49 protein-coding genes, 1 tRNA gene and 1 other RNA gene (2 of these 51 cut by a window edge) are annotated in these 57,034 nt (G+C 65.0%); 24 read left to right on the top strand and 27 right to left on the bottom strand.

Going from position 1 to position 57,034, the window contains the following annotated elements; genetic code table 11:
- From EN786_RS20350 to EN786_RS20315, 8 genes are all read right to left on the bottom strand, one after another.
- Positions 1–282, bottom strand: the beginning of a protein-coding gene (locus tag EN786_RS20350; RefSeq protein WP_127309009.1) for a bifunctional salicylyl-CoA 5-hydroxylase/oxidoreductase. 2,013 nt of this gene lie to the left of the window's left edge; only the first 282 of its 2,295 coding nucleotides appear in the window; it begins with the start codon at positions 280–282; the stop codon falls past the left edge of the window.
- Positions 283–409: 127 nt separating this feature from the next.
- Entirely contained in the window at positions 410–1,009 is a 600-nt protein-coding gene (locus tag EN786_RS20345; RefSeq protein ID WP_127285421.1) for a VOC family protein, read from the bottom strand.
- 69 nt (positions 1,010–1,078) lie between these two features.
- Positions 1,079–1,909 carry an ATP-binding cassette domain-containing protein gene (locus tag EN786_RS20340; RefSeq protein WP_127285422.1) on the bottom strand — a complete coding sequence of 277 codons (831 nt, stop codon included), beginning with the start codon at positions 1,907–1,909 and terminating at the stop codon, positions 1,079–1,081.
- Positions 1,902–2,783, bottom strand: a complete 882-nt coding sequence (locus EN786_RS20335) for an ABC transporter ATP-binding protein (protein ID WP_135908765.1) — start codon at positions 2,781–2,783, stop codon at positions 1,902–1,904. Before EN786_RS20335 ends, EN786_RS20340 begins: the two co-directional genes overlap by 8 nt.
- Positions 2,780–3,628 (bottom strand): ABC transporter permease, encoded by an 849-nt coding sequence (locus tag EN786_RS20330; RefSeq protein ID WP_127285424.1) that lies wholly within the window; start codon positions 3,626–3,628, stop codon positions 2,780–2,782. The genes EN786_RS20335 and EN786_RS20330 overlap by 4 nt, the downstream gene beginning before the upstream one ends.
- Positions 3,621–4,628: an ABC transporter permease gene (locus EN786_RS20325; RefSeq protein WP_127309010.1), complete on the bottom strand. Its 1,008-nt coding sequence runs from the start codon at positions 4,626–4,628 to the stop codon at positions 3,621–3,623. Before EN786_RS20325 ends, EN786_RS20330 begins: the two co-directional genes overlap by 8 nt.
- A 70-nt stretch (positions 4,629–4,698) precedes the next feature.
- Positions 4,699–6,225, bottom strand: coding sequence for an ABC transporter substrate-binding protein (locus EN786_RS20320; RefSeq protein ID WP_127284498.1), 1,527 nt, complete (start codon positions 6,223–6,225; stop codon positions 4,699–4,701).
- 112 nt (positions 6,226–6,337) lie between these two features.
- On the bottom strand, positions 6,338–7,912 hold the full coding sequence (locus EN786_RS20315; protein ID WP_127284497.1) for an NAD(P)/FAD-dependent oxidoreductase: 1,575 nt from the start codon (positions 7,910–7,912) through the stop codon (positions 6,338–6,340).
- Positions 7,913–8,030: 118 nt separating this feature from the next.
- On the opposite strand from EN786_RS20315, the gene EN786_RS20310 reads away from it, so the two are divergent.
- From EN786_RS20310 to EN786_RS20285, 5 genes are all read left to right on the top strand, one after another.
- Entirely contained in the window at positions 8,031–8,822 is a 792-nt protein-coding gene (locus EN786_RS20310; protein WP_127310356.1) for a cyclase family protein, read from the top strand.
- Between the two features lie 310 nt (positions 8,823–9,132).
- Positions 9,133–10,704: an NAD(P)/FAD-dependent oxidoreductase gene (locus EN786_RS20300; protein WP_127310355.1), complete on the top strand. Its 1,572-nt coding sequence runs from the start codon at positions 9,133–9,135 to the stop codon at positions 10,702–10,704.
- Positions 10,704–11,186, top strand: a complete 483-nt coding sequence (locus tag EN786_RS20295; protein WP_127310354.1) for a MarR family transcriptional regulator — start codon at positions 10,704–10,706, stop codon at positions 11,184–11,186. Before EN786_RS20300 ends, EN786_RS20295 begins: the two co-directional genes overlap by 1 nt.
- Positions 11,187–11,230: 44 nt before the next feature.
- Positions 11,231–13,384, top strand: coding sequence for an indolepyruvate ferredoxin oxidoreductase subunit alpha (locus EN786_RS20290; RefSeq protein WP_127310353.1), 2,154 nt, complete (start codon positions 11,231–11,233; stop codon positions 13,382–13,384).
- A complete protein-coding gene (locus tag EN786_RS20285) occupies positions 13,377–14,945 on the top strand; it encodes an indolepyruvate oxidoreductase subunit beta family protein (RefSeq protein WP_127310352.1) in 1,569 nt (522 codons plus the stop codon). Before EN786_RS20290 ends, EN786_RS20285 begins: the two co-directional genes overlap by 8 nt.
- Before the next feature lie 116 nt (positions 14,946–15,061).
- Here EN786_RS20285 and EN786_RS20280 read toward each other — a convergent pair whose 3' ends face one another.
- The gene (locus tag EN786_RS20280; RefSeq protein WP_189340510.1) at positions 15,062–16,021 is read right to left on the bottom strand and encodes a phosphatase PAP2 family protein; all 960 of its coding nucleotides are present in this window, start codon (positions 16,019–16,021) and stop codon (positions 15,062–15,064) included.
- A gap of 302 nt (positions 16,022–16,323) precedes the next feature.
- Here EN786_RS20280 and EN786_RS37760 point away from each other — a divergent pair, with 302 nt between their 5' ends.
- Positions 16,324–16,485, top strand: a complete 162-nt coding sequence (locus EN786_RS37760; RefSeq protein ID WP_187331360.1) for a hypothetical protein — start codon at positions 16,324–16,326, stop codon at positions 16,483–16,485.
- A 37-nt stretch (positions 16,486–16,522) separates the two neighbouring features.
- Here the strand turns inward: EN786_RS37760 and EN786_RS20275 are convergent, their stop codons facing one another.
- The 3 genes from EN786_RS20275 to EN786_RS20265 form a co-directional block, all read right to left on the bottom strand.
- On the bottom strand, positions 16,523–16,969 hold the full coding sequence (locus tag EN786_RS20275) for a pyridoxamine 5'-phosphate oxidase family protein (RefSeq protein WP_127310357.1): 447 nt from the start codon (positions 16,967–16,969) through the stop codon (positions 16,523–16,525).
- A gap of 367 nt (positions 16,970–17,336) precedes the next feature.
- A complete protein-coding gene (locus tag EN786_RS20270; RefSeq protein ID WP_127310351.1) occupies positions 17,337–19,160 on the bottom strand; it encodes an adenylate/guanylate cyclase domain-containing protein in 1,824 nt (607 codons plus the stop codon).
- 357 nt (positions 19,161–19,517) lie between these two features.
- Positions 19,518–19,593 (bottom strand) — tRNA-Thr (locus EN786_RS20265).
- Positions 19,594–19,947: 354 nt separating this feature from the next.
- On the opposite strand from EN786_RS20265, the gene EN786_RS20260 reads away from it, so the two are divergent.
- The gene (locus tag EN786_RS20260) at positions 19,948–21,135 is read left to right on the top strand and encodes a hypothetical protein (RefSeq protein WP_135908763.1); all 1,188 of its coding nucleotides are present in this window, start codon (positions 19,948–19,950) and stop codon (positions 21,133–21,135) included.
- 158 nt (positions 21,136–21,293) lie between these two features.
- Here the strand turns inward: EN786_RS20260 and EN786_RS20255 are convergent, their stop codons facing one another.
- Together EN786_RS20255 and EN786_RS20245 are read right to left on the bottom strand one after the other, a co-directional pair.
- Positions 21,294–22,895: a cisplatin damage response ATP-dependent DNA ligase gene (locus EN786_RS20255; protein WP_127311912.1), complete on the bottom strand. Its 1,602-nt coding sequence runs from the start codon at positions 22,893–22,895 to the stop codon at positions 21,294–21,296.
- A gap of 238 nt (positions 22,896–23,133) precedes the next feature.
- Positions 23,134–24,144 carry a ligase-associated DNA damage response exonuclease gene (locus tag EN786_RS20245; protein WP_127311930.1) on the bottom strand — a complete coding sequence of 337 codons (1,011 nt, stop codon included), beginning with the start codon at positions 24,142–24,144 and terminating at the stop codon, positions 23,134–23,136.
- 106 nt (positions 24,145–24,250) lie between these two features.
- Between EN786_RS20245 and EN786_RS20240 the strand changes: the two genes are divergently transcribed.
- Together EN786_RS20240 and EN786_RS20235 are read left to right on the top strand one after the other, a co-directional pair.
- Positions 24,251–25,183 (top strand): methyltransferase domain-containing protein, encoded by a 933-nt coding sequence (locus EN786_RS20240; protein WP_127311929.1) that lies wholly within the window; start codon positions 24,251–24,253, stop codon positions 25,181–25,183.
- Between the two features lie 83 nt (positions 25,184–25,266).
- Positions 25,267–25,641 (top strand): hypothetical protein, encoded by a 375-nt coding sequence (locus EN786_RS20235; protein ID WP_127311928.1) that lies wholly within the window; start codon positions 25,267–25,269, stop codon positions 25,639–25,641.
- 4 nt (positions 25,642–25,645) lie between these two features.
- On the opposite strand, the gene EN786_RS20230 is transcribed toward EN786_RS20235, so the two are convergent.
- The 7 genes from EN786_RS20230 to EN786_RS20195 form a co-directional block, all read right to left on the bottom strand.
- A complete protein-coding gene (locus EN786_RS20230; RefSeq protein WP_135908761.1) occupies positions 25,646–26,587 on the bottom strand; it encodes a glyoxylate/hydroxypyruvate reductase A in 942 nt (313 codons plus the stop codon).
- 41 nt (positions 26,588–26,628) lie between these two features.
- Positions 26,629–28,257, bottom strand: coding sequence for an ABC transporter ATP-binding protein (locus EN786_RS20225; protein ID WP_127312062.1), 1,629 nt, complete (start codon positions 28,255–28,257; stop codon positions 26,629–26,631).
- Positions 28,254–29,393: an ABC transporter permease gene (locus EN786_RS20220; protein WP_135908759.1), complete on the bottom strand. Its 1,140-nt coding sequence runs from the start codon at positions 29,391–29,393 to the stop codon at positions 28,254–28,256. The genes EN786_RS20225 and EN786_RS20220 overlap by 4 nt, the downstream gene beginning before the upstream one ends.
- Positions 29,393–30,493 (bottom strand): microcin C ABC transporter permease YejB, encoded by a 1,101-nt coding sequence (locus EN786_RS20215; protein WP_135908757.1) that lies wholly within the window; start codon positions 30,491–30,493, stop codon positions 29,393–29,395. Before EN786_RS20215 ends, EN786_RS20220 begins: the two co-directional genes overlap by 1 nt.
- A 279-nt stretch (positions 30,494–30,772) precedes the next feature.
- The gene (locus EN786_RS20205; protein WP_245478451.1) at positions 30,773–32,656 is read right to left on the bottom strand and encodes an extracellular solute-binding protein; all 1,884 of its coding nucleotides are present in this window, start codon (positions 32,654–32,656) and stop codon (positions 30,773–30,775) included.
- Entirely contained in the window at positions 32,656–34,533 is a 1,878-nt protein-coding gene (locus tag EN786_RS20200; protein WP_135908755.1) for an extracellular solute-binding protein, read from the bottom strand. The genes EN786_RS20205 and EN786_RS20200 overlap by 1 nt, the downstream gene beginning before the upstream one ends.
- A gap of 157 nt (positions 34,534–34,690) precedes the next feature.
- Entirely contained in the window at positions 34,691–35,335 is a 645-nt protein-coding gene (locus EN786_RS20195) for a cytochrome c family protein (protein ID WP_127310765.1), read from the bottom strand.
- A gap of 194 nt (positions 35,336–35,529) precedes the next feature.
- Here EN786_RS20195 and EN786_RS20190 point away from each other — a divergent pair, with 194 nt between their 5' ends.
- Together EN786_RS20190 and EN786_RS20185 are read left to right on the top strand one after the other, a co-directional pair.
- Positions 35,530–36,258, top strand: coding sequence for a 3-deoxy-manno-octulosonate cytidylyltransferase (locus tag EN786_RS20190; RefSeq protein ID WP_135908753.1), 729 nt, complete (start codon positions 35,530–35,532; stop codon positions 36,256–36,258).
- A 10-nt stretch (positions 36,259–36,268) separates the two neighbouring features.
- Entirely contained in the window at positions 36,269–37,132 is an 864-nt protein-coding gene (locus EN786_RS20185; protein ID WP_127310766.1) for a prephenate dehydratase, read from the top strand.
- Between the two features lie 224 nt (positions 37,133–37,356).
- Here EN786_RS20185 and EN786_RS20180 read toward each other — a convergent pair whose 3' ends face one another.
- Genes EN786_RS20180 through EN786_RS20170 form a run of 3 tightly spaced genes read right to left on the bottom strand, consistent with a single transcriptional unit; the run spans position 37,357 to position 39,068 of the window.
- Positions 37,357–37,659 carry a Dabb family protein gene (locus EN786_RS20180; protein WP_127285625.1) on the bottom strand — a complete coding sequence of 101 codons (303 nt, stop codon included), beginning with the start codon at positions 37,657–37,659 and terminating at the stop codon, positions 37,357–37,359.
- A gap of 10 nt (positions 37,660–37,669) precedes the next feature.
- Complete coding sequence (gene nudC, locus EN786_RS20175; RefSeq protein WP_127310767.1) at positions 37,670–38,611, bottom strand: NAD(+) diphosphatase; 942 nt, start codon at positions 38,609–38,611, stop codon at positions 37,670–37,672.
- 37 nt (positions 38,612–38,648) lie between these two features.
- The gene (locus EN786_RS20170; protein ID WP_127285627.1) at positions 38,649–39,068 is read right to left on the bottom strand and encodes an HIT family protein; all 420 of its coding nucleotides are present in this window, start codon (positions 39,066–39,068) and stop codon (positions 38,649–38,651) included.
- 198 nt (positions 39,069–39,266) lie between these two features.
- Here EN786_RS20170 and ffs point away from each other — a divergent pair.
- From ffs to EN786_RS20110, 11 genes are all read left to right on the top strand, one after another.
- Positions 39,267–39,363: signal recognition particle sRNA small type (gene ffs, locus EN786_RS20165), an RNA gene on the top strand.
- Positions 39,364–39,469: 106 nt separating this feature from the next.
- Positions 39,470–41,269: a DNA polymerase III subunit gamma/tau gene (locus EN786_RS20160; RefSeq protein WP_127285628.1), complete on the top strand. Its 1,800-nt coding sequence runs from the start codon at positions 39,470–39,472 to the stop codon at positions 41,267–41,269.
- 75 nt (positions 41,270–41,344) lie between these two features.
- A complete protein-coding gene (locus tag EN786_RS20155) occupies positions 41,345–41,668 on the top strand; it encodes a YbaB/EbfC family nucleoid-associated protein (protein ID WP_127310768.1) in 324 nt (107 codons plus the stop codon).
- A 217-nt stretch (positions 41,669–41,885) separates the two neighbouring features.
- Entirely contained in the window at positions 41,886–42,887 is a 1,002-nt protein-coding gene (locus tag EN786_RS20150; protein ID WP_127310769.1) for a cell wall hydrolase, read from the top strand.
- 94 nt (positions 42,888–42,981) lie between these two features.
- Positions 42,982–43,587 (top strand): recombination mediator RecR, encoded by a 606-nt coding sequence (gene recR, locus EN786_RS20145; RefSeq protein WP_040985994.1) that lies wholly within the window; start codon positions 42,982–42,984, stop codon positions 43,585–43,587.
- A 177-nt stretch (positions 43,588–43,764) separates the two neighbouring features.
- Entirely contained in the window at positions 43,765–45,042 is a 1,278-nt protein-coding gene (locus EN786_RS20135) for a lytic murein transglycosylase (RefSeq protein ID WP_135908751.1), read from the top strand.
- Between the two features lie 259 nt (positions 45,043–45,301).
- Positions 45,302–46,939 carry an ABC transporter substrate-binding protein gene (locus tag EN786_RS20130; protein WP_127286594.1) on the top strand — a complete coding sequence of 546 codons (1,638 nt, stop codon included), beginning with the start codon at positions 45,302–45,304 and terminating at the stop codon, positions 46,937–46,939.
- An 18-nt stretch (positions 46,940–46,957) separates the two neighbouring features.
- Positions 46,958–48,025 (top strand): ABC transporter permease, encoded by a 1,068-nt coding sequence (locus EN786_RS20125; protein ID WP_127286595.1) that lies wholly within the window; start codon positions 46,958–46,960, stop codon positions 48,023–48,025.
- On the top strand, positions 48,022–48,942 hold the full coding sequence (gene nikC / locus EN786_RS20120) for a nickel transporter permease (RefSeq protein WP_127286596.1): 921 nt from the start codon (positions 48,022–48,024) through the stop codon (positions 48,940–48,942). Before EN786_RS20125 ends, nikC begins: the two co-directional genes overlap by 4 nt.
- Positions 48,939–49,787, top strand: a complete 849-nt coding sequence (locus EN786_RS20115) for an ABC transporter ATP-binding protein (protein ID WP_127311798.1) — start codon at positions 48,939–48,941, stop codon at positions 49,785–49,787. The genes nikC and EN786_RS20115 overlap by 4 nt, the downstream gene beginning before the upstream one ends.
- The gene (locus EN786_RS20110) at positions 49,784–50,530 is read left to right on the top strand and encodes an ABC transporter ATP-binding protein (RefSeq protein WP_127287122.1); all 747 of its coding nucleotides are present in this window, start codon (positions 49,784–49,786) and stop codon (positions 50,528–50,530) included. Before EN786_RS20115 ends, EN786_RS20110 begins: the two co-directional genes overlap by 4 nt.
- A gap of 23 nt (positions 50,531–50,553) precedes the next feature.
- On the opposite strand, the gene EN786_RS20105 is transcribed toward EN786_RS20110, so the two are convergent.
- The 3 genes from EN786_RS20105 to EN786_RS20095 are packed head-to-tail and all read right to left on the bottom strand — an operon-like array spanning position 50,554 to position 55,717.
- Positions 50,554–53,658, bottom strand: a complete 3,105-nt coding sequence (locus EN786_RS20105; RefSeq protein ID WP_135857652.1) for an efflux RND transporter permease subunit — start codon at positions 53,656–53,658, stop codon at positions 50,554–50,556.
- Positions 53,655–54,737, bottom strand: coding sequence for an efflux RND transporter periplasmic adaptor subunit (locus tag EN786_RS20100; protein WP_127311855.1), 1,083 nt, complete (start codon positions 54,735–54,737; stop codon positions 53,655–53,657). The genes EN786_RS20105 and EN786_RS20100 overlap by 4 nt, the downstream gene beginning before the upstream one ends.
- Positions 54,734–55,717 carry an efflux RND transporter periplasmic adaptor subunit gene (locus EN786_RS20095; RefSeq protein WP_245478459.1) on the bottom strand — a complete coding sequence of 328 codons (984 nt, stop codon included), beginning with the start codon at positions 55,715–55,717 and terminating at the stop codon, positions 54,734–54,736. The genes EN786_RS20100 and EN786_RS20095 overlap by 4 nt, the downstream gene beginning before the upstream one ends.
- On the opposite strand from EN786_RS20095, the gene EN786_RS38695 reads away from it, so the two are divergent.
- Together EN786_RS38695 and EN786_RS20090 are read left to right on the top strand one after the other, a co-directional pair.
- Positions 55,716–56,042, top strand: coding sequence for a hypothetical protein (locus tag EN786_RS38695; RefSeq protein WP_245478460.1), 327 nt, complete (start codon positions 55,716–55,718; stop codon positions 56,040–56,042). The genes EN786_RS20095 and EN786_RS38695 overlap by 2 nt on opposite strands.
- Positions 56,043–56,133: 91 nt before the next feature.
- On the top strand, positions 56,134–57,034 hold the 5' portion of the coding sequence (locus tag EN786_RS20090; protein ID WP_127286946.1) for a 4-aminobutyrate--2-oxoglutarate transaminase. The gene runs 377 nt beyond the window's last position; only the first 901 of its 1,278 coding nucleotides appear in the window; it begins with the start codon at positions 56,134–56,136; the stop codon falls past the right edge of the window.

Raw genomic sequence — 57,034 nt, 5'->3', positions numbered from 1 at the left:
GATGCCGCAGAAGCCGTGTCCGGAGGAGACGGTGCGCACGCCGTCATGGATGACGGCGATATCGTCCCAATAGGCGAAATGCTTCTTGATCCAGACCGCGCTGACCGGATCGTTGCGGCTGAGGTTATCGAGCGTCTCGGCCGACAGCACCACGCCCCAGCCGAAGGTGTCGTCGGCGCGGTTGCGCTCGAACACCGTCACCTCATGGCCGGCGTCGCGCAGCTTCATCGAGATGGCAAAGTAGAGCCCGGCCGGTCCGCCGCCGAGAACCGCAACCTTCATGCCTGCGATCTCCTCTTCGCTTCCGGGGCCGCCACGCGGTCCCGGTTCCCAGTATCGCGCCGAAGCGAAATTATTTCAAGCTTGAAGTTTCATGATTGAATAATTGCCTGCGCGCCCTGCGGATCGGTCACTTGGCCGGATCCTTCGGGCTCCACAGCACCGTCTCGGCGCCTTTCTCGTAGGCCATGCCGTCGGGATAGCTGATCGCTTCGAGCTGCAGCCCCCAGGGCGCCTGGAAATAGAGGATGGTCTGGCCGGCGGCCGGCCCTTCCTTGACCGGCAGCGGCCCCATGCGCGTCTTGACGCCCTTGCCGTCGAGGTAGGCCTTCGCGGCGGCGACGTCGTCGACATAGAGGGCGATGTGGAAGCCGCCGATGTCGCTGTTCTTCGGCGTCAGGTCCTTCTGGTCGGGCGCGGTGTATTTGAACAGCTCGATGTTCGATCCGTAGCCGCAGCGGATCTGCGTGATCTCCTCGATCACCGCCTTCGGGTCGACACCGAGCAGATCCTGCATGAACGTGCCCTTGTCGTCGGCGAACGGGCCGAACGCCATCGCCTTCTTGCAGCCGACGACATTGGTGAAGAAATCGACGGCCTGCTTCATGTCGGGCACGGTGATGCCTGTGTGGTCGTGGCCGCGCATGCCGGGGATCGAATCTGCCGCGGCCGCTCCCATTGAGCCGAGCAGGATTGCGGCAAGCAGCGCGCCGCGCTTTGCGAAGTTCATGTCACCCTCCATTCGCGGGCTGACCTGAAGACGCACATCCGAGGCCCGCTGTTCGGCGTGCGGAGAGGTCTATGCCGAAGCCTTTTCGGGTGGTCGCAGCCAGTCCGGATCGATCTCGGGCAGCGGGATGGCGGCGAGCAGATCGCGGGTGTAGGCCTGCTTCGGATTTTCGAACAGCGCATCGGTGGCGCTGGCCTCGACGATCCTGCCCTCGCGCATGACGATGACCTGCTGGCAGAGCCGCCTTATCACTGACAGATCGTGGCTGATGAAGGCTACCGTCAGCCCCATTTCGGCCGCCAGTTTTTCCAGCAGGGTCAGGATCTGCGCCTGCGTCGACACGTCGAGGCCGGAGACGATCTCGTCGGCCAGCACGAATTTCGGCGACAGCGCCAGCGCTCGCGCGATGCCGACGCGCTGGCGCTGGCCGCCCGAGAGCTGGTGGCGGTAACGGCTGGCGAAATTCTGCGGCAGGCCGACCCGCTGCAGCGCTTCCGCCACGCGTTCCTTCAGCCTGTCGCCGAGGCCGTTCTGCCTCAGCGGCGCGGCAATGATGTTGAAGATCGTATGGCGCGGGTTGAGCGACGACATCGGGTCCTGGAAGATCATCTGCAAGTCGCGACGCAGCGGCCTCAGTTCGGCTTCCGACAGATTGCTGATGTCGCGGCCTTCGAAGCTGATCGAGCCGGCGCTCGGCTCCAGCAGCCGCACCAGGGTACGGCCGAGCGTCGACTTGCCCGACCCGGACTCGCCGACAATGCCAGTCACCGATCCCTTCGGCAGGTCGAAATCCAGCCCTTTCAGGATCTCGGCCAGCGGCGCCCTTCCGATCAGCGGCTTGCGCGTCATGTCGGGCAGCGCCACCTTCAGCCCGCGTACGCAGAACACCGGCTCAGCCATGGCCTGGCCTCCAGGACTGGTCGGCGGCAGCGATCTCCGCTGCCAGCCCGGCGAGCACGGTTTCGTCCACCGGCTTCAGCGATGCGTAGGGGTCGGTGTAGCGCGGCGTCGCCGCGATCAGCGCCCGCGTGTACGGATGCCGGGGTGCTGCGAAGAGCTCGGCGGTGTCGGCTTCCTCGACCACCTTGCCGGCATAGAGCACCGACACTTTCTGGCTGATCTTGGCGACGACGCCGAGGTCGTGGGTGACGAACAGGATCGCCGTGCCGTGGTCGCGCTGCAGTTGCGCGATCAGCCGCAGGATTTGCTTCTGCACCGTCACGTCGAGCGCCGTCGTCGGCTCGTCGGCGACAATCAGCCTCGGCTCGGCGGCGAAGGCTGCCGCGATAAGCACGCGCTGGCGCATGCCGCCGGACAGTTCGTGCGGATAGCTTTTCAGCACGCGCTCGGGGTCGCGTATCTGCACCTCGTCGAGCAACTGGCGGATGCGGCTGTCGGCTCGCTCGCCGCTCCAGCCGAGGATGCGGACCAGCCTGTCGGTCATCTGCGGGCCGATGCGGCGCGACGGGTTGAGCGCGGTCAGCGGATCCTGCGGGATCAGCGCCGTGCGGGCGCCGATCAAATTGCGCCGCACCTTGGGCTGCAGGGCGCCGAGATCCTCGCCTTCCAGCAGCATGTCGCCTTCGACGACGCGCACGCTGGTCGGCAGCACGCCGAGCACCGCCTTGCCGATCATCGTCTTGCCGGCGCCGCTTTCGCCGACCAGCGCGCGCACCTCGCCCGGCTGGACGGACAGCGACATCGAGCGCAGCACGCGCTGGCCGTTGGGCAGCACGGCGCTCAGCGAGCGGATGTCGAGACAGGCCGCGCTCATCGCAGCACCGGATCGAAGCGCGCCTTCAGCGCTTCGCCGAACTGGCTGAAGGACAGCACGGTGAGGATCAGCGTGATCAGCGGAAACACCAGCACCCACCAGGCCTGGTGGATCGACAGCCGGCCTTCGGCGATGATGCCGCCCCAGGTCGGATCGTCGGTCGAGATCGACAGGTTGACGAAGGACAAGATCGCCTCGACGATGACGGCGATGCCCATCTCCAGCGACAGCAGCGCGACAATCGAGGGCAGCACGTTGGGCAACACCTCGCGCAGCATGATGCCGATACGGCCATAGCCGGCGATGCGCGCGCTTTCGACATAGTCCATGCGCGCCTGGCCCATCGCCTCGGCGCGGATGACCCGGCAGAAGCGCGTCCAGTCGATGACGGCGATGGCGATGATGACGGAGCTGAGGCCGGTGCCCAGCACCGCCACCAGAAGGATGGCGAACAGCACCGGCGGGAAGGCCATCCAGATGTCGACGATGCGCGAGATGATGCGATCGGCCCAGCCGCCGAAATAGCCGGCGATCAGCCCCAGTGCCGAGCCGACCAGGCAAGCGGCCGAAGCGGCGGCGAAGGCGACGATGAAGGCGATGCGGCCGCCGAAGATCAATCGTGAGAGGAGATCGCGGCCGAGGCTGTCGGTGCCCAGCCAATAGCCGGGCTCGGCTCCATCAAGCCAGAAGGGCGGCAGGCGCTCCAGCATCAGGTCCTGCGCGAGCGGGTCCTGCGGCGCGATCAGCGGCGCAAGGACTGCCGCCAGCAGCGCGAGCAGCAGCCAGCCGCCGGCCAGCCAGAGCCTCGGGCTCGATCCGCTTCGGGAGATGCGGGCGTCATCCATGGCGCAGCCTCGGATTAAGCAGCGCGTACATCATGTCGACCGCGAGGTTGATCAGCACGAAGAGCAGCGCAAAGACCAGCACGATGCCCTGGATCAGCGGCAGGTCGCGGTTGATGACGGCGTCGATCGCCATGTTGCCGAGGCCCTCGTAGGAGAACAGCCGCTCGACGATGACGGTGCCGCCGATGAGGAAGGTGAACTGCACGCCGACCAGCGTCAGCGTCGGCAGCGCAGCGTTTTTCAGCGCTTCGCGCAGGATGACCTGCGTCTCCGAAAAGCCCTTCACGCGCGCCAGCACGACATAGTCGAGGTCGAGTACTTCCTTCAGCGACTGTTTCAGCAATTGCGCGATGATCGCGGCCAGCGGCAGCGCCAGCGCCACGGCCGGCATCAGCATGTGCTTGAGCAGGTCCCAGGTGAGATCGAAGCGGAGCCGAAGCAGGCTCTCGACGAGATAGAACTGGGTGACGAAGGGCAGGTCGAGCTGCGGCGACACCCGCCCGGAAATGTCGAAGACCGGGACAAGGACGCCGAACAGCAGGATCAGCACCAGTCCCCACAGGAAATCGGGGATGGAGAGCGCCGTGCCGCTGGCGATGTCGATGCCGGCCTCGACCGCCGTGCCGCGCTCGCGCGCCCCGAGGATCGCCGCCGTGCCGCCGATCGCCACCGCCATCAGAAGCGCCACGGTCGCAAGCTCCAGCGTCGCCGGCAGCCTGTCGAAGACCAGCCCCAGCACATCCTGCCGCAGCGATATCGAGGTGCCGAAATCGCCGCGCAGGACGCCGCCGAGCCAGATGAAGAACTGCTGCACGATGGTCTTGTCGAGCCCGTAGAGCGCCCGCAGCCGCGCGATGTCCTCATCGCTGGCGCCGGGCGGCAACATCATCGCGATCGGGTCACCGGGCGCCACCCGGATGACGACGAAGACGACCACAGCCACGCCGAACAGCGTGACCAGCATGGTCAGCAGACGAACGAGGAATCTTTGCAGCAGCATCAGCCTGTATGCCCGGATGAAAAAATGCGCGCCGTCTTCGCGACGGCGCGCGGCAATCCAAGGCCGATGATCAGGCCGGGGTCATCAGCGCCGGCAGCAAGGCACCCGACACATGCTGCACCACATTGACACCCTTGGCGTGCACGATCGGCTGCGCATACTGGATCAGCGGCAGCACATAGGCCTGCTCGGCGATGTATTTGTCGACCGCCTTCCAGCCGGCGATACGCTTGGCCTCGTCCTTCTCGCCCCAGAGCGGGTTGATCATGTCGATCAGGTCCTTGCTGTCCCAGACCGAATGCGGGCTCGGGCCGTACATGGCAAAGCCGGTCGACGTCGTCGGATCGCCGATCGCGTTGCCCCAGTTGTAGAAGGCCGCCGGCGCCAGCTTGTCGGCGGCGCGCAGCTCATAGTGCTTGGCGATCTCGTAGACCTCGATCGTCGCCTCGATGCCGACCTTGCGCCACATGCCGACGATGGCCTGGATCATCTCATAATCCTTGGGCTTGAAGCCCTTGGTCGTCTGGATCGTGAACTTGACCGGCTTGTCCGGCGAAAAGCCGGAAGCGGCGAGCAGTTCTTTCGCCTTTTCCGGATTGTGCTCGACCTTGATCGAAGCATCGAAGGCCGTGTATTCCGGCGTCTCCAGCGTGGCGATCGGCTGGCCGTAGCCGCGCAGCAGCCGCTTGACCAGCAGCTCCTTGTCCACCGCCATCACCGCCGCCTGGCGGACGTTCTTGTCCAGCATCGCCTCGATGTCGTTGAAGAAGATCATGCCGATGTCGGAGACGTTCTTGATCGAGCCCGCGAGCCCGTCCTTAGTGATCAGCCGGTCATATTCCTCATAGGGGATCTCGAGCGTCACCTGCGAGGAGCCGGACTCGATCTCGGCGACGCGGCTCGCCGCGTCGGTGACGAACTTGATCGTCACGTTCTCGAAGGCCGGCTTGGCGCCCCAGTAGTTCGGATTGGCCTTTAGCCGCAGGAAGGCGTTGCGCTCGAACTTGTCGACCATGTACGGGCCGGTGCCGATCGGCGCCTTCTCGAAGCCCTCGGCGCCGACCTTCTCGTAATAGGCCTTCGGCATGATGTAGCCGGTCAGGAACGACATCCATTTGAAATAGACCGGGTCGAACTGCACGACGTCGCCGGTGATCTTGTTGCCGTCGATCTTGAAGTTGTTGACGTTCTTCCACACGAACTGGATCGGGTTGCCGGTCTTCTCGTCGCCGGCCCGCTGCAGCGACCAGACCACGTCCTCGGGCGTGAACGGCGAGCCGTCATGCCACTTCACCCCCTCGCGCACCGTCATCGTCACCTTGGTGCGGTCCTCGTTCCAGCCCCATTCGGTGAGCAGGCCGGGCGTGAAGGAAAGGTCCGGCTTCTGCGGGATGAACTGGTCGAACACCGACTGGTAGAGACCCTGGATCGTCGGGTTGACGGCGGAAGGCCCGGTCGTCGGGTCCCAGGACGGCAAATTGACGTTATAGGCGATGGTCAGTTCTCCCGCCGCCTTGGCTGCCTTCGGCAGGCCGAGCGCGGTCGCGCCGATCGCCGCCGCGCCGTATCCGAGCAAGTCACGTCTGTTGATGGTCATGGTCGTTCCCCTGTGGTTGTGCTTCTTTGCGCGGCATTCTCATTCGATCGTTGGGTTCAGGCTCCTTGGGCAACCGCGCCTTGCCCCCTGCATCCCGGAAAGATCGTCGCTCCTACCTCCCGCCCAGCTGTTCAGCGAGCATGAAGCCCGAGGCGGCGCCGGTGCCGGCGCCGGGCCATGTCGCGGCGCCGGTGAGGTAGAGGTTTGAGACCGGCGTGTTCCAGCCGGCGTAGCCACGGGCCGGGCGGAAAAGAAAATTCTGCGCCAGATGATGGCTGCCGCAGACCTGGTCGCCGCCGACGAGGTTCGGATTCTCGCGCTCGAGATCGAGCGGCGAGAAGACGGCTTGGCCGAGGATTTTTTGGCGCAGGCCCGGCGCGTAACTCTCGATGATCTCGAGCACGCGCTCGGCATAGGCGTCCTTGATCGCTTCCCACGGACCAGGCTCGATCCTGCCGGCCGCGTCGCCGAGGATTTCGGCCGGCAGCATGCGCACCTGCACCCACAGCACATGCTTGCCTGCGGGCGCGCGGGACGGATCGACGGCCGTCGGCTGACCGACAACCAGCACCGGCTGGTCCGGCAGCATGCCCGCTGTCGCCTGCTGGTAGGTGCGCGACATGGCGTCGAGCGAGGGCGAAAGATGCACATAGGCGAACTGGCGAAGCTCGGCCCCGGCGCTCCAGTCGGGCAGGTCGTCCACCGCCAGGTGGATCATCATCGTGCCTGGCGCGTAACGGAATTTCTTCATCGCCGCGTCGAAGCCGGCATCGCCCGAACCGTCGGGCAGAAGCTTGCCCGGCAGCGCCTTCGGCGCGACGCCGGCAATCACTGCCTTGCTGGCGACGTGGAAATCCCCGGACGCGAGCCGCACGCCGGTCGCCCGGCCGCCCGCGACCGTGATCTCGGCGACCTCGGCGCCGGTTGCGATCTTGCCGCCAGCCGCCGTCACCATGCCGGCAAGCGCGCGGATCATGCTGTCGGCGCCGCCTTTGCCCAGCACCATGCCGAAACTCTGGTTGGCCATCGATTCCAGATAGGGGAACACGGCGCCGCCGGCGATGTCGGGCGCGAAGTCGAGATGCATGCCCCAGGCGGCGAGCGTCGCGCGCACATGCGGCGTCTCGAAGTTTTCTTCCAGCCACGCGCGCGGCGACGAGAGCAGCAGCCGGCCGGTGTCGAGCGCGCCGGCGATGCCCTTCTTGCGCCAGAGCTTCCAGGCCGTGCCGGCCAGCGCGCGGGCGCTCATCGGCGAGCCCAGCAGCCGGAACAGATGCTCGGCTTCGCCCGGAAAGGCGTCGACAAGACGCCGCCAAGTATCGGCGTCCTCTGCGGAGAAGGCGGCCAGCCGCGCGGCGGTCTTCTCCAGGTCGTTGCTGACGCCGAACCATTTGCCGTCCGGGAAGGCGCTGGCGAAACAGTCCGCCACCGGAGCGAATTCCAGCCCGTGGTTTTTCAATTCATTTGCATATTTCCGGTGGAAGGCCGAGCCCGCGAACAGGCTCAGATTCATCGCGCCGAAATCGTGGCGGAAGCCGGGCAAGGTGAATTCGCGGGTCTGCACCGCGCCGCCGATTGCTGCACTGCGTTCAAAAACGGCTGTTTTCCAGCCTTTGCGCGCCAGATGCGCGGCGCATGCCAGACTGTTGTGGCCCGCCCCGACAATGATGGCGTCGAACTCGCTCACGCCTCGCCCCAAAATGCTTTATGCTTAAAGATAATTGCAGATGCATATGTTTTCGTCTAGTAGGATATTAAGGGCCGCAACGAGCCTCGATCTTCATCGACAAGAGGGAACTGAGACCATGGACACGCAAAAACTCCTCGGCGAGGTCGCCGGCCAGCTGCTTTCGGGCGCCATCCGCGTGGTCGACCTGTCGGCGCCGCTCGGGCCGAACACGCCGCTGATCAAGCTGCCGCCGGAGCTCGCCGTCGACACGCCGAAGGTCGAGATCCACGCCATCTCCAAATATGACAAGAACGGGCCGTGGTGGGCCTGGAACTGGCTGAAGCTCGGCGAGCATTCGGGCACGCATTTCGATGCGCCGCAGCACTGGATCACCGGGAAGGACTACCCGGACGGCGCCACCGACACCATTCCGGCGCAGAATTTCGTCGGCCCGGTCAATGTCATCGACTGCTCGAAGGAATCAGCCGCCGACCACGATTTCCTTCTCACCGTCGACCACATCAAGGCCTGGGAAGCCAAGCATGGCGCCATCAATCCCGGCGAGTGGGTGGTGATGCGCACCGACTGGTACAAGCGCAACGGCTCGGAGGCCGAGTTCCTCAACGCCAACGAGACCGGCCCGCACACGCCCGGCCCGACGGCGGAAGCCATCCAGTTCCTGATAAGCAAGGACATCAAGGGCTGGGGCTCGGAGACGATAGGCACCGATGCCGGCAAGGCCGGCGGCATGGAGCCGCCGTTCCCGGCGCACACGCTGATGCACAAGGCCAACCGCTATGGTCTGGCCAGCCTCTGCAACCTCGACCAGCTGCCGCCGAAAGGCGCGATCCTGATCGCCGCGCCGCTCAAGATCGAGCATGGCACCGGCAGCCCGATCCGCGCCCTGGCGCTGGTGCCGGGCAAATAGGGCGAGGTGGCGGTCTTCGGGAGAAGATCATGCTCGCAGGCAATGTCGTGATGATGAAGTCGAGACGGCCGTCTTGGAGCGTCAGCGCTCTGCGGCGCCCCCCTCTGTCCTGCCGGACATCTCCCCCACTTGGGGGGAGATTGGCAGTTTCGGCGCCCCGCTCAACCCTGCAACGAGGACAATTGGCGAAAGCCACGATGCAAGCTGATCTCCCCCCTTGTGGGGGAGATGCCCGGCAGGGCAGAGGGGGGCGCGAAGGAACGCGGCTTTGCGCGATTGACCTTCAACTGCCAGCACCCGGGAGCATCCAATGAACGCCCCCGACCACATCATCGTCGGCAGCGGCATCAACGCTCTCGTCTGCGCGGCGATGCTGGGCGGCAAGGGGGCGAAGGTGCTCGTGCTGGAGCGCAACGACCGCATCGGCGGCTGCATGCGCACCGAGGAGATCACCGCGCCCGGCTTCGTCCATGACGTGATGGCGACGACCTTCGTGCTGTTCATCACCTCGCCGGCCTTTGCAGCACTTGGCAAGGACCTGGCGCGGCATGGGCTGGAGTTCTGCCACACCGCGACCCCGACCGGCGTGCTGAGGCCCGACGGCAGCCATGCCGTGCTCAGCACCGACCGCGCCGCCAACATCGCGGCGCTCAACAAGGTCGCCTCGGGCGACGGCGACCGCCACGGCAACGATGTCGGTGGCGTCGAACGCAATGCCGGCCTGCTGTTCGGCCTGCTCGGCGGCGCCTTGTGGTCCTATCCGACGACCAAGCTGCTCACCGGCGAAGCCTGGCGGCGCGGGCCGCGCAACCTTGCCGCCTTCCTCGGCGAGGCGCTGGCGCCGGCGCGCGGCTGGCTGGAGACGGCCTACACATCCGAGACGATCCGTGCGCTCTGGGCGCCCTGGGTGCTGCATTCCGGCCTCGGGCCGGAAGACGCCTTTTCCGGGCAGATCGCCAAGGTTATTGCGTTTGCGCTGGAGGCTGCCGGCGCGCCGATCGTCAAGGGCGGGGCGAAAAACCTGCTTGCCGCCTTCGAGGCGCTGATCAAGGAGCGCGGCGGCGTGATTTCCACCGACGCGGACGTCGCCTCCATCATCCTCGAAGGCGGCCGCGCCACCGGTGTGCGGCTGGCCTCTGGCGAAACGGTGCACGCGAAAAAGAGCGTCATCTGCTCGGTCACGCCGACCCAGCTTTATGGCCGCCTGCTCGGCAGGGATGCGCCGGAAGCGGCTGTCGATGCGACGCGCGAATATCGCTACGGCAAGGGCAACTTCCAGATCCACTATGCACTCGACAAGCCGCCGGCCTGGCGCGGCGAGGGGCTGGACAAGGTGGCGTTGCTGCATCTGACGCCCGGCCTCGACGGCGTCTCCAAAGCCTGCAACGAAGCGCTGCGCGGCCTGCTGCCGGAAGTGCCGACCATCTGCGTCGGCCAGCCGCACGCGCTCGACCCGTCGCGTTGCCCGGCGGGCAAGGCGATCCTCTGGCTGCAGCTGCCCGAGTCGCCCAGACACATCAAGGGCGACGCCGTCGGCAAGCTGGATGCTCCGGCGGACGGGCAATGGACCGCCGAGTTGCGCGAGGCCTATGCCGACCGCGTCGAAGCGATCCTCGCCAACCACATCGACGGCTTCAGCGGCAGTGTGATCGCGCGTCGTGCCTATTCGCCGGCCGACCTCGAAGCGATGAACATCAACCTGGTCGGCGGCGATCCCTATGGCGGCTCGTCGACCATCGACCAGGCCTTCCTGTGGCGGCCGTTCAAGGCGAGCCGCAACCATGCGACCGGCATCAAGAACCTCTACCACATCGGCGCCTCGACCCATCCGGGCGCCGGGCTTGGCGGCGGCTCCGGCTACCTGCTGGCGGGGAGGCTGTGATGGAGGAGAAGGTCCACCAGAAGCGCCAGCGCATCTCGACCCTGGGCGAGATCGGCCTGCAGCAATTCGCGCCCTACCTGATGAACCGCATCATGGGCCGCTACAACGCCACGCTGCGCGAGGATTTCCGCAAGCAGGGCCTGACCATTCCGCAGGTCCGCACGCTGGCCGTGCTGTCGGTGACCGACGGCGTCACCGTCAATGACCTCTCGGTCTACACGGTGATCGAGCAGTCGACCTTGAGCCGGACGCTCGACACGCTTGAGGGGCAGGGCCTGGTGCGGCGTGAACAGGGTGTCTCCGACAGCCGCTTCCGCCATGTGTTCCTGACCGATGACGGCCGGGCCCTGTTCACCCGCGCCTGGCCGGCCATGCACGATGCCTTCGAGGCCATGTTCGACGGCGTCGACGACGCCGAATACGCGGCCCTGATCGCCATATTGCAGAAGATGCTCAAGAACATCCGCAAGCACGACATCTAGACGTACGCGCCGCCGGATGCCGGCGGCAACGGAAGGAGGCCACCATGGCCGAACGGTCTTTTGCCAAGGAAGTCGAGAAGCTCCGGCTCGGCGCCGGCCAGGAGTTCGCCGGCGAAGGCATTCTCGCCATCACCAAGGCTCTGCTGCAATGCGGCGTCGGCTATGTCGGCGGCTATCAGGGCGCGCCGATCAGCCATTTGATGGACGTGCTCGCTGACGCGCAGGACATTCTCGGAGAACTCGGCGTGCATTTCGAGGCGAGTGCCTCGGAAGCCACCGCCACCGCGATGCTTGCCGCCTCCGTGCACTACCCGATCCGCGGTGCCGCCACCTTCAAGTCGACGGTCGGCACCAATGTCGCTTCCGATGCGCTGGCCAATCTGGCGTCCGGCGGCGTCACCGGCGGCGCGCTGATCATCGTCGGCGAGGACTATGGCGAGGGCTCCTCCATCATGCAGGAGCGCAGTCATGCCTTTGCCATGAAGAGCCAGGTCTGGCTGCTCGATCCGCGCCCGAACCTGCCCTCGATCGTCAAGGCGGTCGAGGACGGCTTCGAGCTGTCGGAAGCCTCCAACACGCCGGTCATGCTGCAGGTGCGCATCCGCTGCTGCCACGTCCATGGCCACTTCGTCGCCAAGGACAACAAGCGGCCGCCAATGTCGGTGGCCGATGCGCTGGAGGCGCCGCGCCGCGACACCGGCCGCATCGTGCTGCCGCCCGCCTCTTTCCTGCATGAGAAGGAGAAGGTGGCGAAGCGCTGGCCGGCGGCGGTCGATTTCATCAGGAGCCGCAAGATCAACGAGATCTTCGGCTCCGATCATGGCTCCGTCGGCATCGTCATGCAGGGCGGCATGTACAATTCGGTCATCCGCGCGCTGCAGCGGCTCGGCCTCGCCGACACCTATGGCGACACCGACGTGTCGCTCTATGTGCTGAACGCCGTCTATCCGCTGGTCGACGACGAGTTCCTCGCTTTCTGCGAGGGCAAGCAAGCGGTGCTGGTCGTCGAGGAAGGCCAGCCCAACTACATCGAACAGGCTTTTGCCGCCATGCTGCACAAGGCCGGCCGCGGCACCAGGCTGGTCGGCAAGGAGCATTTGCCAATGGCCGGCGAATATACCGGCCAGGTCATGCTCGACGGCATCGGCTCCTTCCTGCGCGCGAACGCTCCGCATCTGCTGCCGGGCGAGGTGAGGGCGCCGAACAAATCAGGCGAAGGTGTCGATACGGCCGACCTGGTCAACGTCGTTCCCGGCCGCCCGCCGGGCTTCTGCATCGGCTGCCCGGAACGGCCGATCTTCGCCGCGACCAAGCTGGTCGAGCAGGAACTCGGCAAGCACCACATCGCCTCCGACATCGGCTGCCATCTGTTCTCGATCATGCCGCCCTTCGAGCTTGGCGCCACCACCATGGGCTACGGGCTGGGGCCGGCCTCGGCGTCCGCCTTCAATTCGCCTGACGCAAAACGCCGCTCGATCTCCTTCGTCGGCGACGGCGGCTTCTGGCACAACGGCCTGACCTCCTCGATCGGCAATGCGGTGTTCAACAAGAACGACGGCGTCATCGTCATCGTCGACAATTTCTACTCGGCCGCCACCGGCGGGCAGGACATCCTGTCCTCGCGCGCCTCGAACCGCACCAAATCCACAAAGCATCCGATCACGGAAGCGGTGAAGGGCATGGGCGTCAAATGGCTGCGCCACATCGACCGCACCTATGACGTAGGCAAGATGCAAGCGACGCTGCGCGAGGCGCTGACGACCGAGGAGAAGGGTCCCAAGGTCATCGTTGCGTCGTCCGAATGCATGCTGAACCGCCAGCGCCGCGAGAAGCCGCTGGTCGACAAGGCGATCAAGGGCGGCGAGCGCATCGTCAAGCCGAAGTTCGGCGTCGACGAGGACATCTGCACCGGCGACCACGCCTGCATGCGGCTCTCGGGCTGCCCCTCGCTGTCGGTCAAGTCGCTCGACGATCCGCTGCGCGACGATCCGGTGGCATCGATCGACCAGAATTGCGTCGGCTGCGGCAATTGCGGCGAGGTGGCGGACGCCGCCGTGCTTTGCCCGTCCTTCTACCGCGCCGATGTCGTCCACAATCCCGGCCGCTGGGACCGTTTCCTCGAAAGCGCGCGGCGTGCGGTGATCGGGCGTCTGCAGCGCCGCCGTGAAAGCCGCCGGCTGGTGTTTGCCGATGCTTGATCACAACGCAGCGCTGCGCCCGAAGGCGGGCGCCTCTGACGACGAGCGGGTGATAAAGCTCGCCGTGCTCGCCGTCGGCGGCCAGGGCGGCGGCGTGCTCGCCGACTGGATCACCGACGTCGCCGAGCGCAGTGGCTACATCGCCCAGTCGACCTCGGTGGCAGGCGTCGCCCAGCGCACGGGTGCGACGATCTATTACATCGAGATGGCCCGCGACACCGGCCGGCTGCCGGTCTTCGCGCTGTCGCCCTCGCAGGGCGACGTCGACATATTGATCGCCGCCGAGCTGATGGAAGCCGGCCGCGCCATCATCAGGGGATTCGTGACGCCCGAGCGCACGACGCTGATCGCCTCCTCGCATCGCATTGCCGCGGTGTCGGAAAAGATCGAGCCCGGCGACGGCCGCGCCTCGTCGGAGAGGGTGCACGCGACGGCGCAAGCCGCGGCCAGGCGGTTCATCGCCTTCGACATGGAAAAGATCGCCGCCGATAACGGCACCATGATCTCGGCCAGCCTGCTCGGCGCGCTGGCCGGTTCCGATGCGCTGCCCTTTGCGCGCGAAAGCTATGAGCAGGCGATCGGCGCCGGCGGCCGCGGCGTCAAGGCCAGCCTCGCCGCCTTCGCCGCCGCTTACGATCGCGCGCGCGGCATTGGGGCTGCACCGGCAGGCGAGCAGGCGGCGAAACATGCCGTCACCGAAGCCAAGTCAACGGCGAAGGTCCGTGGACCGGAAATCTTGCTGAAAGGCTGGCAGGAGCTGGCCGCCCGCGTGGGTGCCTTGCCAGAGCCGGTGCGCGACATGGCCGAACGCGGCCTGAAAAAAGTCGTCGACTACCAGGACATCGCCTATGGCGGCGAGTATCTCGACCGGCTGGACAAGGCCGTCGCGCTGGATGGCCCGGAGCACGCCTATGCGCTGTCGATCGCCGCGGCGAAACATCTGGCCAACGCCATGTGCTACGACGACATGATCCGCGTCGCCGATCTGAAGACCCGTTCAACCCGCGACAGACGCGTGCGCAAGGAGGTCGGCGTCAAGGACGGAACGGTCCTGCAGGTGACCGAGTACTTCCATCCGCGCATCGAGGAATTCTGCGGTACGCTGCCAGCCGGGCTGGGCAGCTATATCGAGGACAGGCCGAAACTTGCCGCTTTCCTCGACCGCCGCATCAATCGCGGCCGCCACATCCGCACCGACAGTTTCACCGGCTTCGCCATGCTGTGGGTCATTGGCGGCCTGCGCCGCTGGCGCCGCAGCCTGCTGCGCCACAAAGTCGAGGTCGAGCATCTGGAACGCTGGTACGAACTGGCGCTCGCCCACGCCCGCGAAGATTACGCGCTTGGCACGGAAATCCTGAACTGCCGCCGGCTGATCAAGGGCTACAGCGACACCCACGCCCGCGCCCAGTCGAAATTCGACCGCGTGCTTTCGGCGCTCCCCATGCTGAAGGGCCGCGACGATGCCGCCGACTGGACCCGCCGCCTGCGCGAGGCGGCGCTGAAGGACGAAAAGGGCGACATGCTGGATGGCGCGCTAAAGACGGTCGCGACGCTGGGATAGGGGGACAGCAAGGCTGCAGCCGCTCCTTTGGAAATCGTGGATTGCGGCTCGCCAAGACGGCAATGCGGGTTCCAAGGAACGGTTCTTGGCACTTTGGGAGATGGCCGGGGCCGAGATCACGCAGATATGTCGGAGATTGACGGAACGGGTAGAGCGTTGAGGCCTTGCGGGCGCGAGCCAATTGCCGAACGCCTCGGTCGGGTAACGAACGACACCGCTGAAATACAAAACCCGGCGACCCCTATGCCGGCGATGACGTCCACCACGTAGTGGTTCGATACGATGGCGGCGGAAGCTGCCATCAGTATGTTCAGGAGGAGCATGGGGTAGCGGAGCCATTTCGCATCCCACGCGGCCCATGCACAGAGGGCCGCAATGGCGGCGTGGACGGAAGGGAAAGTCATAATCCCTTCGGCTCGCCCAAAATCGAAAACAAAGTTGGAATTTGAATGGATCCCAATCAGTTCATCAAGGAAGACGGTCGCCAGCTTTCCGTCGATGTATTTTAGATTGCTGGGGTCCATATGGTAGACACTGTAGGTGCCTAGCGCTGGGTACCAGATAGAAATGACGCAGGAAACGAAGCAGATGACGGCATACGCAATTGTCATCTGATACGACCGCAGGACATGCCCGGTCGATGCCAACATAAAGGGCAGAATCAGGAGCTGGAAATGGAAGCTTCTGTAGGCGATGTTCAGGACGAATGAGAGATTTTTTCGGCTGTCCACGAAAGCGATCAAGGCTGGCCAGTTGATGCCCAGCGCCTGATCCATCTGCCGCAGTTCTTCGTCGGCCCAAGGCACGTTCGAGCGTGCGGCGAGATAGACCGCGATTGTGATCGGGAAAACGAGCAGCGTCCCGTAAAGAAAATTTTCCAGTGCGGCCCTGAACAGAGGTGCCCTGTTCAGAAGGCTGGCACTCGCCACGATGGCCGCAACGAGCAAAAGAGCTTCAGGGACGCCCAGAACGTTTTCGACTTTCAGGCCGAGCACTGACGCGAGTGAATAGACGACGGCATAGGAAAAAGCCGTCAATCCGCTCAGAATGTACCTTGATGCCGAGATGTCGCTCATGTGTGACTCCATATGGATGTCACCATGAAAGACAATAATTAACATTGAACGCAGAAGTTGTAGTTGTTTGAAACTAGTAACTTGAAGTATCTGCAGCTAAATTAGAGTAGTCTAATATTCGATACTAATATGCCAACGGATGTTTGCGAAGATGAAGATTTGTAGTCGACATGCGGTCGGGTGGATTCTGGCATTGACCGCTGCGAGCGGGCCAAGACTTTCATAACACTGACGTCGCCAAATACGGCTTGACGCGCCGCGGTGGTACAATTGCGATTGGAGGGGAAACTGGTGCCGCTTGCGTGCCTCGAACACGCGACCTCATCATTAGCGGCCCGGGAAGCGCTAGGCCTCGCGGCGATGCCGCCGACTGGATCCGCCGCCTGCGCGAAGCCGCGCTGAAGGACGAGAAGGGCGACATGCTGGATGGCGCGCTGAAGACGGTGGCGACGCTGGGCGGATAGGCTCCGGAGACGCTCCGGTTGCTGCCGTGGACGCCGGCTATTCAGTCGCTTCCCGTCCCGAGACCTGCTCGACGAGGATCCGGAAAAAGACATGCGGCAGGCTCTCTGAAAGAGGAGGCGTGACAGGCTTGAGCGCGCCGGGCTCCCACCAGTCGGCGTGCTTGCTCAGCACTGCCCAGGCATGGTCGCGTTGAACCTTGTGGCCGATCCGGTCCGGCAGTTCCTCATAGCGGCCCTCGAGGATCACGCTTTTCCAGCCGCGCCCCTGCGTGTGTTCCTGCACCTGCGCGCACACCAGGGGATTCTCCCGCATCCAGTCGACCTTCTTGCCCAACAGGGAGAAGGCATAGAGGTGGTTGTCGGCATAGGCGTAGTTGAAGGGCACGACATAGGGTTGTCCGTCCTTCGCGCAGGCCAAATGTCCGGTGCGGTTGGCCGCCAGCATTTTCGTGCATTCCAGGGTGGAGAGCGTGCGGATCATCATCTGTGTGACCTCCCTTTTCCAGCCGGCTTCGGCCTCGCGAATTTCTGCCGATCGGTTCTTGCCGATATTAGCGCAGGATACGTCCTCGCTCACTGCTATGGATCAAATTCGTTATGGGGCGAATGCCGTGCCAAACCGCACCGATCGGCAGCGCCCGCGTTGGAAACGGCGCGGGCGTTTCGACTGCCGCTTCGGTGATGATCGCAGGGTTAGGCGCGAAAAGCTGGATCGCTCGGGCCGGCGATCCACACAGCCTATGCGTTTGCCTCGCGTCCCGAGACCTTTTCGACAAGGACCCGGACCTGCGGCACGCTGTCCGACTTGGGGGCGTAACGCGCGGGAGAGCGCATCCTTGCAGCCGCGATGATCACTCCGGCACGCCGGCGATGCTCAGCGCCTCGACGTAACGCTCGGCGAACACCTTGTCCAGCCACGGGTTGATCTGTCTCTGCAGGGTGAGTGTGTATGTCGGGAAAGCCTCCATCAGCCGACGCGCCGCCGCCTGCGCCTCGTGAAGCCGGTTGAGTTTGACCAGCGCCATGATAACCACCCGGTGCGACGAGCCGTAGTTCGGCATCTCGTGCAGCGCGCGTTCTCCCCATGCCAGCGCTTCCTCGTAGCGCTCGAGCATCAGGTAGCTCATGCCGATGCCGGAGAGCGCAATGCCCTTCTCGGGATCGACCGGGCTCAGCCGCATGGCCCTGTGAAAGTGCTCGATCGCGACGAGCGGGCGGCTGGAATGCGCGTTCACCCAGCCGCAGCCCGTATGGCCCTGCGCCGAATTGGGGTTGAGCAGCAGGGATCGTTCGATCGTGCGCAGCGCCATCTCGTATTCTTTCGCGCTGTAGGCGATCACCTGCGCGGCGAAGCGCAGGCTCGTGGGGTCGTCGCGCGCTTCCGCCAGCACCTCGCGCGCCATGCGCGCGGCGACGCGGGTATCGTCCGGCTCATGCCAGCACTGGCTCACGGACAGGCTGCGGATATAGGCGCCGAGTCCCTTCGCCAGGTTGAAGCCGGGGTCGATGCTGAGCGCCTCGTTGGTGAGCCGGCGCACGTCGGCAAAGCCTTCGCGCGTCATGCTGTAGAAGCGCGGCAGCGCGCGAAGGTAGAGGTCGTAGGCGCTTATGTAGTCGGTCGGCTTCATGCGCGCCTGCTTGATCTCCTCCAGCCGGATGCTCGGCTCGACAGCGCCGACGACGCTCTCGGTCACCTTGTCCTGCAGGTCGAAGATGTCGCTCAGGTCGCCCTCGAAACGGTCGGTCCAGATATGGTGTCCGCTGATCGCGTCCACCAACTGCCCACTGATGCGCACCCGCGATCCTGCTCTGCGGATGCTGCCCTCGAGCACGTAGCGGACGCCCAGCTCGCGCCCGACCTGGCGCAGGTCCACCGCCCGGCCCTTGTAGGTGAAGGACGAATTGCGGGCGATCACGAAGAAGGAATTCACCCGGCTCAATCCGGTGATGATGTCCTCGACCAGCCCGTCGGCGAAGTATTCCTGGTCGGGGTCGCCGCTCATGTTGGTGAAAGGCAGGACTGCGATCGAGGGTCTCTCGGGCAAGGGAGGCGGTGCAGCCACCGCGGCGCTGGCGTCAGTCTCGACGCGGTAGGCGCGCACGGGCCGCTCGATGTTCTTCAGACGCAGCTCGCCGAGCGGCGTGAAGCCGCAGTCGAGCTTGCCCTGAAGGTGGTCGTAGGCGGTGCCCGAGACGACCACGGTGCCGGGATCGGCGATGCCTTCGAGGCGGGCGGCGATGTTGACCCCGTCGCCGTAGAGGTCGCCGTCCTCCTCGCAGACCACGTCGCCGAGATTGACGCCGATGCGCAAGTGAATCCGCTCGTCCTCGGCCGTCTCCGCCTCGCGGTCCGCCACGGCCTGCTGGATCGCGATCGCCGCGTTCACTGCGTTGACGACGCTGGCGAACTCGCACAGCATGCCGTCGCCGGTGCGCTTGACGATCCGACCCCGGTGCTCGGAGACCAGTGGTTCGAGGAGATCCTTGCGGTAGATTTTCAGCCGTTCGAGCGTGCCTCGCTCGTCGCGTTCCGTCAGGCGCGAATAGCCGACCACGTCGCAAGCTAGGATCGCCGCGAGGTGACGCTGCGTGGTCGTTGCACCCGTCGGCCAGGCGTCCGCACGCGGACCGCCTCCCGCCCATGTCCTGCCGACTTCCAGACGCGCCGCGCGCATGGTTCCCATCTCTCCCAGTCCTCCGCCCTTCGCCGATGCGGAACGCAGCTTGACTTTGCCTATCCCTGGGACGCTGACGCACCACGCCCAGAAGGCCGGAGATATTTCCCGCTCTGTGTAACCGGCTGACGCCACCGTGGCGGTGCTTTTGTATCGGCCATCGTCGCCAGAGATCGCTCAAACCTCAGCAGCGTCTGCACCGGATGGCTGGGAAAGCTGGCGACGACAGCGGCCAGATTTCAAAATGGAGACACGACCCGACCTGCCAACGAAGTCATCCGAGGTGGATTTTCGGGTGGTTGGAATGCCACCCAGCTCCAGTGTATCCTCTTGGAAATAAAGCATTTCGAGAGGAACTGGTGCCGCTTGCGTGACTCGAACACGCGACCCCATCATTACGAATGATGTGCTCTACCAACTGAGCTAAAGCGGCCCGGGAAGCGCTAGGCCTCCAAGATGGGCTGCGTGATAGACTCAACCCGCCGCGAATTCAAGATGGCTTGCGGCGAATTCAAATAAGCAACCGCGAATTCGGGCCGGAACTGGCAATTCGCGCCGGCTCCGGGTCTGCCTCAAAGCAGCCGCAGGAGCAATGCGACGCCGGTCCGAAGCACGGCGCTTGGCGGCTGGTGCGGGACCGCCTCGGCGAAATAGGTTGATTTCCTTGAAAAAAACCGCCGAAATCCGGTTTGACCGGTTGCGCCGCGCAGAATGCGGCCGCCGGCCCGTTGATTGATTGGCCGCCTGCCGCTAACGATCATGGCAGGAATGTGCAGAGGGATTTGGCTTGGACGCGATCGAAAAAGCGATCCGCAACGCCTTCGAGAAGGGCAATGCCGAGGACCGCGTCTTTCGCGAGCGGGTCTATCGCTCGGCCTTTGCCGCGCTCGACCGCGTGCTGCAGGCCAATCCGAACGTGACCGTGGAAATTGCCATCAAGCGCCGCAAGGCGGTGCAGGCCAAGATCGCCGAGATCGAATCGGAGTTCCTGCCGGCGGTCCCCGATGTCGCCGTGCTGGATGAGAGTGACACGGCGGCGGCGGTTGCCCCTGAAATCGCCGTGTCGGACGAGACCGCCGTGCCGGCGCCCACAGTGGAACCGCCGACGCAAGCCGCGCCCGCCCAGCCGTCGCCGGCGATCGTGGTCGATGGCCCTGTGCAGCCTTCAGCCTCCGATGCGCCACGCTCGCGCGTGCTGCCTGTCGTCCCCGACATCATGCCGGGCGACCTTCCCGATGCGCCGACGCTCGATTCGCCGGCATCCGCCGCGGCTGAAGACGGCGAGGCGGAGGTGGCGCCGGACCGCGACGAGCGGCGGATCAGGGGACGTCGCCTGCCGCTGACGGCAATCTTCCTCGGCGTGACGCTGCTGGCCGCCGCCGGCATCGGGCTCTATTTCGCCAAGCAGACCGGCGTCTTCAAGACCGCGGCCGAACTCGACACCGGCCCGCCCCAGGCGCCGCCGACGGTCGAGGACGACGAGGCGGCCGAGCCGCCCGCCGGGTCGCCGGAAAAACAGGGCGAGGCCGCGCAGCAGCGCGACTGGATCAGTGTCTTCTCACCGGCTGACCCGACCCATGTCGCGGCGCCCGCCGACGCCAAGGCCGAGGTGATGCAGGACGACACCGGCTCGTTCCTGCGCATCCGCTCCGGCGCTTCCGGCTCGGCCATCGCCTTCGACGTCGGCCAGGGCGTGCTGGAAAAGCTCGTCGGCAAGCATGCCATGTTCGACATCGTCGCCCGCTCGGAAGAGGGCAAGGAGACGCAGATCTCGGTCGACTGCAATTTCGGCGAGCTCGGCGATTGCGGCCGCAAGCGCTATGCGGTCGGTCACGAGCGCAACGAATATCTGTTCGACGTGCAGTTCCCGGACAAGCAGCCGGGCGCGGCCGGCACCATTGCCATCAACTCCGACTTCGACAAGCAGGGCAAGTCGGTCGATATCTACGAGGTCCGCGTCTCGATCGCGCAGTAGCGTCGCTCGACCCATCGACCTAGGCGCAGCACCCCACCCGCGCCTTCGGCGCGACCTCCCCATCAAGGGGAGGTAGGGTTGGCGCGACATCCTACCTCCCCTCGATGGGGAGGTCGGCGCGAAGCGCCGGGTGGGGTGAAGCGCCTGCGGCGGATTTCCTAGCTGTCCAGCAACGCCTGCAGCGTCTCGATGCGGTCCGCCTCGGCCGCCGGCTTGTCCCAGCGCAGCCGTGAAATACGCGGAAAACGCATGGCGACGCCCGATTTGTGTCGGGTCGAGCGGTTGAGCCCCTCGAATGCCACCTCTAGCACCAGGCCGTTGTCGCGGTCGGCGCGAACCGAGCGCACCGGGCCGAAGCGCTCGACAGTGTTGTCGCGGACATATTTGTCGATCTGCTTGAGCTCCTCGTCGGTGAAGCCGAAATAGGCCTTGCCGACCGGCACCAGCTCTTCCGCGCCTTCCGGGCCCGACCAGACGCCGAAGGTGTAATCGGAGTAGAAACTCGAGCGCTTGCCATGGCCGCGCTGCGCATACATCAGCACCGCGTCGACCGTGTGCGGATCGCGCTTCCATTTGAACCACGGACCCTTCGGCCGGCCGGCGAGATAGGGCGAATCCCAGCGCTTCAGCATCACCCCTTCGATGATCGGATGCGGCGGCGCCTGGCGAAGCTCTTCCAGCGCCTGCCAGTCGGGGAATTCGACCAGCGGCGAGAGGTCGAAGCGGCTTGGATCGAGCGTGCCGATGAAGGCTTCGAGGCGAGTCCGTCTTTCGCGCAAAGGTAGGGCGCGCAAATCCTCGCCGCCGATGTGCAGTGCGTCGTAGCAACGCATGAAGGCCGGATATTGCTGCTGGATTTTCGACGACACGCTCTTGCGGTTCAGCCGCTGCTGCAGGTCGGAAAAGGTACCCGTCGCTTCACGCGGATCGCCGACCAGCAATTCGCCGTCGAGCGCTGCCTCGAAATCCATCGCCGCGGCGAGGTCGGGAAAGGCGCCGGAGACGTCGTCGCCGGTGCGCGAATAGAGCCGGCGGATGCCGCCTTCGCACACCGCCTGGACGCGGATGCCGTCCCATTTCCATTCGGCCGCGTAGTCGGCCGGATCGAGCTTTTCGAGATCGCCGTCGCCGACCGGATTGGCCAGCATCACCGGACTGAACAGCGCCAGCGCGGTCCGTTCGGGCTTGCCGGCCTTGCCCTCCAGCCAGGCGAACAGCGAGATGTAGGGTGGCGTCAGCCCGTGCCACAGCTCCTCGATTTCGGTGACGTCGACCTGGCCGAGATCGGCCAGCGCCTGCTTGGCAAGCCGCGCCGAAACGCCGATGCGCAGGCCGCCGGTGACCAGCTTGATGATGGCGAAGCGCGCCGAGATGCTGGCGCTGTCGAGCAGCCTCGCCAGCACCTTCGGCCCGTCGGAGCGGCTCGCCGCCTGCAGCTTGCCGACCACCTCGGCCAGCGTCGGCGCGTGGTTCGGGATATTTCCGGGCGCTTGCGGCCAGACCAGCGACACCGTCTCGGCGAGGTCACCGACATAGTCGTAGGAATAGCCGAACAGCACCGGGTCCATGCGCTCGACCACCAGCGCCCGCAGCATCGCCGGCTTCACCGCCGCGATCGACAGGTCCCCGGTGATCGCTGCCAGCGCCAGCCCGCGGTCCGGGTCTTCGACGCTGCGGAAATAGTCGGTCAGCAGCGTCAGCTTGCCGTTGCGCGACGGCGTCAGCACGAGGCGGTCGAGGAGCTCGGCGAAGCGGTTCATGGCTGGGCGCTCTGCGCAAATTGCGAAAGCTGGCGCGAGGCCCCCCTCTCTGGCCTGCCGGCCATCTCCCCCTCAAGGGGGGAGATCGGATGTCGCGCCGGCTTTCGCCAATCTCCAGCGCCGCGAGGGATGCGTCGGCATCGAAACTGCCAATCTCCCCCCTTGAGGGGGAGATGTCCGGCAGGACAGAGAGGGGGGCCGTAGAGCGCTGCGATGGCGACTGGCAAGCTATGTCCCATCAATCGCCCTCATCCTCATAGCCCACCAGATGCAGCGGCCGCGCCGCGATGCCTTCCAGCTCGCACCAGCGCACCAGCGCTTCCTCGCGGCCGTGGGTCACCCAGATTTCCGAAGCACCCGTCTCATTGATCGTGGCGGTCAGCTCGTCCCAGTCGGCATGGTCGGAGATGATCAGCGGCAGTTCGACGCCGCCCTGCTTGGCGCGCTGGCGGATGCGCATCCAGCCCGAGGCGAAGCAGGAGATCGGGTCGGGAAATCGCCGCGCCCAGCGGTCGGCGAAGGCCGCCGGCGGGCCGACGACGATGGCGCCCGCGAAATCGTCCTTGCCGCCGCTGTCGACCGTCGCCGGGTCGAGCTGCCCGAGGTCGATGCCCTGGCTCTGGTAATATTCGCTGAGCTTCGCCAGCGCGCCATGAATATAGATCGGCCTGTCGTGGCCGCAGTCGCGCAAGAGCCGCATGACGCGCTGTGCCTTGCCGAGCGCATAGGCGCCGATCAGGTGCGAACGCTCCGGAAACTGCGCCGCCGATTTCAGCAGCCGGACGATTTCCTCGGTGTCCGGCGGATGGCGGAACACCGGCAGGCCGAACGTCGCCTCGGTGATGAAGATGTCGCAAGGGATCGGCTCGAACGGCTGGCAGGTGGCGTCCTTCTGGCGCTTGTAGTCGCCGGAAGCGACGATGCGCATGCCCCGATGCTCGACCGCGATCTGCGCCGAGCCCAGCACATGGCCCGCCGGATGAAAGCTGATCGACACGCCGTTGAGGTCGATCATCTCGCCGAGGACGGCGGCCTGCGTGGCCCCGGCAAAATCCTCGCCATAGCGCAACGCCATGATGTCGAGCGTCTGCCGGGTCGCGAGCACCGAGCCGTGGCCGGAGCGCGCATGGTCGGAATGGCCGTGCGTAATCAGCGCGCGGGCCACCGGCCGCACCGGGTCGATAAAGAAATCGCCGGGCGGGCAGTAGAGGCCCTCGGGGCGGGGCTTGAGCAGGTCGCTGGCGCGCATGGCTTGAAGATAGTGGCTAGATCCGGCGCGGGAAGCCTGTTGCCAGAGACTGCTGACTCATCCTACAGCCAGCCGCCGGTCAGATCGCCGGTGGGATCCTTGCACCATGAAACCGTTCCAGGCCTCATCCGGCGACCTGACCGCCGACCGCCGCGCCGACTTCGCCGAGATGCTCGGCGCCTCCGGCGATCCCACTGCTGCGGCGGAGCTGCTGCTCGGCGCGCTCGAGCTGGCGCCGCAATGGTCAGCCGGCTGGTTCCGCCTCGGCGAGATGCAGGAAGCCGCCGGCCAGCCCGATCAGGCCGCGCAGGCCTGGGCGATGGCGTTGCGGCTGGAGCCGGCGGACCGGCTGGGCGCCGCGCTGAAGCTGCAGCTGATCGGCAAGGCGCCGGCTGCGGCAGGCCCGCCCAGCGCCTTCGTCGAGACCCTGTTCGACCAGTATGCAGCTACCTTTGAGGAGTCGCTCGTCGGCAAGCTCGGCTACCGGATGCCAGATTTCCTCGATCAGGCCATTCGATCGGTCCGGCCGGGCCGCTTCTCTCTGGCGGTCGACCTCGGCTGCGGCACCGGCCTGATGGGCGAAAGGCTGCGGCCGATCGCCGACCGGCTGGAGGGCTGCGACATCTCGGCGGCCATGCTGAAGCAGGCGCGGGCCAAGGGCATTTACGACCGGCTCGTCAAGGCCGACCTGCAGGATTTTGCCTTTGCCGGCCTGAAGGCCGACCTGGTGGTGGCGGCCGACGTGTTCATCTATGTCGGCGCCCTTGAAGGCATTGTGAGGACCGTCGCCGGCATGCTTTCCGAGGATGGATTGTTTGCCTTCTCGGTCGAGACGCTGGCTGGTGGAGAGCTGGCCGGCGGCAACGGTTTCGCGCTGCGGCCGTCACGCCGCTATGCGCATTCGCAAGGCTACGTGCGGGACGTTCTGGCCGCCAGCGGCTTTTCGATCTTGTCGCTGGACAGCACGATCGTCCGCCACGACCGCCACGAGCCGATCGATGGCCTCGCCGTGGTGGCGGGGAAATCGTCGACGTCGTGAACCTGCGCCAGGTTCCTGCTGCGAAAAAGCCCGAATCTCGTGTCGGGGTTGTGCCGGGGCGGACACAGAAAGAGAGGGACACCATGCGCTGGAACATGATGGCCTTGGCCTCGTGCCTGGCAATGGCCGGCTGCGTCGGCGGCACCTCGATGTCGGAACGCCAGGACGCGGATGTGCAGTCCTCGCTGCAGTATGACAGCGTGCCTTGCGATCAGTTGATTGCCCAGCGCAATGGTCTGGCCGAGCAAAATCACCTGCCGACGACCGCCAAGACGACCTTCTCCAACCCGGCCATGGGTTTCGGTCCGTTCACGCCCGACATGCGCTCCAAGGCGACGCTCGACAGCGACAGGGCAAGCGGCCAGATCGACGCCATGAACCGGTCGATCGAGCGCCGCGACTGCGGCCAGCCGAAAAAGAAGAACAAGTTCGAGCTGCCCGGCTCGAAGCCGTCTTGAGGATTTAGTATCCGGCCTCGCGGTCGACGATATTGTCGAGCTTCTCGCCGCGCTCGTAAGCCGCCATCTGCCGCAGCATGATCGGCACCAGATGCACGGGATCGGAGGTCGCCGCCGCATGCGGCGTCACGAACACTTTCGGATGCGCCCATAGCGGGCTGGTCTTCGGCAGTGGCTCGACCTCGAACACGTCGAGGCTCGCCTCCTTCAGCGTGCCGTCCTCCAGCGCGCGCAGGATGTCGGCATCCTTCTGCAGGCGTCCGCGTCCGGCATTGATCAGCACCGAGCCGCCGAGGCCGTTGCGCTTGCGCAGTTCCTTCAGAAGGCTGTAGTTGACGATGCCTTGTGTCTGGGCCGTCAGCGGCAGCAGCACCACCAATATGTCGGTGGCGTTGAGGAAAGGGATCAGCCCGGCCTCGCCCGCATAGGTGGAAACACCTTTCATCGACCGCTCCGTCCGCGACCAGCCATTGACCGCGAAGCCCAGCGACAACAGCACCGACGCCGCCGCGCGGCCGAGATTGCCGAGCCCCATGATGCCGACCGAGATGTCGCCGGCCGGCCGCTGCGGCGGCTCGTGCCAGGTCTTCTTCTTCTGCTGCGCTTGATAGAGCATGCCCTGGCGGTGATGGTCGAGCACGCGCCAGACCACGTACTCGGTCATGTATTGGGTGAGGTTGTCGGCGACCACCTTGACGATCGGCACGTCGGGCAGGCCGGGATCGGCGAAGATATGGTCGACGCCGGCGCCGATCGAGAAGATGGCGCGCAGATTGGGCAGGGACGAAAGCAGGTTGGCCTTCTGCTTCCACACCACCGCATAGGTGATCGAGGGATCGCTGGCGCCGTCCGGCTCCAGCACCACCTCGCGCTCGGCCGAGAGCAGCTCGCGCCAGCGCTGCGGATGAAAGCCGGTGACGGCAAGCAGGACGCGGCCTTTTTCCATGTGCGGATTTTTCTTCCCTGTCATTTCAGCTTTGGCCCTGCCTATTCGCTGACCACGCCGGTCGGCGCCGTCTCGATCCGGAAGGCGGCCGAGATCAGTGCCCGAGTATAGTCGGTTTGCGGGCTGCCAAAAATCTGTTCGGAAGGCCCGGCTTCGACGATCTGGCCATTGCGCATGACGATGACGTCGTTGGCAAGCGCGCGGATGACTTTCAGGTCGTGGCTGATGAACAGATAGGCGAGATCGTGCTTGGCCTGCAGGCTGCGCAGTAGGTCGACGACCTGCGCCTGCACGCTCATGTCGAGCGCCGAGGTCGGCTCGTCCAGCATGACGAAGCGCGGGTTGAGCACCATGGCGCGGGCGATGGCCACGCGCTGGCGCTGGCCGCCGGAGAATTCGTGCGGATAGCGGTTGCGCGTCTCGGGATCGAGCCCGACCTCCTTCAGCACGTCGACGACCTTGTCGTCGCGCTGGTCGGGCGTGAGCTTCGGTTCGTGGATCCTCAGTCCTTCCTCGATGATCTCGGCGATCGACATGCGCGGGCTGAGCGAGCCGAACGGGTCCTGGAAGACGATCTGCAGCTCGCGCCTGAGCGGCCGCATGGCATTGAAGGAGAGCTGGTTGATGTCGCGCCCGTCGAACTGGATGGTTCCGGTCGACGAGATCATCCTGGCCAGCGCCAGTCCAAGCGTCGTCTTGCCCGAGCCGGATTCGCCGACGACGCCGAGGGTCTGGCCGGCCCGCACGGTGACGTCGATCCCGTCCACCGCCTTCACATTGTCGACGGTGCGGCGGAAGAAGCCGCGCTTGATCGGGAACCAGACCTTGATGTCCTTGCCCATCATCACCGCCTTGGCGTCGGCATTCGCCGCCGGCGGCTTGCCTTTCGGCTCGGCCGCCAGCAGGTGCTTGGTATAGGCGTGCTGCGGATTGGCGAAGATGTCCTTGGTCGGGCCGCTGTCGACGATCTTGCCCTTGGTCATCACGCAGACGCGGTCGGCGATCTTCCTGACGATGCCGAGATCATGGGTGATGAACAGCATCGACATGCCCTTGCGGGCCTTGAGCTTCGCAAGCAGCTCGAGGATCTGCGCCTGCACGGTGACGTCGAGCGCCGTCGTCGGCTCGTCGGCGATCAGAAGCTCCGGCTCGTTGGCCAGCGCCATGGCGATCATGACACGCTGGCGCTGGCCGCCGGAAAGCTGGTGCGGATAGGCGTCGAGCCTCTTTTCCGGGTCGCGTATGCCTACCTCGTTGAGCAGTTCCAGCGTGCGCGCTCGAGCCTGCCTGTCGCCGAGCCCCTGGTGCAGCTTCAGCACCTCGACGACCTGCTGCTCGATCGTGTGCAGCGGGTTGAGCGAGGTCATCGGCTCCTGGAAGATCATGGTGATCTTGTTGCCGCGCACGCGCCTCAGCGCTTTCTCGTCCATGGACAACAGGTCGGCGCCCTGGAACAGAATCCGTCCGGACGGGTGGCTGGCCGTCGGGTAGGGCAGGAGCTTCAGCACCGACAGCGCCGAGACCGACTTGCCGGAACCGGACTCGCCGACCAGCGCCACGGTCTCGCCCTTGGCGATGTCGAAGGAAATATGGTCGACGGCAAGCGACTGCTTGCCGCCTTGCGCGAAGGCGACGCTGAAATCGCGGACGGAAAGCAGGGGCTCGCTCATTTGAACGTCTTGCGCGGATCGAAGGCGTCGCGCGTCGCCTCGCCGACGAAAACCAGCAGCGAAAGCATCAGCGAGATGACGATGAAGGCGGAAATGCCGAGCCACGGCGCGTTGAGGTTGCGCTGCGCCTGCTTCAGCATTTCGCCGAGCGAGGCCGAGCCCGGCGGCAGGCCGAAGCCGAGATAGTCGAGCGAGGTCAGCGTCGAGATCGAGCCGGAGAGCAGGAAGGGCAGGAAGGTCAGCGTCGCCACCATGGCGTTGGGCAACAGGTGCCGGAACATGATCGTGCGGTTGGGCACGCCGAGGGCGCGCGCGGCGTTGACATATTCGAAGTTGCGGGCGCGCAGGAACTCGGCCCTGACCACGCCAACCAGCGCCACCCAGGAGAACAAGAGCATCAGGCCGAGCAGGATGAAGAAGCCGGGCGGCAGGATGGCGGCGACGATGAGCAGCAGATAGAGCACCGGGATCGCCGACCAGATCTCGATGAAGCGCTGGAACAGAAGGTCCGTCCAGCCGCCGAAATAGCCCTGCATGGCGCCGGCCGCCACGCCGATCAGCGACGATCCCACAGTCAGGATCAGGCCGAACAGGACGGATATCCTGAAGCCGTAGATCAGCCGCGCCAGCACGTCCCGCGCCTGGTCGTCGGTGCCCAGCCAGTTCCAGTTGCCGACCGAGCAGTTCGGGTCGGCCGCGCCTTGCGGGTATTGGTTGCAGAGCGTCTTCTTGTCGTAGAGCCAGGACGGCTTGGTCGGAGCCGCCTCGGGAATGGCGTTGTTGACCGTCTGGTAGGAGTAGCGAACCGGTGGCCAGATCGTCCAGCCATTGGCGTTGATCTCGTCCTGGATGACCGGGTCGCGATAATCGGTCACGGCATAGAAGCCGCCGAATTTCTCTTCCGGATAGGCGACCAGCACCGGGAACAGGATCTCGCCCTTATAGGAGGCGATGATCGGCTTGTCGTTGGCGATCAACTCGGAAAACAGCGACAGCACGAACAGGATGAGAAAGATCCACAACGACCAGAAGCCGCGCCGGTTCGACTTGAAGTTCTGCAGGCGCCGCTGGTTGAGCGGCGACAGCCAGGGGCGGGCGATGCGGGCGGGCGTCGTTTCGGCAGCGGCTTCCGCCATCAGACGTCCCTCCGCTCGAAATCGATGCGCGGATCGACCCATGTGTAGATGAGGTCGGACAGAAGATTGATGAACAGGCCGAGCAGCGAGAAGATGTAGAGGTTGGCGAACACCACCGGATAGTCGCGGTCGACGACGGACTTGAAGCCGAGCAGGCCGAGCCCGTCGAGCGAGAAGATGTTCTCGATCAACAGCGACCCGGTGAAGAAGGCCGAGATGAAGGCGCCGGGAAAGCCGGCGATGACGATCAGCATGGCGTTGCGGAAGACGTGGCCGTAGAGCACCTTGCGCTCCGACAGGCCCTTGGCGCGCGCCGTCACCACATACTGCTTGCGGATCTCTTCGAGGAACGAGTTCTTGGTCAGCAGCGTCGTCGTGGCGAAGGCTGACAGCACCAGCGCCGTCAGCGGCAAGGTCATGTGCCAGAAATAGTCGACGATCTTGTTCGGCCAGGAGAGCTGATCCCAATTGTCCGAGACGATGCCGCGCAGCGGAAACCAGTCCCAGAACGAGCCGCCGGCAAACAGCACCATCAACAGGATGCCGAACAGGAAGCCGGGAATGGCGTAGCCGACGATAACCACGCCGCTGGTCCAGACGTCGAAGGCCGAGCCGTCCTTGACCGCCTTGCGGATGCCGAGCGGAATCGAGATCAGGTAGGACAGAAGCGTGATCCACAGGCCGATCGAGATCGACACCGGCATCTTTTCCAGGATCAGCTTGAGCACCGAGATGTCGCGGAAATAGCTGTCGCCGAAATCGAAGCGGGCGTAGTTCCACAGCATCATGCCGAAGCGCTCGAGCGGCGGCTTGTCGAAGCCGAACTGCTTTTCCAGCTTCTTGATGAATTCCGGATCGAGCCCTTGCGCGCCGCGATATTTCGAGCTGACGTCGCCGGCGACATCGAAATTGCCGCCACCGCCTCCGGCATCGCCACCGCCGCCGCCGAGCCGATCGGTGCCACCCTGGTTGGTCAGCCTGGCGATGACCTGCTCGACCGGCCCGCCGGGGGCGAACTGGATGACGGCGAAGGAAATCGCCATGATGCCGAACAACGTCGGGATCATCAACAGGATGCGGCGCAGTATGTAGGCGCCCATCAGGCATCGTCCTTCTGGAGTAGGCCCGCCGTACCTGAAAGCGTCGCCAAGGCAGTCGCTTCAGACCAATTGTCGACGCCGGCGCCGCCCCTCATTGTCCTGCCGGACATTTCTCCCCGTATAGAGACGGGGAGAAAGGGGCTGGCCCCAATCTCGGCGCTTTCGCTGCGACGCTTGCGATTGGCGAAACCATTGGTGAAGGCCTCCCTCTCCCCGTTACCATACGGGGAGAGGATGCCGGCAGGCAGGTGAGGGGCGGCGCCAACGCCCGCAAGAAATTCACCCTTTGCCAATCTTTGCCGCCTTGCCCTTGTCGACCCACCACAGCGTCTCGACCGGAAAGCCGAAATCGGGTTTCTGCTCGGGAAAGCCGAACATGTCCCAATAGGCGACGCGGTGATTCGCGAGATAATATGTTGGAATCCAGTCTAGCCGCGCGCGCAAGACCCGGTCGAGCGCCCTCAGCGCCGTGACGAGTTCCGTTCTGGTTTTCGCCTTGCCTGCGGCCACGATCAGCGCGTCGATGGCCTTGCTTTCGGTGCCCGGATAGTTGCGCTGCCCCGGCGTTTTCGCCATTCGGGAATCGTAGAGCATCTCCAATCCATCGGCAGTGGGCGTTGCCCCGATTGACCAATGGAGAAGGTTGAAATCGAAGTCGAAATCACTCTGCCGCTGTTCATATTGTGTCGAATCGACCTGCCGGATCGACGCGTCGATCCCGATAGCCTTCATGTTCTCGGACCATTTGGTCAAGAGACGGACGATGCCATCATCTTCGGCCAGCATTTCCACACGCAGTCGCTCGCCCTTTTCATCGACGACGAAGTCGCCCGTCCGCTTCCAGCCGGCTTCGGTAAGCAGCCTCGAGGCCTTGCCGAGCAGTTTGCGGTCGCGGCCCGAACCGTCGGATACAGGCTGCATGACCGGCTCGCCGAAGGTTTCTGGCGGCAACTCGGCCCGGAACGGTTCCAGCAAGGCCAATTCCTCAGGCGAGGGCAGACCCTCGGCCTTGTAGTCCGAGCGTTCGAAATTCGATTGCGAACGCTCGTAGGAACCGAAAAACAGGGCGCGCTTGGTCCATTCGAAGTCGAAGCAATTGGCGATCGCCAGTCTCACGCGAACATCGCGGAATTGCGAACGGCGCTGGTTCAGCGCGACGGACTGCATGTCGGGTGTCTTCTCGCCGGGAAATTCCCGTTTGACGACCCTGCCGTCCTTGAGCGCCGGAAAATCATAACCGGTTGCCCATACCCGCGAGGTGAACTCCTCGCGAAAATGCGTGTCGCCCTTCTTGAAGGCCTCGAACGCCGCCTGGCGGTCGAGGTAAAAGTCGATGCGGATGCGATCGAAATTGTTGAGACCACGGTTCACGGCGAGATCGCGACCCCAATAGTCGGCGACGCGGTCATACTCGACGCTTTGTCCGGCCACCACGCGTCCCAGTCTGTATGGTCCGGAACTCAGTGGCGGCGTCATCGTCGAGGCATCGAATTGATTGGCGGTGTAAAAGGCCTTGGACACGATCGGCATCGCGACGACCGAGAGGATGTTCTGCGCGGACTGTTCGCCGTTGAAGGTCAAGTCCAGGGTGACGGGATCCGGGGCGATCGCGTCCGTCATGAACCGCAGCGGCTGGGAAAGATTCGGATGGCCGGCCTCCTTGTAGAGCTTCAAGGCGAAGGCTACGTCGGCGGCGGTGAGCGGCGAACCGTCGTGAAAGCGCGCTTGCGGCCGCAGGTTGAAGCGGAAGCCGTTGCGGTCCGGCGACAAGGTGACGGTCTCGGCAAGCAGACCATAGACCGCGTCCGGTTCATCGAGCGCGCTTGTCATCAGCGAATCGAAACAGAGTTCGGTTCGCGGTGGCGAATCCCCCTTCAGCACCAGGGAGTTCAACGTGTTGAACGTCAGGAAACTCTGATTCAGGGTGGCGTTCGGCGTCGCGAAATTCATCTGGCCGCCTTTCGGCGCGTCCGGATTAACGTAGTCGAAATGCGCGAAATCCGGCTTGTATTTCAAGTCGCCGAACGCCGACAGTCCGTGCAGTTTCACGCCCGTCGGAGTGGCGGCGAAGGCGCGGCCGGGTAATAGCGCGGCGGCCGTAGCGGCGGCGCCGAGCGCCAGGACATCGCGGCGGGAGAGCGCCATCGTCGGTTGTCGCCCCATCAATTGCTGCTCTTGTATTTGGCCGCCAGCGCCTTTTCCTTCGCCGGGTCGATCCACCAGGAACTCTGGTCGGCGCCGCTATAGGTCGGCTGCTTTTCCGGGATGCCGAACTTGTTCCAGTAGGCGAGCCACAACACGGCGCGGTAATATTGCGGCACCACATAGAAGTTCCACAGCAGCACCCGGTCGAGCGCGTGGGTGGCGGCGACGAGGTCGTCGCGGTCGGTGGCGAAGATGATGCGGTCGACGAGCGCGTCGACGACCGGATCCTTGATGCCGGCATAGTTGCGCGACCCAGGCTTGTCGGCGGCCTTCGAGCTCCAGAAGTCGCGCTGCTCGTTGCCGGGCGATTCCGACTGCCCGAGCTGACCTATGATGACGTCGTAATCGAAATTGTTGACGCGGTTGACATACTGGGTCTGGTCGATGATGCGCAGCGTCGCATCGACACCGATCTTACGCAGATTGGCGATCCAGGGACTGGCGATGACCTGGTCGGTATCGTTCCAGCCGAGGATCTCGAATTTGAACGGCGCGCCGGTCTTGGCGTTCACCATCTTGCCGCTCTTGATGACCCAGCCGGCCTTGGCGAACAGCTCGACCGCCTGCTTCAGATATTTCCGCTCGGCCTGAGGGGTATCGTAGACCGGCAGCTTGAATTCCTGCGTGAAGAGCTCGGGCGGCAGCTTGTCGCGGTACTTTTCCAGGATTTCCAGCTCCTTGCCCTGCGGCAGGCCGCTGGATGCCAGTTCCGTGCCCTGGAAATAGCTCTGCGTGCGGGTGTTGAAACCATAGAAAAGCGTGCGGTTCATCGTCTCGAAATCGAACGGATAGGTCAGTCCCTCGCGCACCAGGCGATCCCCAAACAGGGGACGTCGCTGGTTCAGCATGAAGGCCTGCATCGGCTCGGGAGAGGTGGTCTTGAATTCCTGTTTGATGACGTCGCCGGCCTGGATCGCCGGGAAATTATAGAACGTCTTCCAGCGCTTTGAGCTGTTTTCCGGCTTGATGTCGTCAAGTCCGCCCTTGGTGAAGGCCTGCCAGGCGGAATTGTCATCGAGAATATAGGTGAAGCGCTGCGTGTCGAAATTCTCGCGGCCGATCTTCACCGGCAGCTTGGCGGCCCAATAGTCCGGCACGCGCTGCCAGACGATTTCCGAACCCGGCTTGAAGCTGGCGATCTTGTAGGCGGCGGAGCCGAGCGGCGGTTCCAGCGTCGGTCTGGTGACATCGCGCTTCTTGCCGTTGGCGTCGGTGCCTTCCCACCAGTGCTTCGGCAGCACGGCGAGGTCGCCGATGATCTTCGGCAGCTCGCGATTGCCCTTCTGGTTGAAATGGAACTCGACCTCGCGGTCCGAGATGGCGACGGCGTCGGTAACGTTCTCGAAATAGCGGCTGTATTGCGGGCTGTTGGCCTTCAGCACCTGGAAGGACCAGATCACGTCGTCGGTGGTGATTGGCTGGCCGTCGTGCCATTTGGCCCTCGGGTCCAGCCGGTAGGTCGCCGAGGAATAGTCGGCCGGATATTTGTAGGCGTCCGCGATCAGCGGATGGCTGGTGCTGCCTTCGTCGGTCGACTGCTCCATCAGCGTGTCGTAGAGCAGCCCGCCACCGAAGCCGACCAGCCCCGCGGCCGGCGAGCCCTGCACGATGTAGGGGTTGAAGCTGTCGAAGGTGCCGAGAACGACGGAATTGTAGGTGCCGCCCTTCGGCGCGTCCGGATTGACGTAGTCGTAGTGCTGGAAGTTGTCGCCGTATTTGGAGTCGCCGATCAGCGAGGAGGTGGTGCGCCATTCATCCGCGAAGCCGGCCTGCAGGCTGCCGGCAAGGGCGGCCGCGATCAGTGCGGATTTGAGAACAGTTCGGCCAACCGTCATGCGTTCTCCTCTAGCGAACAATCCCCACCGGCAATCTAGATCATTTGACGACCGTGAAAACCGCAATGCGCAGGCTTTGTCGCCACACATGCGGTTTTCCTAACAGAAAAGCCGGGACGAACCCGGCTTTTCTGAGGATGTCTTTATGACAAATTGTTTATTGAGCGGGTGCCGCCGGCTTGGCGGGGGCTGCGCCCTCGGCCGGCTTGGCCGGCGCGGCACCTTCAGCAGGCTTGGCTTCGGCCGCAGCGCCCGGCGCCGGCAACGGCTTGGGGCTGTCCGACAGCGTGCGCAGATAGGCGATCACGTTGGCACGGTCCTCGTCCTTCGGCAGGCCGGCAAAACCCATCGCCGTGCCCTTCACGAACTTCTTCGGCGAAGTGATGAAGTGGTTGAGGTTGTCGTAGGTCCACTTCTCGGCGCCGCCCTTGGAAAAATCCTTCATGCCGGCCGAATAGGCGAAGCCCTCATGCTCGGCGACGGGACGGTCGACGATGTCCCAGAGATCGGGGCCGACCTTGTTCGGGCCGCCCTTCTCGCCGGAATGGCAGGCCTGGCATTTCTTGAACACGGCCGCGCCCGCCTCGACATTGGCGGTGGCGAGCAGGTCGGCGATCGGCTTGGCTTCAGCGGCCGGGGCGGCCGGGCCGCCTTCGGCGGGCTCTGCCGCCTCAATGGCGAAGCCGGGCTTCTCGGGTGCGGGCGAGGCAAACAGCGCGTCGGACACGATGCCGACCGAAAAGACGACGAAGACGGTGCCAAGGAGACCGGCGAGCAGCTTGTTGACTTCGTTGGAATCCATACGCCCCTTGCTCCCTTTTCCGGCGGACCGATCCGTCCACTCCGTCCGTCGGTATCCCGAACCGACCTCTCAGGCCGGTCAAATCGGGCGGAAACTAGGTCTTTTGCTCCGGCGTTGCAACACCTATAAGGGCGCTTCCAGTGAGACCTTTTGCCACTTTCGCCAGCCCCCTTTTCCAACGTCCCGTCGCACCGATGTCCACGCTCATCCTTATCCCGGCCCGCATGGCCTCGACCCGCCTGCCGGGCAAGCCGCTGGCCGACATTTCTGGCGTGCCGATGATCGTCCATGTCGCCCGTCGCGGCGCCGAGGCCGGGCTTGGCCGGGTCGTGGTGGCGACAGACACCGAGGCGGTGGCGGAAGCGGTGCTCGCGCACGGCTTTGAGGCCGTGATGACGCGTGACGATCACCAGTCCGGCTCCGACCGCATTTTCGAGGCGCTGAATGCGCTCGATCCGGAGAAAAAGGTCGAAACCATCGTCAACGTGCAGGGCGACCTGCCGACCATCGATCCCCAGATCATCGGCGCGTCGCTGAAGCCGCTCGAGGATAAATCGGTCGACATCGCCACGCTCGGCGTCGAGATCGTCCGCGACGAGGAGAAGACCAATCCGAACGTCGTCAAGATCGTCGGTTCGCCGCTGTCTGCGACACGGCTCAGGGCGCTCTATTTCACCCGCGCCACCGCGCCCTGGGGCGAGGGGCCGCTCTATCACCATATCGGCCTCTACGCCTATCGGCGAGCCGCGCTCGAGCGCTTCGTCGCGCTGAAGCCGTCGCCGCTGGAACGACGCGAGCGGCTGGAACAGCTGCGGGCGCTGGAGGCCGGCATGCGCATCGATGCCGAGATCGTGCAGTCCGTGCCGCTCGGCGTCGACACGCCCGACGACCTGGAGCGCGCCAGGGAAATCCTTTCAAACTGAGATATTGGGCATGCCTGAAAAGACCAACAGAATATCCTTCCAGGGCGAGCCGGGCGCCAATTCCGATACCGCCTGCCGCAACATGTTCCCGTCGATGGAGCCGTTGCCGTGCCCGACCTTCGAGGATGCCTTCAACGCGGTCGAGACCGGCAAGGCCGAGCTCGCCATGATCCCGATCGAGAACACGATTGCCGGGCGCGTCGCCGACATCCATCACCTGCTGCCGGAATCGAAGCTGCACATCGTCGGCGAATATTTCCTGCCGATCCATTTCCAGCTGATGGTGCTGCCGGGGGTGAAGCGCGAAGAGATCAAGACCGTGCACAGCCACATTCATGCGCTCGGCCAGTGCCGCAAATACATCCGCAAGAACGGCTGGAAGCCGGTGGTCGCCGGCGACACGGCCGGCTCGGCGAAGATGGTCTCCGAGGTCAAGGATCGCACCATGGCGGCGCTGGCGCCGGCACTCGCCGCCGAGCTTTACGGCCTCGACATCATCGAGAAGAACGTCGAGGACACCGACTCCAACGTCACCCGCTTCGTCGTTTTGACCAAGAACAAGCAGTGGGCCGAGCGGCCGTCTGCCGATGCCAAGATGATGACCACCTTCATCTTCCGCGTCCGCAACGTGCCGGCCGCGCTCTACAAGGCGATGGGTGGCTTCGCCACCAACGGCATCAACATGACCAAGCTGGAGAGCTACCAGCTCGGCGCCTTCACCGCGACGCTGTTCTACGCCGACATCGAGGGCCATCCGGACGATCCGCTGGTCAAGCTGGCGCTCGACGAGCTGCGCTTCTTCTCGCGCGAGATGCGCATCCTCGGCGTCTATCCGGCAAGCGCGTCGCGCGAGCAGTGGAAGGTCGCGGATTAGCTGGCTGCACCTGCGAGGTTAGGCGAGACGCTTATGCTTCGTCATCCACGGGCGAAGCAAGGAGCGAAGCGACGCGCGCCGACCCGAGCATCCATGCCGTTACCGTCGAGCGCCGCCCACGTTGCAGAATTCTGCTCCGCTGTGCCCTTGGTGCGTCGCTTCGCCTGGGATGACGACCTCATGAAGGTCCGGGCCAATCTCAGACGTTGGCGCTCGATCCAATCTCAGCCAAAGCCAAGCGGCACATAATCGATTTCGAGAAATTTCTCGACCTCGGGCACCCAGCGGTCGCGGACGAAGGCGACATGGTCGGGGTGTTCGTTGTAGCGGGTGTAGGCCGCCTGGTCGGCGAACTCCATCGAGAAGCCGAACTGGTAGTCGTTCTTCGGGCTCACCTGCCGCAACTGCTCGAAATGCGTGACGCCCTTGATCCCGGTGAGGATCTTTTTGGCGTCGTGCAGGAAGCGCTTCGTTTCCAGCGACTGCAAGGGATGCTTCAGCGTGAACACAACGGTGTGACGGATCATTCTTCTGCTCCTATTCGCTGTCGACCCAGGCGCGGATGAGGTGATGCGCGATGGCCCCCTTGGGCGGCGTGATCAAGCCATCGGCATGCGTCCTGTCGAGCATCAGGCGCACCTCGTCGCGCGAGAACCAGCGGCAGTCCTCCAGCTCGTTGAGATCGGCCTGGATGTCGTCGTTGAGCGGCTCGCCGAAGCAGCCGATCATCAGCGAATAGGGGAACGGCCACGGTTGGCTGGCGTGATAGACGACGCGGCCGAGCCGGATGCCGGCCTCCTCCAGCGTTTCGCGGCGCACCGCCGCCTCGATCGTTTCGCCGGGCTCGATGAAGCCGGCAAGTGCTGAATACATGCCGGGCCCAAAATGCCGGCCGCGCCCGAGCAGGCATTTGTCCGCCGTCACCGTCAGCATGATCGCCACCGGGTCGGTGCGCGGGAAGTGATCGGTGCCGCAGGCCGGGCAGTGCCGCCTGTAGCCGCCGGCGCGCATTTCCGAACGGTTGCCGCATTTCGAGCAGAAGGCGTGGCTGGCATGCCAGGCAAGAAGAGCCGCCCCTTGCGCCAGCGCGCCGGCCGCCACCTCGTCGATCAGGCCCTGCATATAGACGGAGCGGTAGTCGATCGCTTTGACGGTCTCGGGAAGCTCTTCCGGCTCGATGCCCGCCGGCACCGCCAGCACCGGGCCGGCGTCGGAAAAGCCGAGCAGCACACCCTGGTCGAGCGCGACCTTGAACGGCTGGCTTTCCGGTGCCGCGAACCAGGGGTCGAAGTTGTCGGCGTCGAGTTTCAGGTAGAGCCGGCCGCCATGCATCAAGAGAAGCCGCGTCGCGGCATCGGCGAGCGCCTGTTCGACGGAGTCGTCGGCGCGCGTCTCCGACTGCCGGTCGATCGTGTTGCCGGCGAAGCCGACGAATTGGCTCGGCTCCCGCAAGGGCGCGTCAAACAGGCGGAAGGTCATGGGGACTCAGGGCTTCGGGGATGGACACGAGGTCAGCTTATAGCGCCGCCTTGATCGTTTCGGCAAACCGCCGGATCTCGGAACTGCTGTAGGGCTCGCGCAGGCCATGCCCCCAGACCGGCCCTGGCCAGGCCGCATCGCCCTCCGAACGGGCGATGACATGGATGTGCAGCTGGCGCACGATGTTGCCCAGCGCGCCGGTATTGATCTTGGTGCAGCCTGTCGCCTTCTTCAGCGCTTGCGCCACCATGTTGGTCTCGAAGGTCAGCATCGCCTGGTCGAGCGGCGTCAGGTCATGGATTTCCTCCACGCCCGGCCGCTGCGGCACCAGGATGAGCCATGGCCAGCGGCAATCGTTCATCAGCCTGAGTTCGCACAGGCCGAGCCACATCAGCTGCTCGCTGTCCGCCTCCAGCCTGGCGTCGAGCGTGAATCCGGCCTTGAGGCCCGGCAGCATTGGCGTTTCCTTCACTTTTGTGGGCATTGCAGCGTCTTTTGAGCCATGAACGCTAGAGCGGCTGCAATGGGGCTGCAAGCGAATCATTGGCCGATATTGCGGATTTGAAGGTCTTGCTGCCCCGCGGCACATCCGGTTTGGGCTGCTCAATCAGGTCTGCCCTTGCATTTCATCGCCGAATTGCCGATATGGAGCGCGGGAGGTTGGTGGTGGACGATCCACTCGCCAACCGGGTCAGGTCCGGAAGGAAGCAGCCCTAACGAGCCCGGAACGGGTCATTGTTCCAGCCTCCCGCCTCTTCGCCTTTCTCTCGCGACATTGACGGCGCCAAGCCGTGCGGGCGAAACTATGCGCAGGTATCGGACCGCCTTCCGTCGTGGTCCTGGGAGCTTTGACGGCGAATGAGCGAAGCCGGAAACTTGGGGACGGATAAGGCAGGCGCCTATCGGGTTCTGGCGCGCAAATACCGCCCCTCGAATTTCTCGGAGCTGATCGGCCAGGAGCCGATGGTCCGCACGCTGACCAACGCCTTCGCCTCCGGGCGCATCGCCCAGGCCTGGATGCTGACCGGTGTGCGCGGTGTCGGCAAGACGACCACGGCGCGCATTCTGGCGCGAGCGTTGAACTACAAGACCGCCACCGTCGACCAGCCTTCGGTCGATCTGTCGATCCCAGGCGAGCATTGCCAGGCGATCATGGAGGGCCGCCATGTCGACGTCATCGAGATGGATGCCGCCTCGCACACCGGCATCGACGATATCAGGGACATCATCGAGCGCGTGCGCTACGCGCCGGTCTCGGCCCGCTACAAGGTCTACATCATCGACGAAGTGCACATGCTCTCCACCCAGGCCTTCAACGGCCTGCTGAAGACGCTGGAAGAGCCGCCGCCGCACGTCAAATTCATCTTCGCCACCACCGAGATCCGCAAGGTGCCGATCACGGTCCTGTCGCGCTGCCAGCGCTTTGATCTGAGGCGCATCGATGCCGGCGCGCTGGTCGCGCATCTGTCGGCGATCGCCGCCAAGGAGGGCATTTCGGTCGACGACGACGCGCTGGCGATGATCGCGCGCGCTGCCGAAGGCTCGGCGCGCGATTCGCTCTCCATCCTCGATCAGGCGATCGCCCATGGCAGCGGCACGGTCAGCGCCGAGGCCGTGCGCGCCATGCTCGGCCTCGCCGACCGCGCCCGCATCGTCGACCTGTTCGAGCATGTCATGAAGGGCGACGTCGCGGCGGCCCTGGCCGAATTCCGCGCCCAGTACGACACCGGCGCTGATCCGGCCGCGGTGCTCACCGACCTTGCCGAATTCAACCACCTCGTCACCAGGCTGCGCTTCGTGCCGACGGCTGCCGACGATGCCTCGCTCTCCGAGGATGAGCGCCGGCGCGGCGGCGATTTCGCCAGCGCCCTGTCGGTGCGCGTGCTGTCCAGGACATGGCAGATGCTGCTGAAGGGCATCCCCGAAGTGCAGTCCTCCAACCGGCCGGTGAGCGCCGCCGAGATGGTACTGATCCGCCTCGCCCATGCCGCCGACCTGCCGACACTGGACGAGGCGCTGAAATCGCTGGAGGGCGCTTCGCCGGTTCCGAATGGCGCGCCGCGCGCCAACGGGGCGCCGGCAAGCCCCGGCAATGGGGGCGCCAGCGCTGTGGCGCAGGCGCGCATGTCGTCCGCCGGAGGCGGCGCGCAGACGATGCGGCTGGTGGAGGCGCAGCCCGTGCCCGCGGCCTTTGTCGCGGCGCCGGAACCGGTCGTCGAAACGCCTGCTGTGCCGGTGAAGTCCTTGGCCGACATTGCCGCCCTTGCCGATGCCAATCGCGACATCGCCTTCAAGGTGTTGATCAAGCGCTGCGTGCGGCCGGTGCGCATCGAGCCCGGCCGCCTCGACGTCAGCCTGACCGAAGATGCGCCGAAGATGCTGCTCAACGACCTGACCGCCAAGTTGCGTGCCTGGACCGGCCGCAACTGGCTGGTCTCGCTGTCGAAGGAAGATGGCGGGCAGACGCTGGCTGAGATGGAAACGACGAAGCGCGAGATCGCCTTCCTTGATGCGAAGAGCGACCCGACGGTCGCCGCCATCCTCGCCCGCTTCCCTGGCGCCAAGATCATCGATGTGCGCATTCCGGACGTGCCGGAAGTGGAAGAGGCCGAGGCCGACCTGGCGGTCGATCCGGCGGCGGATGACGACGAAATCTAGAGCATGATCCCGAAAAGTGGGAACCGGTTTTCGGACAAGATCATGCTCCAACAATGAACTGAAGAGGACATTTGGATGAAGGATCTTCTCGGCCTGATGGGCAAGGCGAAGGAAATGCAGGCCAAGTTCCAGGCCATGCAGGATGAGATCGCCACGCTCGAAGCCACCGGGCAGGCGGGCGGCGGCCTGGTTAGCGTGACGCTGACCGGCAAGTTCGAGATGAAGGTGCTGAAGATCGATCCGTCGCTGCTCAAGGAGGATGAGGCCGAGATCGTCGAGGACCTCATTCTCGCCGCCCACAATGACGCCAAAAATAAGGTCGAGCAGGTCATGCAGGAAAAGACCAAGGCGCTCACGGCAGGCTTGCCGATCCCGCCCGGAATGAAATTGCCGTTCTGAGCCGGCTGCCTCCAGTTAATTGATTATGAACGGAAATCGGACGCCGGGGCAGTTGTTAAGACATTCCCCGGCTTTGTTCACGCGGTCGTTTCCAGCCATTCATAAAGTTTTACCTATGCTGCACGAATGCTAATCCTTTAGCCATCTTTTTGCCTTTAAGAGTCTCATTCTTGCCACATCTCGGGGCGGGCTGGCATCTGGAAATGAGGCTTTTTTGTTGATCGCGACGCGATGGAAGACGCCGCTGCTGTTCCTCGGCATCGTCACTTCCCCCTTGCTTCTGGCCGGCTGCAGCCAGACCACTTCGCACGGCATGTCGGTGGCCAAGCTGACCGATGCCATCACGCCGAGTTTCCTGAGCTCGCGCTCCTACGGCGCCACCCCCAAGGACAGGGAATGCCTTCAAAGGGCGATGTTCTTCGAATCCAACCGGTCGAGCCGCGACGGCATGATCGCCGTCGGCACGGTCGTCATGAACCGGCTGCGCTCGGGTCAGCACGGCAGCACGATCTGCGAGGTCGTCGGCGAGCGGGGCCAGTTTGCCCCCGGCGTGATGACGCGGCCGATGAATTCGAGGGCGATGCCCGATGTCGAGGAGGCCGCCGACGCCGTGCTCAAGGGCGAGCGCAACGCCAAGCTGAAGAACACCATGTTCTTCCACACCGCCGGCCTGCGCTTCCCTTACAAGAACATGCACTACACGATGGTCGCCGGCGGCAACGCCTTCTACGAGAAGCGCGGCCGCAACTGGCAGCCGCTGCCGGACGAGCCGATGGTCGCCATGGCCTCGGCCACGCCAAGGCAGCCGGCGCCTGCCACCGCCCCAGTCCTGGTCGCGTCCGCCGAGCCGCTGGTCAAGACGATTGTCCGTCCGGATCCGGCCAAGCAGGCCTTGATGACCGCTGCCGTGGAGCCCGCGTCGGCGGCCAGGACGGCAACGAACCGAGCCGGTGCTGCCGAGCAAACCTATGTGACCGCCGCCATCGCGCCTGCGGCGAAGGCGGGCCGCGTCGCGGCGAAACCGGTTGTGGTGGCGATGCAGGAGCCGATGGCGGAGCCGGATGCTTCGCGTTTCGGCGGCGCCCTGAACAACCGCTACATCACCTCGGTGCCGAGCGCGCCGCGGGAAGCCGCGATGGGTTTCCAGTCGACGCCCGAGAACACCGATGCCATCGGCGCGATGATCGTCAGCCAGAGCCGGCCGCTCGAAGCCTACTGATCTGACCGGCAATCGATGGTCCGCCTGGCAGCATGGCGGATCATTCCCGCTGGTGCATGTTCCAAACCGCTCTGAAAAATCCTAGATCAGTGCGATGTCGAAACGAATCGCCGGTCCAGAGATCGAACGCCTGATCCAGCTCCTGGCCAAGGTGCCGGGGTTGGGGCCGCGTTCGGCCAGGCGCGCCGCGCTCCATCTGATCAAGAAGAAGGAGCAGCTGCTTGAGCCTCTCGCCGCTGCCATGGGCGAGGCGGTCGACAAGGTGCGCATCTGCTCGACCTGCGGCAATGTCGACACCTCCGACCCCTGCATGATCTGCACCGATCCGCGCCGCGATGCCGGCACGCTGATCGTCGTCGAGGACGTCTCGGACCTCTGGGCGCTGGAGCGCGCGGCGGCGATGAATGTGCGCTACCACGTGCTCGGCGGCACGCTGTCGCCGCTCGACGGCATCGGCCCCGATCAGCTCAACATCCGCTCGCTGGTCGACCGCGTCGCCGGCGGCGAGGTCAAGGAGGTGATCCTCGCCGTCAACGCCACGGTCGAAGGCCAGACCACGGCGCACTACCTGACCGACCAGCTCTCCGGCTTCGAGGTCAAGGTGACAAGGCTCGCGCATGGCGTTCCGGTCGGCGGCGAGCTCGACTATCTCGACGAAGGCACGCTGGCCGCCGCGCTGCGGTCAAGGACAGCGTTTTGAGGGCTTCAACGAGGAGGTAGCCTGGAAATGACAGCATTCCTTCGCGCCCCCCTCTGTCCTGCCGGACATCTCCCCCACAAGGGGGGAGATTGGCAGCTTCGCTCGCGGCGTTCTTCCTTCAGCGTTGGCGATTGGCGAAAGCCAAGGCGACGGCCAATCTCCCCCCAAGTGGGGGAGATGTCCGGCAGGACAGAGGGGGGCGCGACAGAACGCAAGCATTCAAAACTGGCTGCGCTTTCCCTCTTCGCGGCTCTGTTCATTTTGCTCCTCACCCTGCCCGCCTCCGCCGCTTCCGTCGACGACCAGTTTCGCTCCTGGCTGCAGAGCGACCTCTGGCCGGAAGCCAAGGCCAAGGGCATCTCCAGGAAAACCTTCGACGAGGCCTTCATCGGCGTGAAGCCGAACCTGAAGCTGCCCGACCTCGTCATGCCCGGCGAGAAGCCGACGACGCCCGAGAAGCAGCACCAGGCCGAGTTCGGGCCGCCCGGCGCCTATTTCGCCGAGAAGACCGTTCGCGCCGTCACCGCCGGCGGACGGACCCGCGAGGGCGCCAATGCGAGGGTGCTGGGGCTGATCGAGAAACGCTACGGCGCGCCGGGCGAGGTGCTTCTGGCGATCTGGGGCCGCGAGACCGGCTTCGGCGCGGCCAAGATGCCCTATGACGCCTTCGAGGTGCTGGGCACCAAGGCCTTCATGTCGACCAAGAAGGATTTCTTCCGCACCGAGGTGCTGGCGGCATTGGAGATCGTCGAGCGCGGGCTGGCGCCGGTCAACGCGATGAAATCGTCCTGGGCCGGCGCGCTCGGCCAGCCGCAATTCATGCCGACCTCCTTCCTCAAGCATGCCGTCGATTTCGACGGCGACGGCCGGCCCGACATCTGGAATTCGACGCCGGATGTGCTGGCCTCGATCGCCAACTATCTCGTCCACTATGGCTGGGTGAGGGGCCGCGGCTGGGGAACCGAGGTGATCGTGCCTGCCAAAGTATCCTGCTCGCTCGAAGGACCCGACCAAGGCAAGAAGATTGCCGACTGGGTGGCGATGGGCATCAGGCGCGCCGACAACAAGGCGTTCCAGGCAAGCGAGCTCAAGGCCGAGGGCTTTCTTCTGATGCCGGCCGGCCGCAGCGGACCGGCTTTCATTGTCACGCCGAATTTCTATGTGCTCAAGCAATACAACACCAGCGACCTCTACGCGCTGTTCATCGGTCATGCCGCCGACCGCATCGCCAGGGGGGATGCCACCTTTACCGCAAACTGGGGGCCGGTCGGCGACCTCCACCGCTCCGACATCGCCGCCCTGCAGAGGTCGCTGGAGGCCAAGGGCTACGACGTCGGCAGCGCCGATGGCCTGCCAGGCTTCAAGACGCGCCGCTCGATCGGCGACTGGCAGGCAAAGAACGGTCGCGCCGCCACCTGCTTCCCCGACGCCGCCCTGGTCGCTGCGCTGAAGTAACGGCGAAAAATAGCAAATTGTCCTCGATCGGCGGCGCCCATTGGCCGGCCCATGCCTCGCCTCGCAATGGCTCGTTCTGGTCCAATACGTTGCCTAGCAAATGCGCGTTGCCGGCTTCGGGGTCGCCGGATATGGTGTTGACCAACTGGACAAAAAACACGACGGTAGCGGCTCGATACGCGCGCGACCTCGAAAAGAATTCTGCAATCCTGAGCCGGGAACTCAGGTCGACAAATCAACAAAACAGGGAACGACCACCATGATGCTGGAAAAGTTTGCTCTTCGCTCTCGTGCCTTGCTTGCGGGCGCGGCGTTGTCCGCTCTGCTCGCAGCACCCGCCTTCGCGGTCACGCCGGCCGACACGCTGGTCGAGGGCTTCGCCATCGACGACATCATCTCCATGGATCCGGGCGAGGCGTTCGAACTGTCGACCGCCGAGGTCACCGGCAACACCTATGACCTCCTGGTCCGCCTCGACCTTAGCGACACCTCCAAGGTCAAGGGCGATCTGGCCGAGAGCTGGAGCGTCTCGGACGACGGCCTGACCTACACCTTCAAACTCAAGCCCGGCATGAAGTTCGCCTCCGGCAACCCGATCACTGCTGCCGACGTCGCCTATTCCTTCGAGCGCGCCATCAAGCTGGACAAGAGCCCGGCCTTCATCATCAACCAGTTCGGCATCAGCGGCGACAATGTCGCCGAGAAGGCCAAGGCCGTCGACGACACCACATTCCAGTTCGTCGTCGACAAGGCCTATGCGCCGAGCTTCGTCCTGAACTGCCTGTCCGCAACGGTCGCGTCGGTGGTCGATGCCAAGCTGGTCAAGGAACATGTCGCGGCGGTCACGCCGAGCGCCGACTACAAATGGGACAATGATTTCGGCAATGCCTGGCTGAAGACCGGCTATGCCGGCTCCGGCCAATTCACACTGCGCGAATGGCGCGCCAATGAGGCCGTCGTTCTGGAGCGCAACGACAACTACAATGGCGAGAAGGCCAAGCTCGCCCGCGTTATCTATCGCAACATGAAGGAAAGCTCGGCGCAGCGCCTCGCGTTGGAGGCCGGCGACATCGACGTTGCCCGCAACCTCGAGCCGAACGACCTCGACGCCATCGCCAAGAACGCCGATCTCACCACCACCAGCGCGCCCAAGGGCACGGTCTATTATATCAGCCTCAACCAGAAGAACCCGAACCTCGCCAAGCCAGAAGTCCGCCAGGCGTTCAAATACCTGGTCGACTATGATGCGCTGAGCTCGACCATCCTCAAGGGCATCGGCGAGATCCACCAGTCCTTCCTGCCCAAGGGCGACCTCGGCGCCGTCGATGACAATCCCTTCAAGCTCGACGTCGCCAAGGCCAAGGAACTGCTGACCAAGGCCGGTCTGCCTGACGGCTTCAGCGTGACCATGGATGTGCGCGTCGGCCAGCCGACCACCGGCATGGCGGAATCGATCCAGCAGACGCTCGGCCAGGCCGGCATCAAGCTGGAGATCATCCCCGGCGACGGCAAGCAGACGCTGACCAAGTACCGCGCCCGCAACCACGACATCTATATCGGCAACTGGGGCCAGGACTATTTCGATCCGAACTCCAACGCCCAGACCTTTGCGTCGAACCCGGACAACTCCGACTCCGCCAAGATCAAGACGCTGGCCTGGCGCAACGCCTGGGACATTCCGGACCTGACCAAGCAGACCGAGGCGGCCTTGCTTGAGAAGGATTCCGCCAAGCGTGCCGCGCTCTACGAGGACCTGCAGAAGAAGATCCTCGACACCAGCCCCTTCGTCGTCATCCACCAGCAACTCGAGGTGGCCGGCCTGCGCAAGAACCTGAAGGGCTTCGCGCTTGGCCCGAGCTTCGACACCAATTTCGTCGGGGTGGTCTCGAAGGAATAGCCTCGTCGGACCGCGCGCGTGAGCGTGGCTGAAAACCAGGCGACGGCGGGGCGTGGCAGCGCCCCTGCCGTGGCCGTTCTATCGTCGATCGGCCGCTTCCTGGTCATCGCGGTGACGACCTATCTCGGTCTTCTTGCGGTTACCTTCTTCATCGGCCGCGTCATTCCGATCGATCCGGTTCTGGCCGTGCTCGGCGACCGGGCTCCCACCGCCGTCGTCGAGCGCACGCGTCGCGAGATGGGCCTCGATTTGCCGTTGATCGAGCAGTTCTTCATCTATGTCAAAAGCGCCCTCAGCGGCGATTTCGGCACCTCGGTGCTGACCACAAATCCGGTGATGTCCGACATTCGCCGCGTCTTCCCGGCGACCATCGAACTGGCGACGCTGGGCACGATCATCGGCGCCGTCATCGGCGTGCCGCTCGGCGTACTGGCCGCGGTGAAGCGGGGCAGTCTCATCGACCAGATCGTGCGTATTATCGGACTGATCGGCTATTCCGTGCCGATCTTCTGGCTGGGACTGCTCGGCCTCGTCCTGTTCTACGCCAAGCTGCAATGGGTGGCCTTTCCTGCGCGGCTCGACGTCGTCTACGAATACACCTTCACGCCGATCACCGGCTTCTACCTCCTCGACGCGGCGATGCAGGGGCAATGGGATGTCTTCTACGACGCCTTCCGCCACATCATCCTGCCGGCCTCGCTGCTCGGCTATTTCGCGCTCGCCTATATTAGCCGCATGACCCGCTCCTTCATGCTGAACGAGATGGCGCAGGAATATATCGTCGCTGCGCGCGCCAAGGGCCTGTCGGAAACGCGCATCATCTGGGGCCATGCGCTGCGCAACGCAGCGGTTCCGATGGTCACGGTGATCGCGCTTTCCTATGCCAGCCTGCTCGAAGGCTCGGTGCTGACCGAGACCGTGTTCTCCTGGCCGGGCATCGGCCTCTACATCACCAATTCGCTGCAAAACGCCGACATGAATGCGGTGCTCGGCGGCACCATCATCATCGGCTCGGTCTTCATCGGCATCAATCTTCTTTCCGACCTGCTCTACCGCGTGCTCGATCCGAGGACCAAGACTGCATGAGCGCCGAGATCATCCAGAGCCGTCGCGAATGGCTGCTCAGCGACCGGCCGGCCTCGCGCATGCAGGCAAGGCTCGGCCGCGCCTATGTGGCGTGGCGGCGCTTCTCCGCCAACCGGCTGGCGGTTCTCGGCCTGCTGATCATCATCGCCCTGCTGGTGCTCGCCGCCTTCGCCGACGTGCTGGCGCCCTATTCGCCGACCGTCGGCGACCTCAAGAATGCGCGCCTGCTGCCGCCCGGCGCCGCGCACTGGTTCGGCACCGACGACCTCGGTCGCGATATCTACTCGCGCATCGTCTACGGCTCGCGCTGGACACTCTATGTGGTGATCCTCGTCGCCGTCATCGCCGCGCCGATCGGCCTTCTGGTCGGCACGGTCGCCGGCTACGCCGGCGGCTGGACCGACGCCGTCCTGATGCGCATCACCGACATCTTCCTCGCCTTCCCGAAACTGGTGCTGGCGCTGGCCTTCGTCGCCGCGCTTGGCCCCGGCATCGAGAACGCCGTGCTGGCGATCGCCATCACCTCCTGGCCGCCTTACGCCCGCATCGCGCGCGCCGAGACGCTGACCGTGCGCAATTCGGATTTCATCAAGGCGGTGCAACTGATGGGCGCCTCGCCGTTCCGCATCGTGCTGCGCCACATCATGCCGCTCTGTATCTCCTCGCTGATCATCCGGGTGACGCTCGACATGGCCGGCATCATCCTGACTGCCGCCGGTCTCGGCTTCCTCGGCCTCGGCGCGCAGCCGCCGCTGCCCGAATGGGGCGCGATGATCGCGTCCGGCCGGCGCTTCATCCTCGACCAGTGGTGGGTGGCCGCCGCACCGGGTGCCGCCATCCTCATTGTCAGCCTCGGCTTCAACCTGCTCGGCGACGGCCTGCGCGACGCGCTCGATCCGAGGAGCGGCGACCAATGAGCGCGCAGTCAAAGGGGCCACTCCTCGACGTCGACGATTTGCGGGTCACCTTCCCGACCCGCACCGGCCTGGTCCAGGCGGTGCGCGGCGTCACCTTCTCGCTCGGCCGCGAGCGGCTGGGCATCGTCGGCGAAAGCGGTTCCGGCAAATCGCAGACCGGCCGCGCCATCATGGGCCTGACCGCGCCGCAGGCCGAGGTCTCGGCCAAGAAGCTCAGCTTTGACGGCATCGACCTGCTCTCCATACCGTCGCGCCAGCGCCGGGCGCTGCGCGGCAACCGCATCGCCATGATCCTGCAGGATCCGAAATATTCGCTCGACCCGGTGATGAGCATCGGCCGCCAGATCGTTGAGACGCTGCGCACGCACGAGCGCGTCTCAAAGGCAGAAGCGCGCGAGCGGGCGCTGGCCATGCTGGAGGCGGTGCAGATCCGCGATCCCCGGCGCGTCTTCGACCTCCACCCGCACGAGGTCTCGGGCGGCATGGGTCAGCGCGCCATGATCGCCATGATGCTGATTGCCGGGCCGGAACTGATGATCGCCGACGAGCCGACCTCGGCGCTCGACGTCACCGTGCAGCTCGACGTGCTGAACATCCTCGACAGGCTGGTCGCCGAGCGCGGCATGGGCCTGATCTTCATCTCGCATGATCTGCGCCTGGTCTCGTCCTTCTGTGACCGGGTGATCGTCATGTATGCCGGCAAGGTGGTCGAGCAGCTCAAGGCTTCAGAGCTGCGCGACGCCCGGCATCCCTATACGCGCGGCCTGCTCAACTGCATGCCGAGGATCGGCTTCGAGCGCCATCCGCTGCCGGTGCTCGACCGCAAGCCGGAGTGGGCTGCATGACCGCGGCGCTTTCCGTCGACGGAGTGGAAGTGATCTTCGATCGCTTTCGCGCGCTGAAGGGCGTCAGCCTCGAGGTCAGGGAAGGCGAGTCCTACGGGCTGGTCGGCGAGAGCGGCTCCGGCAAATCGACGCTTCTGAGGGCAATCGCCGGCCTGGCGCCGATCGCCTCCGGCAGCATCACCGTCAACGGCAAGACCCTGGGCAAGAAGCGTGACAAGGCCTTCTACCGAGAGGTGCAGATGGTCTTCCAGGATCCGTATGGCTCGCTGCATCCGCGCCAGACGGTCGACCGCCTGCTGCAGGAGCCGCTCGCCATCCACGGCTTTGCCGACGGCGAGAAGCGTATCGAACGCGCGCTGGACGAGGTCGGCCTCGGCAATGGTTTCCGCTTCCGCTACGCGCACCAGCTCTCCGGCGGCCAGCGCCAGCGCGTCGCCATCGCCCGCGCGCTGATCCTCGAGCCCTCGATCCTGCTGCTCGACGAGCCGACCTCGGCGCTCGACGCCTCGGTTCAGGCGGAGGTGCTGAACCTGCTCGAAGAGGTGCGGCGACGGCGCAAGCTGACCTTCCTGATGGTCAGCCACGACCTCGCCATCATCACCCATATGTGCGAGCGGCTGATGGTCATGCAGAACGGCGATGCAGTGGAGACGCTGACCGCGAGCCAGTTGATCGGCCACCGGGTCAGCGAGGACTATACGCGCAACCTGTTGAGGGCGAGTGAGGGGTTTGTGAGGGCGTAGCTTTCTGTGCCGCGCAACTTGACTCACAAATGCGCCGCACCACTCTCTGACACCGCCTCGTTATGCACGCCGTCTTGCCGCCGGTCTTTCGGCTCCTTGATGCGGAACCACGTCACGTAAAGCGCCGGCAGGAACAGCAGCGTGATCGCGGTGCCGGCGATGATGCCGCCCATCATCGCGTAGGCCATCGGTCCCCAGAACACTTCGCGCGCGATCGGGATCAGCGCCAGGCTGGCCGCCGCGGCCGTCAGCGCGATCGGCCGCATGCGGTGCTCGGTCGCCTCGATGACGGCTGCCCAGCGGTCCTTGCCTTCGGCGACCAGGTCCTCGATCTGCACGATCAGGATCACCGAGTTGCGGATCAGGATGCCGATCAGAGCCAGCACGCCGAGGATGGCGACGAAGCCGAGTGGCGCGCCGCTCGGCACCAGCGCCGCCACCACGCCGATCAGGCCGAGCGGCGCCACCGCCACCACCAGGAACAGGCGTTGGAAGCTTTGCAATTGCACCATCAGGATGGTCGCCATGACGAACAGCATCAAGGGCACGACGGCCGCGATCGGCCCCTGGCTTTTGGCGCTTTCCTCGACAGAGCCCGCGGTCTCGACCGAATAGCCCGGCGGCAGCTTGGCGATGAACGCGTCGACCGACGGCTTCAGCTCGTCGACGACTGTGGCCGGCAGCACGTCGCCGACCAGGCCGGCGCGCACGGTGATGGTCGGAATCCGGTCACGCCGCCACACGGTCGGCTGCTCGAGCTCGTAGCGGATGTTGGCCACCGCGGCGAGCGGGATGGCATCGCCGGTCCCGGTCGGCAATTGCATGTTCTGCAGTGTTGCGACCGAGCCGCGATCGGCCTCGCGCGAGCGCGTCACGACATCGATCAGATAGGTGGCGTCGCGCAACTGGGTGATGGTGGCGCCGCCGACCGTGCTGTTCAGCGCGCTGGCGATGTCGGAGGAGGTGATGCCGAGCTGGCGCGCCTTGTCCTGCAGCACGTCGACCCTCAGCATACGCTGCGGCTCGTTCCAGTCGAAAGTGGGCGCCGCCAGCTGCGGGTTGGCGGAAATGATGCCGGCGAACTCCTGCGCAAGGTCGCGGACCGTCTGGATGTCGGGACCGCCGACACGGTACTGCACCGGGCGCCCGACCGGCGGCCCGAGTTCGAGCGGCTTGACGAAGGCATCGGTGCCGACGAACTCCTCGCGCAGCAGCTTTTCCAGCGCCGGCTTGACCCGGTTGCGCGCCTCGATGCTCTTGGTGACGATGACCGTCTGGCCGAAATACGGATTGGCCGGCTGCACGTCATAGGCCAGCAGGAAGCGCACCGCGCCCTGGCCGATATAGGATGAGAAATGGTCGATGTCGGGATTGCCGACCAGCGCGCGCCCTTCGAAGCGCTCCATCTGGTCGCGCGTCTCGGTGATCGACGAATTCTGCGGCAGGTTCCAGTCGACGATCAGCTCCGGCCGGTCGGACGGCGGGAAGAACTGCTGCTGGACGAGGCCGAAACCGGCGATGGAGGCGGCGAACAGCAGCACCGTCGCGATGATGGTCAGCCAGTGCCGGCGCACCGAAAGGACGAGCACGCGCCGGAACATCGAGGTGAAGCGTCCGGGCTGGTCGTGATGCTTGGCCTTCATCGTCGCCGGCAGGATGGTGACGCCGAGCAGCGGCGCGAACAGCACCGCCACGATCCATGACACCAGCAGCGACACGGCGATGACGACGAACAGCGTGAAGGTGTATTCGCCGGCGGCGCTGTTGTTGAGGCCGATCGGGATGAAGCCGGCGACCGTCACCAGCGTGCCGGTCAGCATCGGGAAGGCGGTCGATGTGTAGACGTAGGTCGCCGCCTTGCGCAGGTTGTCGCCGACCTCCAGCCGCGCCACCATCATCTCGACCGCGATCATGGCGTCGTCGACCAGCAGGCCGAGCGCGATGATCAGCGCGCCCAGCGAGATACGCTGCAGCGAGATGCCGAGATAGGCCATGACGGTGAAGGTGATGGCGAGCACCAGCGGGATCGACAGCGCCACGACGAAGCCGGCGCGCATGCCGAGGCTGATGAAGGACACCGCTAGCACGATGGCCACCGCCTCGAACAGGGCGCGGGTGAAGCCCGATACCGCTTCCTCGACGATCACCGGCTGGTCGGCGACCAGATGCACGCCGACGCCGACCGGCAGGTCGGCCAGCACCTTGTTCATCTCCTCGTGCAAGGCCTCGCCGAATTGCAGCAGATTGGCGTTGGGCTTCATGCCGATGGCGAGCGCGATGGCGTCCTGGCCGTTGAAGCGGAAGAGCGACGTCGGCGGGTCGACATAGCCGCGCCTGATCGTCGCCACGTCGCTCAGCCGGAAGAAGCGGTCGTTGACGCGCAGGTTGATGGCGCGCAGGCTCTCTTCCGAGGTGAACTGGCCGCCGACGCGCACGCTGATGCGCTCCGGTCCGGACTGGATGACGCCGGACGGCGTGATGGCGTTCTGCGCCTGCAGGCTGGCCACGATCGCCTGCTGGTTGAGGCCGAGCGCCGCGATCTGGCGGCTCGAGAATTCAAGGTAGATCGCCTCGTCCTGGGCGCCGACAAGGTCGACCTTGCCGGCGTTCGGCACGGTCAGGATCTTGGTGCGCACGTCCTCGACATAATCGCGCAGCTGGCGCGGCGTCAGCCCGTCGGCGGTGAAGGCGTAGATGTTGCCGAAAACGTCGCCGAAACGGTCGTTGAAGAACGGCCCGACCACGCCTTGCGGGAATTGCGGCCAGATGTCGTTGACCATGTTGCGCACCTGGATCCACGTCGGCACGACATCGCGCGCCTTGGTGGTGTCCTTCAGGTTGACGAAGATCACGGTCTTGCCGGCGGTGGTGACGGATTTGGTATAGTCGAGGCTGTCGAGCTCCTCGAGCTTCTTCTCGATGCGATCCGTCACCTGCGTCACCGTCTCGTTGACGGAGGCGCCGGGCCAATTGGCCTGGATCAGCATGGTCTTGATGGTGAAGGCGGGGTCTTCCTCGCGGCCTAGGTTCAGATAGGCGGACACGCCGGCCGCGACGAAGACCAGCATGAAGTACCACACCAGCGAGCGATGGTTGAGCGCCCAGTCGGAGAGGTTGAAGCCCTTCATATGGCTCCCCCTTCTTGTAGCTTGACCTGCTGTCCTTCGGCGAGACTGTGGACGCCGGCGGTGACGACGCGCATGCCGGCCTCGAGCCCTTCGCCGACGGTGAAGGTGGCGGCGCCCTTGGCGGCCACCTTGATCTCGCGCGCGCTGACGCTCGACGTCTTCGGGTCGACGATCCAGACCTTGGCGGCCCCGTCCTTCTCGAGCAGCGCCGACAGCGGCAGTTCGATCGTCGGCGTGACCTTGGTCATGCGTGTCGCCGTCACCGTCGAGCCGAGCCGGAACGCTATCGGCGGATCGGTCAGCGTCAGCCGGACGCGGCGGGTGCGGGTCGAGCCCTCGGCCTGCGGCGCCATTTCGCGCAGCTTGGCTTCGGTCTGGATGGTCGGCAGCGATTGCAGGATGACCTCGAACGGCGTGCCGGCGGCGAGGTCGCCGGTCAGCTGGTCGGGGATGTCGACCACCGCTTCGCGCAGGTCCGAGCGCGCCACGGTGACCACCGTCTGGCCCGGCGACACGGTCTGGCCGACCTCGGCGCCGACGGCGGTGACGACACCGTCGAAATCCGAGAACAGGCGCGCATAGCCGAGCTGCTCCTGCGATTTGGCAAGCGAGGCCTTGGCCCGCTCGACGCCGGCCTCGGCCGCTTTGCGCGCCTGCTGGGCGGCATCGAAGACGGCCTGCGAGGTGTTGGCGGCGGCCAGCAGCTGGCGCTGGCGCTCCTCGCTGGCGGCGGCGTTGGCGAACTGCGCCTCGGCGTTGGAAAGCTCGGCCTTGGCCGCCTGCACCGCAAGCTCCAGCGCCGTCGGGTCGAGGGCTGCGATCGTCGTGCCCTTGGTGACGATGTCACCGACCTTGACGTCGCGGGCGACGACGCGGCCGAGCAGGCGGAAGGAGAGGTCGGCGCTGACTTGCGGCTCGATCGAGCCGGCGAAGCCGAAGGTCTGGATGGTGCGCGGCTCGATCACCACCGACAGCACTGGCCGGATGATCTCGGGCGGCTTGTCTTCCGATTGCGAGCAGCCGGCGAGCGGCGCAAGCGACAGCAGGACGGGCACAAGCACGGGCGGCAGCCGCTTCATTGGCCTGCTCCCGCGATCTCGATCGCCTGTCCGGGGCTGAGCAGCTGGCCGCCATTGGTGACGACACTCTGGCCTGCCTCAAGCCCTCTGCTGATGACGACCACACCGGAATCGAAGGCCAGCACCTCGACCGGCGTCGTCGTCGCCGCCTTGGTCGATGGGTCTACCACCCAGACCGCCGGCTTGCCGTCGGTCGAGGTCAGCGCCTGCCAGGGCAGCAGGATCGCCTTGATCGGCTTGGCGCTGGCCGAGCCGATCACGGCCGCGCCCAGCGGCATGGCGGCGGGCGTGTCGGGAATCGCGACCTTGACCCGTATCGATCCCGAGGCCGGATCGACCGCCGGCGAGATCTCGCGCACCTTGCCGATCGCCCTGACCTGCGGGTCGGACAACAGCGTGATCGTCACCGCCGGCGTTTGCGGCGTCCGCGCGACCAGCGTTTCCTGGACGTTGAACACCGCGTCGCGATCGCCGTCCTCGGCGATGGTGAAGACGGTCTGCGCCGCCTGCACCACTTGCCCGGCTTCGACCTGGCGGGCGGTGATGAAGCCCGCCGCGCCGGCCTTGAGCTCGGTGAAGGACAGGTTCTCCTTGGCATTCGCGAAGGCGCTCTGCGCGGCATCGACGCTGCCTTGCGCCACCTTCAGCGTCTGGTCGGCCGTGTCATAGTCGCGCCGCGTCGTGAAACCCTGGCCGAGCAAGGTCTTCTGGCGCTCGAAGGCGGCGGCTGCCTGCGTCAACTGCGCCTGCGCGGCATCGAGATCGGCCTGCGCCGAGCGCAGGTCGGATTCCTGCTCCTGCGGATCGATGCGGGCCAGCACCGCGTCCTTGTCGACATGCTGGCCGACGTCGACGAGCCGCTCGGCGATCCGGCCGCCGACCCGGAAAGACAGGTTGTTCAGCGTGCGCGCGGCGATCACGCCGGTCAGCGAGGTGCGTGGCGCGTAGTCGGCGATCCTGACCGTTTCGGCGCGCACCATGATCGGCAATTTCTTTGCCGCTGCCTCCTGCTTCTGGCACCCAGCGAGCGACAGCGCCGCCAGGGCGCAGGCGAGCATCGTGGAACCAGGAAAAGAAAACAGTTTTAAGGCGTTGACCGGAAGCGGCCGGACGGAAGGCGTCGCGTTCCTGCTCATGGTTCCCTCAACCGCGCGGGCCGCTCCGGTACGGCAGGCGCCGCGGACGATCGCGAGGATAGTCGATCTCCGAAAAAAGAAAACCTCTGTCCTGCCGCAGGGGCGGACTGGTTATGTTCAAGCGACCGTGCCGAGCAGGCCCAATTGCCCGGCGATGGTGCCGACTTGAGGAAAACGCTAAATAAGGCGAGAACGGGTGCCAACGGCATCAAACGAGAACGGGCCTAGTCTCGACGAGGGATGGCCCGATGAGGGATGAGATGAAAAATTCAGCCATTTCCGAACGCAAGAACCAGTCGATCTCGCGCGGCGTCGGCATGACCACGCAGATCTATGCCGATCGCGCCGAGAACTCGGAAATCTGGGATGTCGAGGGACGCCGCTACATCGACTTCGCGTCCGGCATCGCCGTCGTCAACACCGGCCACCGCCACCCCAAGGTGATCGAGGCGGTCAAGGCGCAGCTCGACCGCTTCACTCACACCTGCCACCAGGTCGTGCCCTATGAGAGCTATGTCAGGCTGGCCGAACGACTGAACGGCCTGCTGCCCGGCAAGTTCGACAAGAAGACGATCTTCGTCACCACTGGCGCCGAGGCGGTCGAGAATGCGGTCAAGATCGCCCGCAACGCCACTGGCCGCCCGGCCGTCATCGCCTTTTCCGGCGGCTTCCACGGCCGCACCTTCATGGGCATGGCGCTGACCGGCAAGGTGGTGCCCTACAAGGTCGGCTTCGGCGCCATGCCGGCCGATGTCTTCCACGCGCCGTTCCCGGTGGCGCTGCATGGCGTCACGGTCGCCGATTCGCTCGCCGCCCTCGACAGGCTGTTCAAGGCCGATGTCGATCCCGCCCGCGTTGCCGCCATCATCGTCGAGCCGGTGCAGGGCGAGGGCGGTTTCTACGAGGCGCCCCGTGATTTCATGACCGCGCTGCGCAAGGTCTGCGACCAGCACGGCATTTTGCTGATCGCCGACGAGGTGCAGACCGGTTTTGCCCGTACCGGCAAGATGTTCGCCATGGACCATCATGAGGTGGCGCCCGATATCACCACGATGGCCAAGAGCCTGGCCGGCGGTTTCCCGCTGTCGGCGGTCACCGGACGCGCCGAAATCATGGATGCGCCCGGCCCCGGCGGACTCGGCGGCACCTATGGCGGCAGCC

The sequence above is a fragment of the Mesorhizobium sp. M4B.F.Ca.ET.143.01.1.1 genome, assembly GCF_004792275.1.
GTDB classification, from domain to species: Bacteria; Pseudomonadota; Alphaproteobacteria; order Rhizobiales; family Rhizobiaceae; genus Mesorhizobium; species Mesorhizobium abyssinicae.
This window is presented reverse-complemented; position numbering and strand designations above follow the sequence as displayed.

Excerpts from the sequence above, each read along its gene's own strand:
- EN786_RS20195 (WP_127310765.1), bottom strand. The coding sequence starts at position 35,335 with ATGGATTCCAACGAAGTCAACAAGCTGCTCGCCGGTCTCCTTGGCACC.
- EN786_RS38695 (WP_245478460.1), top strand. The coding sequence starts at position 55,716 with ATGATCGGCAATTTCTTTGCCGCTGCCTCCTGCTTCTGGCACCCAGCG.
- EN786_RS20095 (WP_245478459.1), bottom strand. The coding sequence starts at position 55,717 with ATGGTGCGCGCCGAAACGGTCAGGATCGCCGACTACGCGCCACGCACC.
- EN786_RS20215 (WP_135908757.1), bottom strand. The coding sequence starts at position 30,493 with ATGGGCGCCTACATACTGCGCCGCATCCTGTTGATGATCCCGACGTTG.
- EN786_RS20205 (WP_245478451.1), bottom strand. The coding sequence starts at position 32,656 with ATGGGGCGACAACCGACGATGGCGCTCTCCCGCCGCGATGTCCTGGCG.
- EN786_RS20320 (WP_127284498.1), bottom strand. The coding sequence starts at position 6,225 with ATGACCATCAACAGACGTGACTTGCTCGGATACGGCGCGGCGGCGATC.
- EN786_RS20185 (WP_127310766.1), top strand. The coding sequence starts at position 36,269 with ATGCCTGAAAAGACCAACAGAATATCCTTCCAGGGCGAGCCGGGCGCC.
- EN786_RS20100 (WP_127311855.1), bottom strand. The coding sequence starts at position 54,737 with ATGAAGCGGCTGCCGCCCGTGCTTGTGCCCGTCCTGCTGTCGCTTGCG.
- EN786_RS20110 (WP_127287122.1), top strand. The coding sequence starts at position 49,784 with ATGACCGCGGCGCTTTCCGTCGACGGAGTGGAAGTGATCTTCGATCGC.
- EN786_RS20340 (WP_127285422.1), bottom strand. The coding sequence starts at position 1,909 with ATGGCTGAGCCGGTGTTCTGCGTACGCGGGCTGAAGGTGGCGCTGCCC.
- EN786_RS20230 (WP_135908761.1), bottom strand. The coding sequence starts at position 26,587 with ATGGAAAAAGGCCGCGTCCTGCTTGCCGTCACCGGCTTTCATCCGCAG.
- EN786_RS20345 (WP_127285421.1), bottom strand. The coding sequence starts at position 1,009 with ATGAACTTCGCAAAGCGCGGCGCGCTGCTTGCCGCAATCCTGCTCGGC.
- EN786_RS20115 (WP_127311798.1), top strand. The coding sequence starts at position 48,939 with ATGAGCGCGCAGTCAAAGGGGCCACTCCTCGACGTCGACGATTTGCGG.
- EN786_RS20170 (WP_127285627.1), bottom strand. The coding sequence starts at position 39,068 with ATGCTGCCGGGCCTCAAGGCCGGATTCACGCTCGACGCCAGGCTGGAG.
- EN786_RS20155 (WP_127310768.1), top strand. The coding sequence starts at position 41,345 with ATGAAGGATCTTCTCGGCCTGATGGGCAAGGCGAAGGAAATGCAGGCC.
- EN786_RS20275 (WP_127310357.1), bottom strand. The coding sequence starts at position 16,969 with ATGATGATCCGCACGCTCTCCACCCTGGAATGCACGAAAATGCTGGCG.
- EN786_RS20130 (WP_127286594.1), top strand. The coding sequence starts at position 45,302 with ATGATGCTGGAAAAGTTTGCTCTTCGCTCTCGTGCCTTGCTTGCGGGC.
- EN786_RS20245 (WP_127311930.1), bottom strand. The coding sequence starts at position 24,144 with ATGCGCGCCAGCGACCTGCTCAAGCCCCGCCCCGAGGGCCTCTACTGC.
- EN786_RS20310 (WP_127310356.1), top strand. The coding sequence starts at position 8,031 with ATGGACACGCAAAAACTCCTCGGCGAGGTCGCCGGCCAGCTGCTTTCG.
- EN786_RS20220 (WP_135908759.1), bottom strand. The coding sequence starts at position 29,393 with ATGGCGGAAGCCGCTGCCGAAACGACGCCCGCCCGCATCGCCCGCCCC.
- EN786_RS20135 (WP_135908751.1), top strand. The coding sequence starts at position 43,765 with ATGTCCGGCAGGACAGAGGGGGGCGCGACAGAACGCAAGCATTCAAAA.
- EN786_RS20105 (WP_135857652.1), bottom strand. The coding sequence starts at position 53,658 with ATGAAGGGCTTCAACCTCTCCGACTGGGCGCTCAACCATCGCTCGCTG.
- EN786_RS20295 (WP_127310354.1), top strand. The coding sequence starts at position 10,704 with ATGGAGGAGAAGGTCCACCAGAAGCGCCAGCGCATCTCGACCCTGGGC.
- EN786_RS20190 (WP_135908753.1), top strand. The coding sequence starts at position 35,530 with ATGTCCACGCTCATCCTTATCCCGGCCCGCATGGCCTCGACCCGCCTG.
- EN786_RS20160 (WP_127285628.1), top strand. The coding sequence starts at position 39,470 with ATGAGCGAAGCCGGAAACTTGGGGACGGATAAGGCAGGCGCCTATCGG.
- EN786_RS20255 (WP_127311912.1), bottom strand. The coding sequence starts at position 22,895 with ATGAACCGCTTCGCCGAGCTCCTCGACCGCCTCGTGCTGACGCCGTCG.
- nudC (WP_127310767.1), bottom strand. The coding sequence starts at position 38,611 with ATGACCTTCCGCCTGTTTGACGCGCCCTTGCGGGAGCCGAGCCAATTC.
- EN786_RS20225 (WP_127312062.1), bottom strand. The coding sequence starts at position 28,257 with ATGAGCGAGCCCCTGCTTTCCGTCCGCGATTTCAGCGTCGCCTTCGCG.
- EN786_RS20270 (WP_127310351.1), bottom strand. The coding sequence starts at position 19,160 with ATGCGCGCGGCGCGTCTGGAAGTCGGCAGGACATGGGCGGGAGGCGGT.
- EN786_RS20200 (WP_135908755.1), bottom strand. The coding sequence starts at position 34,533 with ATGACGGTTGGCCGAACTGTTCTCAAATCCGCACTGATCGCGGCCGCC.
- EN786_RS20180 (WP_127285625.1), bottom strand. The coding sequence starts at position 37,659 with ATGATCCGTCACACCGTTGTGTTCACGCTGAAGCATCCCTTGCAGTCG.
- EN786_RS20285 (WP_127310352.1), top strand. The coding sequence starts at position 13,377 with ATGCTTGATCACAACGCAGCGCTGCGCCCGAAGGCGGGCGCCTCTGAC.
- EN786_RS20240 (WP_127311929.1), top strand. The coding sequence starts at position 24,251 with ATGAAACCGTTCCAGGCCTCATCCGGCGACCTGACCGCCGACCGCCGC.
- EN786_RS20325 (WP_127309010.1), bottom strand. The coding sequence starts at position 4,628 with ATGCTGCTGCAAAGATTCCTCGTTCGTCTGCTGACCATGCTGGTCACG.
- nikC (WP_127286596.1), top strand. The coding sequence starts at position 48,022 with ATGAGCGCCGAGATCATCCAGAGCCGTCGCGAATGGCTGCTCAGCGAC.
- EN786_RS20300 (WP_127310355.1), top strand. The coding sequence starts at position 9,133 with ATGAACGCCCCCGACCACATCATCGTCGGCAGCGGCATCAACGCTCTC.
- recR (WP_040985994.1), top strand. The coding sequence starts at position 42,982 with ATGTCGAAACGAATCGCCGGTCCAGAGATCGAACGCCTGATCCAGCTC.
- EN786_RS20335 (WP_135908765.1), bottom strand. The coding sequence starts at position 2,783 with ATGAGCGCGGCCTGTCTCGACATCCGCTCGCTGAGCGCCGTGCTGCCC.
- EN786_RS20235 (WP_127311928.1), top strand. The coding sequence starts at position 25,267 with ATGCGCTGGAACATGATGGCCTTGGCCTCGTGCCTGGCAATGGCCGGC.
- EN786_RS20280 (WP_189340510.1), bottom strand. The coding sequence starts at position 16,021 with ATGAGCGACATCTCGGCATCAAGGTACATTCTGAGCGGATTGACGGCT.
- EN786_RS20330 (WP_127285424.1), bottom strand. The coding sequence starts at position 3,628 with ATGGATGACGCCCGCATCTCCCGAAGCGGATCGAGCCCGAGGCTCTGG.
- EN786_RS20290 (WP_127310353.1), top strand. The coding sequence starts at position 11,231 with ATGGCCGAACGGTCTTTTGCCAAGGAAGTCGAGAAGCTCCGGCTCGGC.